This window comes from Enterobacter sp. UPMP2061, from assembly GCF_053709615.1.
Genome location: NZ_JBSKJP010000009.1, coordinates 1 through 56817 on the forward strand (window position 1 = coordinate 1; position 56817 = coordinate 56817).

The window sequence follows — 56817 nt, forward strand, 5'->3', positions numbered from 1 at the left end:
TTTGTAACCTTACGCCTCCTGCTCCACCAGCGCTGATTCCGCTTCCCGCGCCCCTTCATTCTGCGACAGCATCGCCGTCGCAATCCCGTTCCCCAGCACGTTAATGGCCGATCGTCCCATATCCAGGAAATGGTCAATCCCCATCAGCAGCAGGATCCCGGCCACCGGAATGTTAAAGCTCGGAATGGTTGCCGCCAGCACCACCAGCGACGAGCGCGGTACGCCCGCAATGCCCTTCGAGGCCAGCATCAGCGTTAACATCAGCACCGTCACCTCGGTGAAACTCAGGTGAATGTTGTACGCCTGAGCAATAAACATCGAGGCGAATGAGCAGTACACCATAGAGCCGACCAGGTTAAACGAGTAGCCGATCGGCAGGACGAAAGAGGCGATATTACGTGAACAGCCGAAGCGCGCTAACTGCTCCAGCGTTTTCGGGTATGCCGCTTCTGAGCTGCTGGTGGTAAAGGCGACCAGCACCGGATCTTTCAGCATCGCCACCAGACGGAAAATCTCTTTTTTCAGCACCATGTAACCTACCGCCAGCAATACCAGACAGGTCAGAAGGATCGCCACATAGTAACCGCCAATGAACGAGGCATAGTTCAGCAAAATGCCCAGACCCTGAGTGGCAATCACGGACGAAATCGCGGCAAAAATGGCCAGCGGCGCAACGTACATCACGTAGCCCGTCACTTTCAGCATAATGTGGGAGACCACATCCAGCGCCGCCACCAGCGGGGCGTTGAATTTTTGACCTAATGATGCGCCGCCAATGCCGAAGAACATCGAGAAGACCACAATTTGCAGGATCTCATTGTTCGCCATCGCGCCGGCAATGCTGGTTGGAATAGTGTGTGACAGGAAGGCTTTCAGCGACATCCCGCTAACGGCCAGGCCGGTATCAACCGTCTCTGTCGGAATGCTCAGGTTCAGACCGCTGCCGGGTTGTTCAAGGGTAACAATAAACAGCCCCACCAGAATGGAAAGCACGGATGAGCTGATAAACCACACCATCGCTTTACCCCCGACGCGCCCAATCGTCGACGTTTCACCCAGCTTCATAATGCCCACCGTCAGGGTGCTGAATACCAGCGGGGCAATCACCATCTTAATCAGCCGCAGGAAAATATCGGTCAGCAGGGTGATGTTCTCCGACCAGGCCTGTATCGCGTCGGACGAAGCATACTCATGGATTGCCGCACCTGAAAGAATACCCGCCAGCATGAAAATCACGATGAAGAGCGTGAGTTTGTTTGCACTTGCCACAAAAAGATCCTCTATGCGCTAAAAGAGTTTCCTGCGTCGATGCATACAAAATTTTTATTTAAGCGCAGGAAAATATTCGAGGCATAAATTGAAGTAAAGCTGCGTGAGTTACAACTTGTTTTTAATTTTTATGAAATTCGTTGTTTTTATCATGACGATATATTGTGATTCAGATCACAGTACAGGCGATATATCTTCAGCCTAAGCAAGAATAATGCCCGTTTTATTTTGCTAACTCTTTGTAATGTTTGTTAATAGTCTGTTAATTGGAGGGCGGGTGTCTCACCTTCGTTGAAAGTGGTTGAAGCGTGAACCATAAACTAAATTCTCAGTAACCGCGCCGGGGAATGTTTAAGCGGGGCTAACATACTGAACAGTATGAATAAAATAGGGTAAGCGGACCATTATTTCTTCTGGAGGGTGGTAAATGAAAAGAACACTTCTTTTTATCTGCTCGGGTACACTGCTGACGGCGGCGACTGTCGGTCAGGCGCTGGCAGTCACCAGTAGCGGTACTATCGGGGCGACGCTGACGCTGACGAACGGTTGTTTGATCAACGGCTCGCCAACGCAAAACGGCATTAACTTCGGGACACTCGATTTCGGGACCCATCCTGCGACATTCTCCACCCTGACAACCCAGTTAACCGGGGCCAGCGGCGGAAACACCTTTACCATTCAATGTACCACTGCCAGTTACACGGTGGCGATCACCGGCAACACCAACGCGACCGCACCCGGAACCGTTGTCGGCACCCCCGGCACACCCGCCCGCTATCTGGTGAACACCGCCAATGCGGCACAGGGCGTGGCATACAGCCTCTATAGCGACAGCGGGTACAACAACGTGATCGCTAACAACGCCGCGTTGCCCGTAGCTTCCACAGCGGGCGGGGTGAACAGCTATACCCTCTACGGGCGCATAACGGGCGGCGGCAATAGCGTAACGGTTGTACCGGGAACCTATACCGACACGATTAACGTCAGCGTCACCTACTGATTCAGCCATGAAGGCATTGTGTTTATGTCTGCGCGAAAGCGCAGAGGGCGTCGTGCACCCTTTTTTGGCTCTGATCGTCGCGCTGATGATGATCTGCGACGCCGGGGCGGTGACCTCCCAGTCCTTCAGGGTGAGCGCGACGGTAGTACCAGGGTGCTCAGTGAGTACCGGCACGGGCGGGCGCTTTGGGACGCTGGATTTTGGAACCCGCAATGGCGTGGACAACACGCCGGTCAGCACCAGCTTTGTCGCCGACGGCGCGTTGTCCATCGCCTGCACGCCGGGCGTGGCGCTGAGCATGAGCATTGACGGCGGCCAGAATTACAGCTCGGTGCGACGGATGACGCGTTCAGGCGGGACCGAAGTTGTCGGGTACCGGCTTTACAGCAGCAGCTCTCTGGCGGCGAACAGTGAAATTGGGGTTAACCGGGCCATACCAATTACCTATACCAACAGCAATAACATCGCGCTGCCTCTTTTTGGCGTCGCGCTCCTGACGGGGTTTAGCCTGCCGGGAACATATTCAGATCAACTCACCGTGACCTTGTCATGGTAGGAAAGGGAGAACATCGATGAAGCCATTTTTCAGGCGATCAGGCCTGGTGGGTCTGTTGGGGGCAACGGCTCTGGCAGCGGGCCAGGCGCAGGCAGCGGCAACCATTCTTTTGTGGCCCATCGATCCGTGGCTTTCGGCAGAGGCCAGAGCAACTGAATTGTGGATCCAGAATCAGGGCAACAGCGCCACGACAATGCAGGTGCGTATTGTGCGCTGGAAGCAGGAGGGCGGATATGAGCGTTACACCGCCCAGCAGGATGTGGTTGCCAGCCCGCCGATCGTGACCATCGCCAAAGGCAGTAAACAGCTTATTCGCCTGATCAAGCAGGGGACGATCCCGTCGGGGGTTGAGCAGGCCTACCGCATTATTGTGGATGAAATTCCCCAGCCGGATGCCAAAGCGGAACCGTCCATGGGTCTCAAACTGCAAATGCGCTATTCGATTCCCTTATTTGTTTATGGGCAGGGGATCCCCACCCTCAACGAAGGGGCGCACCACGCGCTGGCGAATACTCAACAGCTGAGCTGGCGGGTCGTTCAGGAGGGGGGGAAACCCGCGTTTCAGGTCCGTAATCAGGGGGATGTTCACGTCCGGCTCAGCCAGGTTGCGGTTGAGCAGGGCGGGCAAAAACGCACGGTTGCCGAGGGGCTGCTGGGTTATGTGCTGCCAGGCAGCACCCGAAGCTGGCCGCTTCCGGCAGGGATTTATCAGCCGAACCGGATGAGCGCGCAAATTAATGCCAGGGATACGCAATGGCAATCGACGCCCGTCAACTGAAACCGGCGATGATGATCCTGCTTTGCGTCAGTACCAGCGCCTTTGCCGAAACCGGCGACGACAGTTTACCGCCGCCGCCGGATGCACGGACGATGAACGGCGAAGCAGTATTCCAGCTCGCCCTGGTGCTGAACCACTATGACACGGGTCTGGTGGTGCCGGTGACGCAGCGTGAGGGCGCCTGGTTTATTTCGGGCGCGGATTTGCTCCGCGCCGGGCTGCCGCCCGCGCATGTGCCAGCCGGAGAGGTGAATCTCTCGACGCTTACGTCGGTACGCGCAGAGTACGACAGCACGGCCCAGCGCCTGTTGCTGACGGTCCCCCGGGACTGGGTTGCCGCGCGGATCACGCCTTTCAGTGAGCAGAGCACGCAAAGCAAACCGCACTATGGCCGCGGCGCGCTGCTCAATTACGACGTTTATACCAATCATTCCGAACACACGGGCGGCCAGGCGTCGGTCTGGCACGAGTTCCGTTATTTCAATGAGGATTATTCATTTTCATCGACGGGCTACGCCCGGCAGAATTTCACCGGTAACAGCGGACAGCAGGAAGGGTATGTGCGTTATGACTCTACGTTACTGATCACCAACGAAGAGGATGCCACCACCTGGTCCGCCGGGGACGTCATCAGCGATGCGCTGAGCTGGAGCACCAGCGTGCGCATGGGCGGGATCAGCTACGGGCGCGACTTCTCCCTGCGTCCGGATCTGGTGACCTGGCCACTGCCCGCGTTTTCCGGCGAGGCGGCCGTCCCGACCTCGGTCGATCTCTTTATTAATGGCTACCGTTCCGGCTCCACCCGCCTTCAGCCGGGGCCGTTTACCCTCACCAATCTGCCGTATATCAACGGTGCCGGGGATGCGGTACTGGTTACCACGGATGCGCTGGGACGTCAGGTGAGTACCACGCTGCCGTTTTATGTCAGCAGCGATCTGCTTAAGCAGGGGTTAAGCGACGGCGCCGTGACGCTGGGCAGCCTGCGGCGTAACTACGGTATTGAGAATTTTGACTATGGCCCGGCGGCGGGCAGCGGATCGTACCGCTACGGGGTGACCGACTGGCTGACGCTGGAGGGGCATGCGGAAGGGGCGGAGTCGCTGGCGCTCGGCGGTGCGGGCACGGTGCTGAAGCTCGGGCGTTTTGGCGTGGTCAATACCTCGTGGACCCAAAGCCGCATGCGCGGCGATAGCGGCGGCCAGATAAACTGGGGCTATCAGTACAACACCAGCGAGTTTAGCGTAGCGACCCAGCATACCCGACGCGACCGTGGCTTCGGCAATCTCGCCCTGTACGATCAGCCCACCGTTTATGATGAAAATGATAACCCCGTTGCCAGCCTGAGCCGCAATACCGACCAGTATTCCTTAACCTTTAACCTCGGCGGATACGGCAATATCGGCGCGGCGTGGATCGGCGTTGAGAGTTTTGACAGCCAGAAAACTGAACTGCTCAACCTCTCCTGGAGCCGTAATCTGTGGGGCTCAAGCAGTATTTATCTGGCTGCCAGCCGTGACCAGCAGCGAGGCGACTGGACGGTTGCGCTGTCGTTGCAGGTTCCCCTCGGCGAACGTGACAGCGCCGCCGTCACCTTTGAAAACACCCCTGACGCAGGCAGCACTCAACGCATTAACTACAACCACTCGATGCCTTCAGACGGCGGCTTTAGCTGGAACATGGCCTGGGCCAACCAGTCGCGGTCGAGTAACTATCAGCAGGCCACGCTCGGCTGGCGGAATAACAACGTGGAGCTACAGGGCGGCGGCTACGGTGAGAAGGGCATGATGACCTGGTGGGGCGAGGCGATGGGCTCTGTCGTGCTGATGGACGGTGAGCTGTTTGCGGCGAACAAAATCAACGATGCGTTTGTGGTGATCAGCACCGACGGTCATCCGGATGTTCCCGTCAGCTACGAAAACCAGCCGGTCGGAAAAACCAATAACAAAGGCTATCTGCTGGTGAGCGGCGTTTCCGCCTATTACCCGGCAAGTTACCGCATTGATACCCTGAACTTACCTGCGGATACCCGGCTGAAAGAGACCGAGCGTCGGGTGGCGATTCGTCGGCATAACGGTTATCTGGTGGATTTCCCGATGGAGCAGGAGCGGGTTGCCAGCGTGATCCTGCACGATGCGCAGGGCAATGCGATCCCGGTAGGAAGCCAGGTCAGACGCGCGTCCCGCAGCAGCGCGGTTGTCGGCTACGACGGCCTCGCCTGGCTGGAAAACCTCAACGACGTGAATCCGCTCGAGGTCATCACCCCGGAGGGTAAACGCTGTACGGCAACGCTGACCGTTGGCGCAAACCCTGAACATAAGCTGCAAACCTACGGTCCGCTGACCTGTCGGGAGGCGCCGTGAGACGCCTGTTAATCGCGCTCCTGCTGCTGTGCTCCGGCGGCAGCTGGGCGGCCTGTACCGTCAGTACGGTGAATGCCTCGTTTGGCAGCGTCACCTCGTTCGCACTCAGCGGTACCGGGGAAGTGGAAACGACGGGCACGCTGGTGGTGACCTGCGATACCGTTCTCAACCTGTTAACTAACGACTCGGTGACGCTGAATAACACCTCGGCATCCGTCTTCGCGAATAGCCGGGCGACCATGAAGCGTACGGACAACGCGGCTATTACCGATGTCATCCCTGTGCGCCTGTGCGGGGCGTCCGGCTGCGGCGGAAACAGTGAAGTACAAATCAGCAAAGCCTATACCTGGAGCGGAAACACGCTGCTCGGGCTGCTGGGTTCAAGGCGCTACAACATTCCCCTCTATTTCCGGACCGTAATGGGGCAGAACGTCACCGCCGGGCCGTATCAGGTGTTGTTAACGTTCAGCATTAACTACAACGTGTGCGCCGTTGGCGCGGTCGGAGCGTGCCTGACCCCGCAAACCGGCACGGCAACCACCTCGATCCTCCTCAACATGACCGTCACCAACGATTGCAGCACCATGACCACGCCGGACGTGAATTTTAACAGCGCGCCGCTGGTGCAAAATTTTCCCACCGTTTCACAGTCGGTTGCCGTCACCTGCACCAAAGGCAGCACCTACACCATAGGCATTAATAATGGGGCAAATGCCCTGAACAACGTGCGTCGTATGGTCAGCGGCAGCAACTTCATGAGTTACGACATCTACAAAGAGGCGACCAGCAACCGCTGGGGTAGCAGCGGCAGCGAGCGCTGGGCCAGCGCCAGCTCATCGCAGGTCAGTACGGACGGGCTTTTACGTACCTACAACTACACCGCCAAAGTTCTGACCAGCCAGGCCACGCCGCCTGCCGGAACCTATACCGACACGCTGATTGTCGACGTCGCATTCTGACTCCCGCGCTTTTCCCTTTCGCAAATGTAAAGTTCCTGTGGCCTGTGCCGATAACACCGTTAATAAATCTATGAGAAGGTGTTGTATGTTGAACCGTATCCGCGTTGTCACAATGCTTATGATGGTGCTGGTCATTTTCGCACTTCTTCAGCTTACTTCTGGCGGCCTCTTTTTCTCGTCGTTAAAACAGAACCAGGACAGCTTCGCGGCCTCGAACGATTTGCGAATGCAGCAAAGCGAACTGACCACGACCTGGGATCTGATGTTGCAGACGCGTATCAACCTGAGCCGCTCGTCTGCCCGCATGATGATGGACCCAAATAACCAGCAGAGCAGCGCAAAAACGGAACTGCTGAAGAATGCGCGCGCCACGCTGGCAGACGCGGCGAAACATTACGACGCCTTCAAAAAAATCGCCCCTCAGCCGGCAATGGCGCAGGCGAGCGCGAACATAGATGAAAAATATCAGGCCTACTTCGCCGGCCTCACGGAGCTGGTGCAGTTCCTGGAGAAGGGCAATATGGACGCCTATTTCGCGCAGCCGACCCAGGGAATGCAGAACGCCCTCGGCGCGGCGCTCGGTGAGTACGCTAAAGCCAGCGGCGAGCTTTATCACTCCGCGTTCACGCAAAGCCAGAACGACTACCGTTTCGCGAAATGGCAGATGGCGGTTCTCGCCCTCGCGCTGGTCATCGTGCTGGTGGCCGTGTGGTACGGCATTCGTCATATCCTGCTTAACCCGCTTGGCCGCGTCATTGCCCATATCCGTGATATTGGCCGGGGCGATCTCACGAAAACGCTGACCGTTTCTGGCCGCAATGAGATCACCGAGCTGGCAACCAGCGTCGACCATATGCAGCGTTCGCTGATTGATACCGTCGCCAACGTGCGCGAGGGGGCGGATGCCATCTATACCGGCACGAGTGAAATCGCGATGGGCAACAACGATCTCTCGTCCCGTACCGAACAGCAGGCATCCGCACTGGAAGAGACGGCGGCCAGCATGGAGCAGCTCACCGCGACCGTGAAGCAGAATGCCGACAATGCCCGCCAGGCGTCGCAGCTTGCAGAAAGCGCGTCCGACACCGCCCAGCGCGGCGGTCGGGTGGTCGACGGCGTGGTGAAAACCATGCATGACATTGCCGACAGCTCGAAGAAAATCGCCGACATCATCAGCGTAATCGACGGTATCGCCTTCCAGACCAACATCCTGGCGCTCAACGCGGCCGTTGAAGCGGCGCGTGCGGGCGAGCAGGGGCGCGGGTTTGCCGTGGTCGCCGGCGAAGTGCGTAACCTCGCCAGCCGCAGCGCCAATGCGGCGAAGGAGATCAAAGCCCTGATTGAAGACTCTGTTTCACGCGTGGATACCGGCTCGGTGTTGGTGGAAAGTGCGGGTGAAACCATGAATGACATCGTGAATGCCGTGACGCGCGTGACGGACATCATGGGTGAAATCGCCTCTGCATCGGATGAGCAGAGTCGTGGTATTGACCAGGTCGCCCTGGCGGTATCGGAAATGGATCGTGTGACACAGCAAAACGCCGCCCTGGTGCAGGAGTCCGCTGCCGCGGCCGCTGCGCTGGAGGACCAGGCGAGCCGCCTGAAAATGGCCGTCTCGGCGTTCCGTCTTACTTCAAAAACGACAAATACGGTCAGCTCGCGGTCGGCGTACAGCGAAGCAACCCCGGCGCCCGTGACAACACGTACGCGCGCAGCGGTGACCGGACAAGATGAAAACTGGGAAACATTTTGACTGACAATTAAACCGCGGCTGCTTGCCGCTTGATGGGAGCGTGGATGTTAAATCGTATTCGTATCTCGACCACACTGTTTTTGATTCTGATCCTGTGTGGGGTTTTGCAGGTTGGCAGTAACGGGTTGTCTTTCTGGGCGTTTCGCGATGGTTATCAGAATTTGCAGGAAGTTGAGACGAGTAATCAGCAGCGCTCCGCACTGGCACAAACGCGTGCCGTGCTGTTGCAGGCAAGCACTGCGCTGAACAAAGCAGGGACGTTAACCGCGCTGAGCTATCCGCCGGAGGATATTAAGACGCTGATGGTCGTGGCCCGCAGCAGCCTGAAGCAGGCCGACGCGCAGTTTAAGGCCTTTACGGCGCAGGAGGCGGTCAGTGAGAAAGAGAAAGCGCTGAAAGTCGCCATGAAAAAGACCTTTGATGTGTGGTACGGCGATCTCGACCATCAGGCGACGTGGCTGGAGAACAACCAGCTTTCTGACTTCCTGACCGCGCCGGTGCAGGCGTCTCAGGCGGCGTTCGACGGTAGCTTTAACGCCTGGCAGCAGGATATTAACCAGTTTGTGGCGCGTGCCGGTGCGGACAGCCGTACCAGCTACCGCATGTCAGGGGCGATTTTCCTGACCATGGTGATCCTGGCCGCCCTGCTGACCGGCGGCTCGCTGTGGTGGTCGCGCAAAATGATCGTCCAGCCGCTGGCCATCGTCAGCAGCCACTTCGACAGTATGGCGAAGGGCGATCTGGCGCGTCCGGTGGCCGTGTATGGCAGGAATGAAATATCAGCGATTTTCGCCAGCCTGAAGGCGATGCAGGGGTCGCTGCGGGAAACGGTAAGCAACGTTCGCCAGGGCAGTTACGCCATGCATACCGGGATCTCCGAGATTGCGGCAGGCAATAACGATCTCTCATCCCGCACCGAACAGCAGGCGGCATCGCTGGCGCAGACGGCGGCCAGCATGGAGCAGCTGACCGCGACGGTAAGCCAGAACGCCGATAACGCGCGTCAGGCGTCCGACTTGTCAAAACAGGCGGCGATGACGGCGAAACGTGGGGGCGATCAGGCCTCTCACGTCGCCAGCACGATGCAGGAGATTGCCGCCAGCTCGCAGAAAATTGGCGACATTATCAGCGTCATCGACGGTATCGCGTTCCAGACCAATATTCTGGCGCTGAACGCGGCCGTTGAAGCGGCGCGTGCCGGGGAGCAGGGGCGCGGGTTCGCGGTGGTTGCCGGTGAAGTCCGAAACCTTGCCAGCCGCAGCGCCAATGCGGCGAAAGAGATCAAAGGGCTGATAGAAGAGTCGGTCTCCCGCGTTCAGCAGGGCTCCGCGCTGGTGGATACCGCCGCGCAGACCATGCACGAGATTGTCACCTCCGTGACGCGGGTTAACGACATTATGGGCGAGATTGCCTCGGCGTCTGATGAACAACGCCGTGGTATTGAGCAGGTGGCGCAGGCCGTTACACAGATGGATCAGGTTACGCAGCAGAACGCCTCACTGGTGGAAGAGGCGGCGGCGGCTACCGATCAGCTGGCAAACCAGGCGGATCACCTTACCGGGTTGGTCGCCGTATTTAATGTGAAAGAGCACGTTGAAGCAGTAACAGAAGTCGGACGGTCACAGGCCGTGCCCGTTGTATCCTGAATGTGATTAAGAAGGCGCTATGACATCACCCATGCCCTCAGGGCAAACGTCATTATTGTTGCAGATGACACAGCGCCTCGCGCTGTCCGACGCGCATTTTCGTCGGATATGTCAGTTAATCTACCAGCGTGCGGGGATCGTGCTTGCGGACCATAAGCGAGACATGGTCTACAACCGGCTGGTGCGGCGCTTGCGTACGCTGGGGCTGGATGATTTTGGCCGCTATCTGAGCATGCTCGAAGCGAACCAGAACAGCGCCGAATGGCAGGCATTTATCAACTCATTAACCACCAACCTGACCGCGTTTTTCCGCGAGGCGCATCACTTCCCGGTGCTGGCGGAACACGCCCGTCGCCGTAGCGGAGAGTATCGCGTCTGGAGCGCGGCGGCCTCTACCGGGGAAGAGCCGTACTCGCTGGCCATCACCCTGGCGGACACCCTGGGCATGGCGCCGGGCCGCTGGAAAGTGTACGCCAGCGACATCGATACCGAAGTGCTGGAAAAAGCCCGTAACGGCGTTTATCGCCAGGATGAGCTTAAAACGCTGTCTCCTCAGCAGCTACAGCGTTACTTCATGCGCGGTACCGGCCCGCATGAAGGACTGGTGCGCGTACGCCAGGAGCTGGCGAACTGCGTGGAATTTGCTCCCGTTAATTTACTGGATAAGCAGTACAACGTGCCGGGGCCATTCGACGCCATTTTTTGCCGTAACGTGATGATCTATTTTGATAAAACGACGCAACAGGACATCCTGCGTCGCTTTGTTCCGTTGCTCAAGCCTGACGGTTTACTGTTTGCCGGGCACTCGGAAAACTTCAGCAACCTCGTGCGTGAGTTTAGCCTGCGTGGGCAAACGGTATATGCGCTGAGTAAGGAAAAAGCATGAGTAAAATCAGGGTATTGTCTGTCGATGATTCGGCGCTGATGCGTCAGATCATGACCGAAATCATCAATAGCCACAGCGATATGGAGATGGTGGCGACAGCGCCCGATCCGCTGGTCGCGCGGGATTTAATCAAAAAATATAACCCCGACGTGCTGACGCTGGATGTTGAAATGCCGCGCATGGATGGCATCGATTTCCTGGAAAAATTAATGCGCCTGCGCCCGATGCCGGTGGTGATGGTGTCATCTCTGACCGGTAAAGGTTCAGAAATCACCCTGCGCGCGCTGGAGCTGGGGGCGGTGGATTTTGTCACCAAGCCGCAGCTCGGCATTCGCGAGGGGATGCTGGCGTACAGCGAGATGATCGCCGAGAAAATCCGTACCGCGTCGCGCGCAAAACTCGCGGCCCACAAGCCGATGGCAGCTCCGGCAACCCTGAAGGCAGGGCCGTTACTCAGCTCGGAAAAGTTGCTGGTCATTGGGGCGTCAACCGGAGGAACAGAGGCAATTCGCCATGTACTCCAGCCATTGCCGCTCTCAAGCCCGGGTATTCTGATTACGCAACATATGCCGCCAGGGTTTACCCGTTCGTTCGCGGAGCGCCTGAATAAGCTGTGTCAGATCAGCGTGAAAGAGGCGGAAGACGGCGAGCGCGTGCTGCCGGGTCACGCCTATATCGCCCCGGGTGACAAGCACATGGAGCTGGCGCGCAGCGGGGCGAACTATCAAATCAAAATTCATGACGGGCCGCCGGTTAACCGGCACCGTCCGTCGGTGGATGTGCTGTTTCATTCGGTGGCGAAACATGCGGGGCGCAACGCCGTTGGGGTGATCCTGACGGGAATGGGCAACGACGGCGCCGCCGGAATGCTTGCGATGCACCAGGCTGGCGCCTGGACGATTGCGCAGAATGAAGCAAGTTGTGTGGTGTTCGGCATGCCGCGCGAGGCCATCAATATGGGTGGCGTAAGCGAAGTGGTCGATCTTAGCCAGGTAAGCCAGCAGATGCTGGCGAAAATCAGTGCCGGACAGGCAATACGTATTTGACTCAGGAGTATTATTTTATGGCGGATAAAGAGCTTAAGTTTTTGGTTGTGGATGACTTTTCCACCATGCGTCGCATTGTGCGCAACCTGCTGAAAGAGCTGGGCTTCAACAATGTTGAAGAAGCAGAAGACGGGGTGGATGCGCTGAACAAACTCCAGGCTGGCGGGTTTGGTTTTGTGATTTCCGACTGGAACATGCCGAACATGGACGGTCTCGAACTGCTGAAAACCATCCGCGCGGATGCAGGCATGGCCTCTCTGCCGGTGCTGATGGTGACCGCAGAAGCGAAGAAAGAGAACATTATTGCCGCTGCACAGGCGGGCGCAAGCGGCTACGTGGTGAAGCCATTCACCGCGGCGACTCTGGAAGAGAAGCTCGGGAAGATCTTCGAGAAACTCGGCATGTGAGGTGATGGATATGTTGCAACCTGCTATGAAACCCGTTGAAGAACATTCGCCGAGCGACATTATTGCCCGCATTGGTAGCCTGACCCGCATGCTGCGCGACAGCCTGCGTGAGCTGGGGCTGGACCAGGCTATCGCCGAAGCGGCGGAAGCCATCCCTGACGCGCGCGACCGTCTGGACTACGTCGTACAGATGACCGCGCAGGCGGCCGAGCGTGCGCTGAACAGCGTTGAAGCCTCGCAGCCGCACCAGGATGCGATGGAGAAGGGGGCGAAAGCGCTGAGCAAACGCTGGGATGAGTGGTTTGAGAACCCTATTGAGCTGGCGGATGCCCGCGAACTGGTAACGGATACCCGTCAGTACCTGGGTGACGTGCCGGGGCACACCAGCTTCACCAATGCCCAACTGCTGGACATCATGATGGCACAGGATTTCCAGGACCTCACCGGCCAGGTGATCAAGCGCATGATGGATGTGATTCAGGAGATTGAACGTCAGCTGCTGATGGTGCTGCTGGAGAACATACCGGAACCGGCTGCCCGTCCGAAACGCGAGAACGAAAGCCTGCTCAATGGTCCACAGCTTGACACCAGCAAAGCGGGCGTGGTGGCAAGCCAGGATCAGGTGGACGATCTGCTGGACAGTCTTGGTTTCTGATTGCGCGTTCTGCCTCAGGTCGTTAACGCGGCCTGAGGCAGCTCAGAATAAAAACAGCGAAAAGAGCCCGAATAAACGGGCTTTTCCCGCCATTGGATTTTCTCTGCGCTGGCATGATACCCGTGAATTAATGGGCTGCGAGCAGGCACAGTGGCAGAAGAGAACGACGACAAAACAGAAGCCCCCACACCCCACCGACTTGAAAAAGCCCGTGAGGATGGGCAGATCCCCCGATCCCGAGAGCTGACATCCCTGCTGATCCTGGTGGTGGGCGTCTGCATAATCTGGTGGGGCGGGGAGATGCTCGCCCGCAGACTGGCGGGAATGCTCTCGGCTGGCTTACGTTTTGATCACAGCATGGTCAATGACCCCAATCTGATCCTCATTCAGATCATCAACCTTGTGAAAAGCGCGATGATCGCCTTGCTGCCGCTGATCGCGGGCGTGGTCATCGTGGCCCTTGTTTCGCCGGTCATGCTCGGTGGCCTGGTGTTTAGCGGTAAATCGCTGCAACCGAAATTTTCCAAGCTCAATCCGTTCCCCGGCATTGCGAAAATGTTTTCCGCGCAAACCGGGGCAGAGCTTCTTAAAGCGATCCTGAAATCGCTTCTTATGGGCAGTACCGCCGGGTTTTTTCTGTGGCACCACTGGCCGGAGATGATGCGCCTGATCAGCGAATCCCCGATGACGGCGATGAAAAATGCCCTGAACCTGGTCGGGTTATGCTCGCTGCTGGTGGTACTCAGCATTATTCCGATGGTGGCGTTCGACGTTATCTTCCAGATCTATTCCCATATCAAAAAGCTGCGAATGTCGCGTCAGGACATCCGCGATGAATATAAGCAGATGGAAGGCGACCCGCACGTTAAGGGCCGTATCCGCCAGATGCAGCGCGCCGCCGCGCGTCGGCGCATGATGGAAGATGTGCCGAAAGCCGACGTCATCGTCACCAACCCGACTCACTACTCCGTGGCGCTTCAGTACGACGAAAACAAAATGAGCGCGCCGAAAGTGGTGGCGAAAGGGGCCGGGCTGATTGCGCTGCGCATTCGTGAAATCGCCACGGAAAACCGTGTGCCGATCCTGGAAGCACCGCCGCTGGCTCGCGCGCTGTATCGCCACGCGGAAATTGGACAACAAATCCCGGGCCAGCTCTACGCCGCTGTCGCAGAGGTGCTGGCCTGGGTGTGGCAACTGAAACGCTGGCGTTTAGCGGGCGGTCAACGACCTGTAAAACCTGAGAACCTGCCGGTGCCTGAAGCACTGGATTTTTTGAACGAGAAGGACACTGATGGCTAATCTGGTGGCAATGTTGCGCCTGCCCGGCAACCTGAAATCGACGCAATGGCAGATCCTTGCCGGACCGATTCTGATCCTGCTAATTCTGTCGATGATGGTGCTGCCGTTACCGGCATTTATCCTCGACCTGCTTTTCACCTTCAACATTGCGTTGTCCATCATGGTGTTGCTGGTGGCGATGTTCACCCAGCGCACGCTGGAGTTCGCCGCGTTTCCAACGATCCTGCTGTTCACCACGCTGCTGCGCCTGGCGCTGAACGTTGCCTCCACGCGTATCATCCTGATGGAAGGGCACACCGGCGCGGCGGCGGCGGGCAAGGTGGTCGAAGCCTTCGGTCACTTCCTGGTGGGCGGCAACTTCGCCATCGGTATCGTGGTGTTCGTCATTCTGGTGATTATCAACTTCATGGTTATCACTAAAGGGGCGGGGCGTATCGCTGAAGTGGGCGCGCGCTTCGTGCTCGACGGGATGCCGGGCAAGCAGATGGCCATCGACGCCGACCTGAATGCCGGGCTGATCGCGGAAGATGAAGCGAAAAAACGCCGTGCCGAAGTGACCCAGGAGGCAGATTTCTATGGCTCCATGGACGGTGCGAGTAAGTTTGTGCGCGGTGACGCCATCGCGGGCATTCTGATCATGGTGATTAACGTCGTCGGCGGCCTGCTCGTCGGCGTGCTGCAACACGGCATGGACATGGGCCACGCGGCGGAAAGCTATACGCTGCTGACCATTGGTGACGGTCTGGTGGCGCAGATCCCGGCGCTGGTGATCTCCACCGCGGCGGGCGTGATTGTGACTCGCGTCAGCACCGATCAGGACGTGGGCGAGCAGATGGTGGGGCAGTTGTTCAGCAACCCGCGCGTTATGCTGCTCTCCGCGGCGGTGCTGGGCCTGCTCGGTATGGTGCCAGGCATGCCAAACCTGGTATTCCTGCTGTTCACCGCTGCGCTGCTGGGGCTTGCCTGGTGGATGCGTGGCCGTGAAACGCAGCCTAAAGCAGAGCCAGCGCCGGTCAAAATGCCTGAGAACACCCAGGCGGTGGAGGCCACCTGGAACGACGTACAGCTCGAAGATTCGCTGGGGATGGAAGTGGGGTACCGCCTGATCCCGATGGTGGATTTCCAGCAGGATGGTGAGCTGCTTGGCCGTATCCGCAGCATTCGTAAAAAATTCGCCCAGGATATGGGCTTCCTGCCGCCGGTGGTCCACATCCGGGACAATATGGATCTCCCGCCCGCGCGCTACCGCATCCTGATGAAAGGGGTGGAAATCGGCAGCGGTGATGCGTACCCCGGCCGCTGGCTGGCGATTAACCCGGGCACCGCCGCAGGCACGTTGCCGGGTGAGCAGACGACCGACCCGGCCTTTGGTCTGGCGGCAATCTGGATTGAGAGCGCCCTGAAAGAGCAGGCCCAGATTCAGGGTTACACGGTCGTTGAGGCCAGTACCGTGGTGGCGACGCACCTCAACCACCTGATTGGCCAGTTCTCCGCGGAACTGTTTGGACGTCAGGAGGCGCAGCAGCTGCTCGACCGCGTAACGCAGGAGATGCCGAAGCTGACCGAAGATTTGGTGCCGGGCGTACTGACCTTAACCACCCTGCACAAAGTGCTGCAAAATCTGCTCGATGAGAAGGTGCCCATTCGCGATATGCGTACCATCCTTGAGACGCTGGCCGAACATGCGCCGCTGCAAAGCGATCCGCACGAACTGACGGCGGTGGTGCGCGTGGCGCTCGGACGCGCCATTACCCAGCAATGGTTCCCGGGAACCGGCGAAGTGCAGGTCATTGGCCTGGACACGCCGCTGGAACGTCTGCTGCTTCAGGCGTTGCAGGGCGGTGGCGGGCTGGAGCCGGGTCTGGCGGACAGATTACTGGCGCAAACCCAGGAGGCGCTGGCGCGTCAGGAGATGCTGGGCGCGCCGCCGGTGCTGCTGGTGAATCACGCGCTGCGTCCGTTGCTGTCGCGCTTCCTGCGCCGGAGCCTGAACCAGCTGGTAGTGCTGTCGAATATGGAGCTGTCCGATAACCGCAATATTCGCATGACGGCGACCATAGGAGGGAAATAATGCGTAAGTGGCTGTGGATCTTACTTTTCCCGCTGGCGGCGCAGGCCGCAGGCGAGGGGGCATGGCAGGCCAGCAGTATCGGCTTAACGCTCAACCATCGGGGTGAGTCGATCTCCTCCCGTCCGCTGTCCGCCTCTGAGCCCGTGTCCGGGCAGATGACGCTGGTGGCCTGGAATTACACCCTGACGGGACCCACACCGGCCGGGTTGCAGGTGCGGCTGTGCTCGCTGACCCGCTGCGCGGAAATCGAGGGTCAACGTGGCACTACCCAGGCCTTCAACGGGGTGTCTGCTCAGGAGCCTTTACGCTTTATCTGGGAAGTGCCAGGCGGTGGACGTCTCATCCCGGCGCTGAAGGTTCAGCGCAACGAGGTGCTCGTCAACTACCGCTAACTGCCCGCCTTTTCGCCAGTCTCCAGGCATTTCTGAAGGCTGGCTCGCAAAAATGACCTTCCCTTTTGATACAAAAGAAACGCTGTTTTATAAATCAGTGACACGCGTATTGACACTCTTTGCGTTTTTGCCATTCACCACTTTGTGATGGCAGAAACAGAAAGGTATCAACAGGTCGATACTTTTACTGTAGCCGTGTAAAAACTCCCGGACGAGGTTGCTTACAGGGAGTCTCCCAAAACTGATTAGGGTTGACGGCAATGAAAACACGTAAAATTGGACTCGCAAATTATTTTGCTTACGGGTCAGGGGACTTCCTCGGGGCGGGGACTACCGCCCTGACGGCCGCCTGGCTTTTGTATTTTTATACCACCTTCTGTGGACTCACACCGATTGAAGCAACCTTTATCTTCGCTGCCGCAAGGGTGCTGGATGCGGTTGTCAGCCCGTTAATGGGCTTTTTGACCGATAACTTTGGCACCACCTGGCTGGGCAAGCGTTTTGGCCGTCGTAAGTTCTTCATCCTGCTCGGTATTCCCTGCGTTTTCAGCTACTCGCTGATGTGGGTAGGGGACATGAGTTTCTGGTACTACCTGCTGACCTATCTGATCTTTGATATCGTCTACACCATGATCCTGGTGCCGTACGAAACGCTGGTGCCGGAGATGACGGACGATTTCAAACAGAAAACAAAATTCTCCGGGGCGCGTATCTCTATGGCGCAGATGTCCGCCATTCTGGCCTCCTTCCTGCCGGGGATCCTGCTCACGCATTTCGGCAAAGACAACGCGATCTCCTTCTTCTATGCAAGCCTGGTCTTCTCCGTACTCTGCGCGCTGATGCTTACTTTCGTCTGGTTCTTCACCTGGGAGCGTCCGCGGGAAGAGTGGTCTGAAGCGGCTCTGCGTGCCGAGGAAGAGAAGAAAAAGCTGACCCTGGGCCAGAGCCTGAACCGTCTTTTTGTCGAATTAAGTTCGACGCTGCGCATCAAGATTTTCCGCCAGCATCTGGGAATGTACCTTGGCGGCTACATCGCCCAGGACGTCTTTAATGCGGTGTTCACCTATTACGTGGTATTTGTGCTGATGCAGGAGGCGTCAATGGCGTCCAACCTGCTGGGCACGATGGCCATTTTCCAGTTCCTCGCCGTGATCGGCATGATCCCGCTGTGCATTCGCTTCGGACCTGCGCCGTCTTACCGCATGGTGGTCGTGCTGTTTGGTCTGGCCTCGCTCTCTTACGCGGTGCTTTATTACGCGGGCCTGAGCGACGTTTACGCTCTGCTGCTGCTGATCTCTGCGGTTGCTGGTCTTGGCCGCGGAGGTATCAACTACGTACCGTGGAATACCTACACCTACATTGCTGACGTGGACGAAGTGATCACCGGTCAACGTCGCGAAGGGATCTTCGCGGGCATCATGACGCTGACCCGTAAAGCGTCTCAGGCCGGTGCGGTGATGCTGGTGGGGATCGTAATGCAGATGTCGGGCTTTGTCAGCGGGCAAAAAGTGCAACCTGCGGAAGTGAGCCACACCATTCTGATGATCCTGAGCGTTGGCACTATTCTGGTGCTGTTCTGCGGCTTCCTTGTCTCCCTGCGCTTCAAACTCAATTTGCAGACTCACAGCACCCTGCGTGAAGAGACCGCGAAAATGCGCGAGTCCGGCCATGCGATGCCAGAGGCGGTGACCCCGCAGGCCCGCGCTACCGTGGAGATGCTGGCCGGTATGCCGTATGAATCCCTGTGGGGCAACAACAACATCGGTTATCTGAATCGCAATAAGCCGGCGGCCCCTTCGCTGAAGGATCGCGCGGTACTGAATTCGACATACAACAGAGGTTAAGATGATGAAAGTTTGGCCTGTCAAACATAGCCCGTTACTGCGTCAGCCTGAGCGCTTTATCGCCAGGGATGAGCTGAAATCGCTGATTCAAAAGGTGACGCATAACCTGGTCAATATCCACGACAAAACGGGTGAGTTTTTGCTGCGGCTGGACGACGGGCGCGTGATCGACACCAAAGGCTGGGCCGGATGGGAATGGACCCACGGCGTCGGTTTATACGGTATCTGGCAGTATTACTGCCAGACCGGTGACGAAGGCATGCGCGAGATTATCGACAGCTGGTTTGCTGACCGTTTCGCTGAAGGCGCAACCACCAAAAACGTGAATACCATGTCGCCGTTCCTGACGCTGGCGTATCGCTACGAAGAGACCAAAAACCCTGCCTGGCTGCCGTGGCTGGAAAGCTGGGCGGAATGGGCGATGAATGAGATGCCGCGCACCGAACATGGCGGCATGCAGCACATCACCCTGGCGGAAGAGAACCATCAGCAGATGTGGGATGACACGCTGATGATGACGGTGCTGCCGCTGGCGAAAATCGGCAAGCTGCTGAACAAGCCGGAGTACGTCGAGGAGGCGATCTATCAGTTCCTGCTCCACGTACAGAACCTGATGGATCGGGAGACCGGACTGTGGTTCCACGGCTGGAATTACGACGGCAATCACAACTTTGCCCGGGCTCGCTGGGCGCGCGGCAACAGCTGGCTGACCATCGTGATCCCGGATTTCCTCGAGCTGGTGGATCTGCCGGAAAACAACGCCGTTCGTCGCTATCTGGTGCAGGTACTGAACGCGCAGATCGCCGCACTGGCAAAATGTCAGGACGAGAGTGGATTGTGGCATACGCTGCTGGACGATCCTGATTCTTATCTGGAGGCGTCGGCCACGGCAGGGTTTGCTTACGGCATTCTGAAAGCCGTGCGCAAGCGTTATGTCGGCGCAGAGTACGCAGAGGTGGCGGAGAAAGCGATTCGCGGCATCGTGCAAAACATCTCGCCGGAAGGGGAGCTGCTGCAAACGTCCTTCGGGACGGGGATGGGGAGCGATCTGGCGTTTTACCGCCAGATACCGCTGACCTCGATGCCGTATGGCCAGGCAATGGCGATTCTGTGTCTGACGGAATATTTGCGGAAATATTTCTGATAATAAAAAACCCGGCGCTCGCCGGGTTTCTTTTTTACATACGTTCTACGGTTTCGATACCCAGGGTATCCAGACCGAGCTTCAGGGTCTTCGCCGTCAGCTGCGCCAGCTTCAGGCGGCTGTGACGCACCGCTTCGCTCTCAGCAGAGAGGATAGGGCAGTGTTCGTAGAAGCCAGAGAACAGACCGGCCAGATCGTACAGGTATGCACACATAACGTGCGGCGTACCGTCACGCGCGACCACGGAGAGCGTCTCTTCGAACTGAAGCAGGCGGGCAGCCAGCTGTGCTTCACGGTCTTCGGTAAGGGTCACCGTAGCATTCGCCAGCACGCTTTCGTCGATATTGGCTTTACGGAAGACGGAGAGTACGCGGGTATAAGCGTACTGCATATATGGCGCCGTGTTGCCTTCAAACGCCAGCATGTTGTCCCAGTCGAAGATATAGTCGGTGGTACGGTTCTTGGAGAGATCCGCGTATTTCACCGCGCCGATCCCAACCGCGTTAGCCAGTTTCTCCAGCTCGTCAGCAGGCATATCCGGGTTCTTCTCGGCCACCAGGCGACGCGCGCGTTCCAGCGCTTCATCCAGCAGATCGGAAAGCTTCACGGTGCCGCCCGCACGGGTTTTGAACGGCTTACCGTCTTTACCCAGCATCATGCCGAACATGTGATGTTCCAGCGGCACGGAATCCGGCACATAACCCGCTTTACGCACGATAGTCCACGCCTGCATCAGGTGCTGGTGCTGACGGGAGTCGATGTAATACAGCACGCGATCCGCATGCAGGGTTTCGTAACGGTATTTCGCACAGGCGATGTCGGTGGTGGTGTAGAGATAGCCGCCATCCTTTTTCTGGACGATCACACCCATCGGTTCGCCTTCCTTGTTTTTATACTCATCAAGGAACACCACCGTTGCGCCTTCGCTTTCCACCGCCAGATTTTTAGCTTTCAGGTCCGCCACAATGCCTGGCAGCATCGGGTTATACAGGCTTTCACCCATCACGTCGTCACGGGTCAGGGTCACGTTCAGACGGTTATAGGTGAGCTGATTCTGGGACATGGTAATGTCCACCAGCTTGCGCCACATCTCGAGGAAGTACGGGTCGCCGCCTTGAAGTTTCACCACGTAGCTGCGCGCGCGCTCGGCGAAGGCTTCATCTTCGTCATAGTGCTTTTTGGCTTCACGGTAGAAACCTTCCAGGTCTGCCAGCGCCATTTCGCCTGCGTTTTCCTGCTGCTGCTTTTCCAGATACGCGATCAGCATGCCGAACTGCGTGCCCCAGTCGCCTACGTGGTTAGCGCGGATCACCTTGTGACCAAGGAACTCGAGGGTACGCACCGCCGCGTCACCGATGATGGTGGAGCGCAGGTGACCGACGTGCATCTCTTTCGCCACGTTTGGCGCGGAGTAGTCAACCACCACGGTCTGCGCATCTGGCTGAGCCACGCCCAGGCGGTCAGACTTCAGCGCCGCGTCAACGTGGCTTGCGAGGAATGCAGGCTCAAGGAAAATGTTGATAAAGCCTGGACCGGCGATTTCGGTTTTGCTGGCGATGCCGGTGAGATCCAGATGCGTCAGTACCTGCTCAGCGAGCTGTCGCGGCGGCATGCCCAGTTTTTTAGCCACTGCCATCACGCCATTAGCCTGATAGTCGCCAAACTGTACTTTCGCTGACTGACGAACCTGGGGTTCGCAATCCGCAGGCGCACCTGCGGCAATCAGTGCCTGACTGACTTTTTCTGAGAGAAGAGCCTGAATATTCACCTGGATACCTTACGTTTTTGATGCGGGTAAAAAACACCCACGCCAGTTTAAGAATTTAGGGCGGGAGTATACTGCAAATGCCTTCGGGCGTCAGCCCTGCGGGGTGCGAAGATCGCTCAGAATCCAGGCGAAGACGGTATGCATAATCATGCAGTCGAAAAAACCGTGATTCTGCGGTTGGTCGACAGAGGGCAACAGAGTAAATTAGCGGCTTTGCGACACGAAACGAGACTGACCTATGGCGAACTGGCATACCATTGACGAACTGCATGATATTTCCGCAGATTTACCGCGCTTCACTCAGGCGTTCACAGAACTTGCCACCCGTCTCGGGCTGGATATCGCGCCGCTTGAGGCCGATCACATCTCTTTGCGCTGCCACCAGAATGCCACCGCCGAACGTTGGCGGCGTGGCTTTGAGCAGTGCGGAGAACTGCTGTCGGAGAATATCATTAACGGTCGCCCGATCTGCCTGTTCAAACTTCACGCGCCGGTAACGGTGGCGCACTGGCAATTCACCGTTGTGGAACTGCCCTGGCCAGGAGAGAAGCGTTATCCGCACGAAGGCTGGGAGCATATCGAAATTGTTCTGCCTGGGGAGCCCGAGACGCTGAACGCCCGTGCGCTGGCGCTGCTTTCCGACGAGGGGTTAAGCCAGCCGGGTATTTTCGTCAAAACCAGCTCGCCAAAAGGGGAGCGCGAACGCTTACCGAACCCTACGCTTGCCGTAACGGACGGCAACGTGACGGTGAAATTCCATCCCTGGACTATCGAGCAGATCGTCGCCAGCGAAGCGTAAGCATTGTGAGCGTCGATCCAGACACCAATCGGGCAACGTGCCACGATGGTACGTTGAGTGAAATTTAAGGAGGATGACATGGCGCTGCTGGAAATTTGTTGTTACAGCGTGGAGTGTGCCGTCACTGCGCAACGGCAGGGGGCCGATCGCATCGAGCTTTGCGCGGCACCGAAAGAAGGAGGATTAACCCCGTCCTTTGGCGTGCTGAAATCAGCCCGTCAGGCCATCACTATTCCGGTGCACCCGATTATTCGCCCGCGCGGCGGTGATTTTTGTTATACGGCGGGTGAGTTCAGTGCCATGCTTGAGGATATCGCCCTCGTCCGTGATTCCGGTTTTCCGGGGCTGGTGATCGGTGTGCTGGACGAAGACGGCAACATCGATCTTCCGCGTATGCGTCAGGTCATGCGCGCCGCCCGGGGGATGGCGGTCACTTTTCATCGTGCGTTCGATAAGTGTCAGGATCCGATACAAGCCTTTGATACGCTGGCAGAACTGGGCGTGGCGCGCGTTCTGACGTCGGGCCAGCAGTCCTCGGCTGAAAAAGGACTGAAATTAATTACGGAACTAAAAGCACATTCCGGTGTTCCAATAATCATGGCGGGCGCAGGAGTACGCGCCAGCAATCTGGAACTGTTTTTAAACGCAGGGGTGGAAGAGCTGCACAGCTCGGCGGGTAAATGGATACCTTCACCCATGCGTTATCGCAATACAGGGTTGTCAATGTCGACGGATGCTGAAGCGGATGAGTACTCGCGCTACGGTGTGGATGGAGAGTCGGTTGCGGTAATGAAATCGTTGATTGAACGTCATCACGTGTAGCAACGTACCGATTTTTACCGCGCATCATGTCGCCCAATATGATGCTTGCTTGTACCAGGCCCCTGCAAATTACACAGGGGCCTTTTTTTCTCCTTCATATTTCAAGCCGCAGCCGCGTTGGCCGCCTCGCTCACCCCGGTCACTTACTGATGTAAGCTCCCGGGGATTCGCTGCGTTGCCGCCTTGCTGCAACTTGAACTATTTTGGAGAAAACGTGCGACGCGTAGGCCGGGTAAGGCGCAGCCGCCACCCGGCACAAACTACGGCTTGGTCGCAATCAATACCGCACGCATCGGGGCCGGATAGCCTTCGACGGTTTTGCTGTGGTCGTCCGGATCGAGGAACTGCTCCAGCGATTCGGTGATCATCCAGTCGGTGCGGCGCTGTTCCTCAACCGACGTCACGCACACATCGGCGATGCGTACATCGACAAATCCACATTTCTCCAGCCAGTTCTTCAGCGCCAGCGCGGAAGGGATGAAGTAAACGTTGCGCATCTGCGCATAGCGATCGCCCGGCACCAGAACGGCATGTTCATCGCCTTCGATGACCAGCGTTTCCAGCACCAGTTCGCCGCCGCTGACCAGCTGATCTTTCAACTGCCACAGATGCTCCAGCGGGGAACGACGGTGGTACAGCACGCCCATCGAGAAAACGGTATCAAACGCTTTCAGGGCAGGGAGTTGCTCGATACCCAGCGGCAGCAGGTGCGCACGCTGGTCGTTACCCAGCAGCTTACGCACCGCTTCAAACTGGCACAGGAACAGCTGCATCGGATCGATACCGACGGCCAGATGCGCGCCTGCGCCGATCATGCGCCACATGTGATAGCCGCTACCGCAGCCCACGTCCAGAATGGTGCGCCCGGTCAGGTCGGATAAATGCGGCAGAACGCGATCCCACTTCCAGTCAGAGCGCCACTCGGTGTTGATATTTACGCCGTACAGCGAGAACGGCCCTTTGCGCCACGGCATCAGGTTACGCATCAGCGTTTCGATGCGGTTGATCTGCCCGGCCGAGAGCGGCTCTTCGCTCTCCGCCGTCACGCTGTGCAGTAAATCCAGACGATGAGGCGTCAGTTCAGGCAGAAACTCCACGGCGTTGGACCACTGCTTCAACAGACCATGCTGCTGATCGCGCTGCCAGGTGGCAATTTGCGCAGGCAGGGTTTCCAGCCAGTGGGAAAGGTGGTTTTTGGCAATCAGCTGATAGAAATTACCGAACTCGATCATGCTGCGTCTCCGGCTTTAAGCGCCACCAGAGAACCAAAATTAAAGCACTGGAACCACAGTTCGCTGTGTTCAAATCCGGCTTTGCGCAGGCGCGCTTTGTGGGTTTCTACGGAATCCGTCAGCATGACGTTTTCAAGCATGCTGCGCTTCTGGCTGATCTCCAGCTCGCTGTAGCCATTTGCACGCTTGAAATCATGGTGCATGTTGAACAGCAGTTCGCCCACGCTGGCGTCTTCAAAGCTGAATTTCTCAGACAGCACCAGCGCGCCGCCCGGGTTCAGGCCCTGATAAATTTTATCCAGCAACCGCTGACGATCGTCCGGCACCAGGAACTGAAGGGTAAAGTTCAGTACCACCATCGAGGCGTTCTGGATGTCGATATCGCGGATATCGCCTTCTACCACCTCCACAGGCGTAGGGGCTTTATACGCGTCAATGTGGCGACGGCAGCGTTCGACCATGGCCGGTGAGTTATCGACAGCCACAATCTTGCAGCCTTCGTGATGAACGTTACGACGAATGGACAGCGTTGCCGCTCCCAGCGAACAGCCCAGGTCATAGACCTGCGTGCCGGGTTGAACAAAACGCTCCGCCAGCATGCCGATCATGGAGATAATATTGGAATAACCGGGAACAGAGCGCTGGATCATATCCGGGAAGACTTCGGCTACCCGTTCATCAAAGGTCCAGTCGCCCAGGCTGGCGATAGGCGCGGAAAAAAGCGTGTCGCGATCTGACATAACGTAAAAATCCGGGAAAAATAAAGGGGCATATTGTGCGCTAATGGAAGGAGAAAACCAACTCCCACGGCATATACCAAAGGTTAGCCAGCACCATCAGCAAAAGCGAGCACCAGGTCGCGCTCATGCCGGAACGACGCCAGCGGATCAGGCGGTGGTGAAAACCATAATAATGCATCAAACGCCCTGCTATCAGCAGTAGCCCACAGACGTGCACCATCCAGGTTTCTGCGCCATCCATCTCCATTAACAGCAGCAAAATTAACGCGACGGGAATGTACTCGACCGCGTTGCCGTGAATGCGGATTGCGCTTTGTAGCTCAGAAAATCCCCCGTCACCGTACGAGACGCGGTACTGCATTCTCAGGCGCACAACATCAAATGAAAACTTAATCAGCAGTAATGCACCTAACACCGCATACAGCGCGCTGACCATACTAACTCCCTGTTTTTGGCAGATGGCACGTCTCTATGATAGGGGGTGATTTCAGAAAAGAGAAGATTGTTGTGGGATGGACGGCGCGGGGCCAACCGACGGAACTGCCTGCTGCAAGGCCTGCCAGAGAGCATCGACCAGTTCAGGCGCCTGTGCGATATCCGGCGTATGTAAAAAAAGGTACGGCGTGGTGGTGTGCTCCCATTTCGCCAGCGTTTGCAGCCAGACGGCGAACATCTCCTCATTTTGCTGCATGTTATCGCTGCCGATAAACCGGACCATCGGGTTCTGTGCCGTTACGATCGCGTGGACGGGCACTTTAGGTTTTTTGCGCTGGGCATCAACAACGGCTTCGCTGTGCGGGATTGCGCTATGTACGGGGCGGCTGTCGAGGATCACGCGGTTGACCGATCGTTCATGCAGGCCGCGATTGAGCGCTTTCTCCGCGTCGCCCTTGGCAAAGAATTCCGGATGCCTTACTTCTACGCCGTAGGTGAAGCCATGCGGCAGGGCGTCGAGAAACTGCCAGAGGGCAGGCAGGTCGCGCGGGCCAAACGTGGCGGGAAGCTGGAGCCAGTACTGGCCAATACGGTTGGCCAGAGGCGACATCCGGGTGAAAAACTCGTGGGTTAAATCATCGCAGTTGCGCAGCGCGGCGTTGTGGGAGATGGTCGCCGGGAATTTAAAGCAAAAGCGGAAGTCGTCGCTGGTTTGCTCGCGCCAGCGTTCGACGATCTCCGCGCGGGGCAGAGCGTACAGCGTGGTATTGCCCTCCACGCAGTTAAAGTGTCGGGCATACTCTTCAAGGCTGGTAATACCCAGGCGCACCCATTTCGGGTGCGACCACTGGGGCAGGCCCACGTACATCATAGCGCGCTGAGGATCTCATCCGTGCTGCGCACGCGACCGATACGCGGGAAGATATGGGTCATGCTGCCCTGGTGCTGATCCGCAGAGGCTGCGCTGCACGCATCTTCCGCGATCACCAGGTTAAAGCCCAGCTCCCAGGCGTTACGGGCGGTGGATTCCACACCGATGTTGGTGGAGATCCCGCACAGAATAATCGTGTCGATCCCGCGACGGCGCAGCTGGAGCTCCAGGTCGGTGCCGTAGAATGCGCCCCACTGGCGTTTGGTGACTTCTATATCGCTGTCGCGTTTACCGAGCGAGACAGGATATGTCCACCAGTTGTCCGGCAGCGCCTGCGCCGGGGCCTTGGCATCAACCGGCTGCTTTAACGCTTCGGCGAAATCAGCGGACCAGCCGACGCGCACCATAACAACAGGCGAGCCGCTGGCGCGGCATTTTTCTGCCAGGCGCGCAGCGCGGCTGACCACATCGTCAGCGGTGTGCGGACCACCGGCAAAAGGCAGAATGCCTTCCTGTAAATCAATGACCACAAGGGCGGTTTTGGTGGCATCAAGTGTAAACATCGTCACTCCCGTCAAATGATTGCTTTTCTACACCTTACGACGTGATGGCCTGTTATCGGTCGGATAATTTTGTTAATTTTTGTGAGAATAGGCAATAAGAGTTCAGCAAACGCGCGTCAGGCCGTGCTTCGCTCTTATCGTGCGGCAGAATTTCCAGTATAATAGCCGCCTTTTTTCATCCAGTTGTGACATACAGAAAGCTGCGACATCGTAGCCTGCGAGACAGGCGACAATCAGCCTGCGGCTAATTAAGGGATATCTCATGCGTACAGAATATTGCGGGCAGCTGCGTCAGTCCCACGTCGGGCAGCAGGTCACCCTGTGTGGTTGGGTCAATCGTCGTCGCGATCTTGGTAGCCTTATCTTTATTGATATGCGTGACCGCGAAGGTATCGTTCAGGTGTTCTTCGATCCGGATCGCGCTGATGCGTTGAAGCTGGCTTCTGAGCTGCGCAATGAGTTCTGCATTCAGGTGACGGGCACCGTGCGTGCGCGTGACGAGAAAAACGTCAACGCCGACATGGCGACCGGCGCTATCGAAGTGCTGGCGTCCGATCTGACGATCATCAACCGCGCGGAAGCGTTGCCGCTGGACTCCAACCACGTCAACACCGAAGAAGCGCGTCTGAAATACCGCTACCTGGATCTGCGTCGTCCGGAAATGGCTCAGCGCCTGAAAACCCGTGCGAAAATCACCAGCCTGGTGCGCCGTTTTATGGATGACCACGGTTTCCTTGATATCGAAACCCCGATGCTGACCAAAGCCACGCCGGAAGGCGCGCGCGACTACCTGGTGCCATCCCGCGTCCATAAAGGCAAATTCTACGCGCTGCCGCAGTCACCACAGCTTTTCAAACAGCTGCTTATGATGTCCGGCTTCGATCGCTACTATCAGATCGTGAAATGCTTCCGCGACGAAGACCTGCGCGCTGACCGTCAGCCAGAATTTACCCAGATCGATGTGGAAACCTCTTTCATGACCGCTGAGCAGGTGCGTGAGGTGATGGAAGCCCTGGTGCGTAGCCTGTGGGACGACGTGAAAGGCGTTGAACTGGGCGATTTCCCTGTCATGACCTTCGCGGAAGCCGAGCGTCGCTACGGTTCCGACAAACCAGACCTGCGTAACCCGATGGAGCTGGTGGACGTGGCAGACCTGGTGAAAGCCGTTGAGTTCGCGGTCTTTGCTGGCCCGGCTAACGATCCGAAAGGCCGCGTGGCTGCCCTGCGCGTTCCGGGCGGTGCTGCCCTGAGCCGTAAGCAGATTGACGACTACGGCAACTTCATCAAGATCTACGGCGCGAAAGGTCTGGCCTATATTAAAGTAACCGAGCGTGCAAAAGGTCTGGAAGGCATCACCAGCCCGGTGGCGAAGTTCCTGAATGCGGACATCGTGGAAGCGATCCTTGAGCGCACCGGCGCGCAGGACGGCGACATGATTTTCTTCGGCGCAGACAACAAGAAAGTGGTTGCGGATGCGATGGGCGCGCTGCGTCTGAAGCTTGGCAAAGACCTGAACCTGACCGACGAAAGCAAATGGGCGCCGCTGTGGGTAATCGACTTCCCGATGTTTGAAGACGACGGTGAAGGCGGCCTGACCGCGATGCACCACCCGTTCACCTCGCCAAAAGAGATGACGGCGGCAGAGCTGAAAGCGGCGCCGGAAGACGCGGTGGCAAACGCCTACGATATGGTCATCAACGGCTACGAAGTGGGCGGCGGCTCCGTGCGTATTCACAGCGGTGAAATGCAGCAGACCGTGTTCGCCATTCTGGGCATTAACGAGCAGGAGCAGCGCGAGAAGTTTGGCTTCCTGCTGGACGCCCTGAAGTACGGTACCCCTCCGCACGCGGGTCTGGCCTTCGGTCTTGACCGTCTGACCATGCTGCTGACCGGCACCGACAACATCCGTGATGTGATCGCCTTCCCGAAAACCACCGCAGCGGCGTGTCTGATGACTGAAGCGCCAAGCTTTGCCAACCCGGCCGCGCTGGCTGAGCTGGGCATTGAGGTGGTGAAGAAGGAAGAGAAAAACTGATATGGCATATAAGCGTCCCGTTTCGGTTCTGGTGGTCATTTATGCAGAAGACACGAAGCGGGTGCTGATGTTGCAGCGTCGCGACGATCCGGATTTCTGGCAGTCGGTTACCGGCAGCCTGGAAGAGGGAGAGACCGCGCCGCAGGCCGCCGCGCGTGAAGTAAAGGAAGAGGTCGCCATTGACGTTGCTCGCGAGCAACTGACCCTGAAGGACTGTCAGCGCACGGTGGAGTTTGAAATTTTTAGCCATTTACGTCATCGCTATGCACCGGGCATTGAGCGCAATACGGAATCGTGGTTCTGCCTTGCGCTTCCCCATGAGCGGGAGATCGTGTTCACGGAACACCTGACCTACCGCTGGGTGGATGCGGCGGATGCCGCCGCACTGACCAAGTCGTGGAGCAACCGGCAGGCGATTGAAGAATTTGTAATTAACGCTGCCTGAGAAGGCGCGATTTTTGGAGAACTTTTTATGGCAGGTCATAGTAAGTGGGCCAACACCAAACACCGCAAAGCGGCACAGGATGCCAAACGCGGTAAAATCTTTACCAAAATCATTCGTGAGCTGGTGACAGCGGCGCGTCTGGGCGGCGGCGATCCGGCCTCTAACCCACGTCTGCGCGCAGCGGTGGATAAAGCCCTGTCCAACAACATGACGCGTGACACCCTGAACCGTGCCATCGCACGTGGCGTGGGCGGTGATGAAGACGCGAACATGGAAACCATCATTTATGAAGGTTACGGTCCTGGCGGTACGGCGGTGATGGTTGAGTGTCTGTCCGACAACCGTAACCGTACCGTTGCGGAAGTGCGCCACGCGTTCACCAAAACCGGCGGCAACCTGGGCACTGACGGTTCCGTAGCGTACCTGTTCAGCAAAAAAGGCGTCATCTCCTTCGAGAAAGGCGACGAAGATGCGATCATGGAAGCGGCGCTGGAAGCCGGTGCGGAAGACGTGGTGACCTACGACGACGGTGCTATTGATGTTTACACCGCATGGGAAGAGATGGGTGCCGTGCGCGATGCGCTGGAAGCGGCTGGCCTGAAGGCGGATAACGCTGAAGTCTCCATGATCCCGTCTACCAAAGCGGACATGGATGCGGAAACCGCACCGAAACTGCTGCGTCTGATCGACATGCTCGAAGACTGCGACGACGTGCAGGAAGTGTATCACAACGGTGAAATCTCTGATGAGGTTGCAGCGACTCTCTGATGAGAGCCTGTAAACCGTTTACGGGAGACGCGTGATGTCGATTATTCTCGGGATTGACCCCGGCTCACGCGTCACCGGCTATGGCGTTATCCGTCAGGTGGGACGCCAGCTAACCTACCTCGGCAGCGGCTGTATTCGCACCAAAGTGGACGATCTGCCGTCGCGCCTGAAGCTCATCTATGCGGGCGTGTCGGAGATCATCACCCAGTTCCAGCCGGACTATTTCGCCATCGAGCAGGTCTTTATGGCGAAAAACGCTGACTCGGCGTTAAAGCTCGGTCAGGCGCGCGGCGTGGCGATTGTTGCCGCCGTGAACCAGGATCTGCCGGTGTTTGAGTACGCGGCCCGTCAGGTTAAGCAGACGGTGGTGGGCATTGGTAGCGCGGAGAAAAGCCAGGTGCAGCACATGGTGCGTACCCTGCTGAAGCTCCCTGCGAACCCGCAGGCCGACGCCGCGGATGCGCTGGCCATTGCGATTACCCACTGTCACGTCAGCCAGAATGCGATGCAAATGAGCGAGTCGCGGCTCAATCTGGCGCGAGGCAGGTTACGATAATGACAAATCAGGCTGGATGTTTATCCAGCCTTTTTTTATTATGTCGGCAGTTAATTTCTTCCAGAACGCAGGAGCGTCACGTGATAGGCAGACTCAGAGGCATCATCATTGAAAAACAACCCCCGTTAGTACTGCTGGAAGTGGGTGGCGTGGGCTATGAAGTCCATATGCCGATGACCTGCTTCTACGAACTGCCGGAGGCGGGCAAAGAGGCGGTTGTCTTTACCCAGTTTGTGGTGCGTGAAGACGCTCAGCTGCTGTACGGCTTCAATAACAAACAGGAACGCACCCTGTTCCGCGAATTGATTAAAACCAACGGCGTCGGGCCGAAGCTGGCCCTGGCGATTCTGTCCGGTATGTCAGCGCCACAGTTTGTGAACGCCGTTGAGCGTGAAGATCCGGCTGCGTTAATTAAACTTCCAGGCATCGGGAAGAAAACCGCCGAGCGTTTGATTGTCGAGATGAAGGACCGCTTCAAAGGTCTGCATGGCGATCTGTTCACGCCGGCAGCCGATCTGGTGCTGACTTCCCCGGGCGCGCCTGCATCTGATGATGATGCCGAGCAGGAAGCGGTTGCCGCGCTGGTGGCGCTGGGCTATAAACCTCAGGAGGCCAGCCGGATGGTGAGCAAAATTGCTAAACCGGATGCCAGCAGTGAAACTCTGATTCGTGAAGCGCTGCGCGCTGCATTGTGAGGTAAAGGATGATTGAAGCAGACCGCCTGGTATCGGCAGGCACTATTCAGCCAGATGACGTGGTGGATCGCGCGATCCGTCCCAAACTGCTGGATGAGTACATCGGCCAGCCGCAGGTTCGTTCTCAGATGGAGATTTTCATCCAGGCGGCAAAGCTGCGCGGCGATGCGCTCGATCACCTGCTGATTTTTGGTCCGCCGGGGTTAGGTAAAACCACCCTGGCGAATATCGTCGCCAATGAAATGGGCGTTAACCTGCGTACCACCTCCGGCCCGGTACTGGAGAAAGCAGGGGACCTGGCGGCGATGCTGACCAACCTCGAACCGCATGACGTGCTGTTTATCGATGAGATCCACCGTCTTTCACCGGTGGTGGAGGAAGTGCTCTATCCGGCAATGGAGGATTACCAGCTGGATATCATGATCGGTGAAGGTCCGGCCGCGCGCTCGATCAAAATCGATCTGCCACCGTTTACCCTGATTGGCGCCACGACCCGCGCCGGCTCGCTGACCTCTCCACTACGCGACCGGTTTGGTATCGTGCAGCGTCTGGAGTTTTATCAGGTGCCCGACCTTCAGCATATTGTAGGGCGCAGCGCGCGCTACATGGGGCTGGATATGAGCGAAGAGGGAGCGTTTGAAGTGGCGAAGCGCTCCCGCGGTACGCCGCGTATCGCCAACCGCCTGCTGCGCCGGGTGCGTGACTTTGCCGAGGTGAAGCACGACGGCACTATTTCGGCCGAGATCGCCGCCCAGGCGCTGGATATGCTGAATGTCGATGCCGAAGGTTTTGACTACATGGACCGTAAGCTGCTGCTGGCGGTGCTGGATAAGTTCTTTGGCGGGCCAGTAGGGCTGGATAACCTGGCGGCGGCAATTGGCGAAGAGCGTGAGACTATCGAAGATGTGCTGGAGCCGTATCTGATCCAGCAGGGCTTCTTACAGCGTACCCCACGTGGTCGTATGGCGACGGTGCGGGCGTGGAATCATTTCGGTATTACGCCGCCCGCGATGCCGTAAGCAGCGATAAATGGTAGCCCCGGTAAGCGAAGCGCCACCGGGGATATGCTGACTACTGCGCGGTCTTTTTCATCATACTGAAAATAAACAACACCGCCGCGCACAATACCACCGACGGCCCTGCTGGCGTGTCATAAAACGCCGAGAAGGTTAACCCGCCCGTCACCGCAATCATTCCGATAATCACCGCGATACCGGCCATTTGCTCCGGCGTACGCGCAAAACGGCGCGCAGTGGCGGCAGGAATTATCAGCAGCGACGTGATGATCAGCGCGCCAACAAACTTCATCGCCACGCCGATGGTTAACGCCGTCACCAGCATCAACAGCAGCTTCACGCGCTGAAGCTTCACGCCATCGACAAAGGCCAGATCCGGACTGACGGTCATAGCCAGTAAATTCCGCCACTGCCACAGCAGGATCCCGAGCACCACTGCCACGCCAATGGCAATGGAAATCAGATCTTCGGGCGTGACGGCCAGCAGATCGCCGAACAGATAGGCCATCAGGTCCACGCGGATGTTTGACATCAGGCTCACTACCACCAGGCCCAGCGACAGGGCGCTGTGCGCCATAATGCCGAGCAGGGTATCAATTGCCAGATGAGGGCGTTTTTCCAGCCAGACCAGACCGGCAGCCAGCAGCAGCGTGACGACAATCACCGCATAAAATGGGTTCACGTCCAGTAACAAACCAAACGCCACACCCAGCAATGAAGCATGGGCCAGCGTATCGCCGAAATAGGACATTCTGCGCCAGACGACAAACGAGCCGAGTGGACCCGCGGCGCAGGCAAGCATAATCCCGGCCAGCCAGCCGGGCAGTAACAGTTCAATCATGAGTGTCCATTTCCCCGACGCAGGACAATTCGTCCCTGTAAATCATGGCGGTGATTGTGATTATGACGATAGATGCCCAGCTGTTCGGCGCCGCGATGGCCAAACATAGAGATAAATTCCGGATGCATTGACACCACTTCCGGCGTGCCGGAACAACAAATGTGATGGTTCAGGCACAGCACTTCGTCGGTTTTGGCCATCACCAGGTGCAGATCATGGGACACCATCAGCACCGCGCAGTTTAGCTCTCGACGGAGCTGGTCAATCAGATCGTACAGCGCAACCTGACCGTTGACGTCAACACCCTGCGTCGGCTCGTCCAGGACCAGCAGCTGAGGGCTGCTGAGCAGGGCGCGGGCAAGTAATACGCGCTGGGTTTCACCGCCCGACAGCTTTTGCAAGGGCGCCTCAACAAGATGACCCGCCTGAACCCGTTTCAGCGCCGGGAGGATATCCGCTTTACGCGTACCGGGACGGAGGCGCAGGAAGCGGCTCACCGTCAGGGGCAGGGTGGCATCGAGGTGTAACTTTTGCGGCACATAGCCGATACGCAACTTGTCTTCGCGGACGATAACACCTGCGTCGGGAGCTACCAGGCCTAATACGACGCGTACCAGCGTCGATTTGCCTGCGCCGTTAGGGCCGAGCAGGGTGAGTATTTTGCCGGGCTTCAGATTCAGCGACACGTCAGAAAGGACGCGGCGCTGGCCGAATGAGACCGAAACATTTTCAAGAGAAACTAAAGTCGTCATGTCAATTTAAGCTTGCAGAAGTCATCGAATGTTATAATATCACATTCCACGCATTCATTACGATGATTAGTCGCATTATGTTACAGAAAAATACGCTTCTTTTCGCAGCTTTATCCGCTGCTCTTTGGGGTACAACAGCACAAGATGTTAACGCCGCCGTTGTCGCTTCGCTTAAACCGCTTGGATTTATCGCCTCCGCCATCGCGGATGGGGTCACTGAGACCCAGGTTCTGCTGCCTGATGGTGCTTCCGAGCATGATTATTCTCTGCGTCCATCTGATGTAAAACGCTTACAGAACGCGGACTTAGTCGTCTGGATTGGTCCTGAGATGGAAGCGTTCATGCAGAAGTCAGCCAGACAGCTTCCCGCTGAGAAACAGGTGACGATTGCCGGGCTGTCCGGCGTGAAACCGTTACTCATGAAAGGCGATGAGGACGAGGGTGACGAACACGACCACGACCATGCTCACGGCGAAAAAGGTGACGACCATCACCATCACGGCGAATACAACATGCATCTCTGGCTCTCCCCAGAGATAGCGCGGCTTACAGCGGTTGCAATCCACGACAAATTAGTGGAACTTATGCCGCAAAGTCGAATCAAACTCGACGCCAACCTGAAGGATTTTGAGGCTCAATTAGCCGCAACCGACAAACAGGTGGGTAACGAGCTCGCACCGCTTAAAGGAAAAGGGTACTTCGTTTTTCATGATGCCTACGGGTATTACGAGAAACATTACGGTCTGACCCCGCTGGGGCATTTTACCGTCAACCCTGAAATTCAGCCTGGTGCGCAGCGTTTACATGAAATCAGAACACAGTTGGTTGAGCAAAAAGCGACATGCGTTTTTGCTGAGCCACAGTTCAGGCCAGCGGTCGTAGAAGCCGTGGCCAGGGGAACATCCGTGCGCATGGGAACCCTTGACCCGCTAGGTACGAACATCCAGTTGAGCAAAGCGAGCTATTCGCAGTTCCTCAGCCAACTGGCGAATCAGTATGCGAGCTGCCTGAAAGGAGATTAACGAGGAAGTGAATACGTGCAACAGATAGCCCGCTCTGTCGCCCTGGCATTTAACAATCTGCCTCGACCCCACCGCGTTATGCTGGGGTCGCTTACAGTTCTCACGTTAGCGGTCGCCGTCTGGCGGCCCTATGTTTACCACCCGAGTTCCGCCCCAATCATTAAAACCATCGAACTGGAGAAGAGCGAGATCCGCTCTCTGCTGCCTGAGGCCAGCGAGCCTATCGATCAGGCCGCTCAGGAAGATGAAGCGATTCCCCAGGATGAGCTGGATGACAAGATCCAGAATGAAGCCGGCATTCATGAATACGTTGTTTCTACTGGCGATACGCTGAGCAGCGTCCTGAACCAGTACGGTATCGACATGGGCAACATCAGCCAGCTCGCCGCATCCGATAAAGAGCTGCGTAACCTGAAAATTGGTCAGCAGCTTTCCTGGACCTTAACGCCCGACGGCGATCTGCAACGTCTGACCTGGGAGATGTCCCGTCGCGAAACCCGTACCTACGATCGCACTGCAAACGGTTTCAAAATGACCAGCGAATTGCAGCAGGGCGACTGGGTTAACAGCGTCATGAAAGGAACCGTCGGCGGCAGCTTTGTTTCCAGCGCACGCGATGCCGGCCTGACCAGCGCTGAAATCAGCTCGGTGATCAAAGCCATGCAGTGGCAGATGGATTTCCGCAAACTGAAAAAAGGCGATCAGTTCTCTGTCCTGATGTCCCGCGAAATGCTGGATGGTAAGCGCGAGCAGAGCCAGCTGGTGGGTGTTCGTCTGCGTTCAGACGGCAAAGACTACTACGCTATTCGCGCGGAAGACGGTAAGTTCTATGACCGCAGCGGTACGGGTCTGGCAAAAGGCTTCCTGCGTTTCCCAACGGCGAAACAGTTCCGCGTCTCCTCCAACTTCAACCCGCGTCGTCTGAACCCGGTAACTGGCCGCGTAGCGCCGCACCGTGGCGTTGACTTCGCCATGCCGCAGGGCACGCCAGTGCTGGCGGTAGGGGATGGTGAAGTAGTCATGGCGAAACGCAGCGGTGCTGCTGGCTACTACGTTGCTATTCGTCACGGTCGTACGTACACCACCCGCTACATGCACCTGCGTAAACTGCTGGTCAAACCGGGCCAGAAAGTGAAACGTGGCGATCGCATCGCGTTGTCCGGTAACACCGGCCGGTCGACGGGGCCGCACCTGCACTACGAAGTGTGGATCAACCAGCAGGCAGTTAACCCGCTGACGGCAAAACTGCCGCGCACCGAAGGGCTGACCGGCAAAGATCGCAAAGATTACCTGGCGCAGGTGAAAGAGGTGATGCCGCAGCTGCGCTTCGACTAAGCTCTCCTGATTTAAAAAGCCGGCGTCAGTATGCGCCGGCTTTTTCTTTTGTGCGCGGGCGGCAGCCTCGCTACACTATCCGAATATATTTTTGCGTCACCAGACCCTGGAACCCGCATGGAAACCAAAAAAAACAATATTGAGTACATTCCCGAGTTTGAAAAATCTTTTCGCCACCCGCGTAACTGGGGCGCCTGGCTTGGCGTATACGCGTTTGCTGGCATGGCGTTGCTACCTGCTTCCCTCCGCGATCCGGTGCTCGGCAAAGTGGGGCGCCTGGCAGGGCGCTTAGGTAAAAGCGCACGCCGCCGCGCGCAAATAAATCTGTTGTACTGTTTTCCGGATAAAAGCGACGCCGAACGCGAAGCAATCATTGATGACATGTATACCACCGCGCCACAGGCCATGGCGATGATGGCGGAACTGGCGCTGAAAGGGCCGGAGAAGATCGTCGAACGCGTTGACTGGAAAGGGCTGGAGATCATCGACGAGATGCGTCGCAATGATGAAAAGGTGATTTTCCTGGTGCCGCACGGCTGGGGGGTAGACATTCCGGCGATGTTAATGGCGTCGCAGGGCCAGAAAATGGCGGCGATGTTCCATAATCAGGGAAACAAAATCTACGACTTCGTCTGGAATACCGTGCGCCGTCGCTTTGGCGGGCGTTTGCACGCCCGAAACGATGGCATTAAGCCTTTCATTCAGTCGGTACGTCAGGGTTACTGGGGCTACTATCTGCCCGATCAGGACCACGGCCCGGAACACAGCGAGTTTGTCGATTTCTTCGCAACCTATAAAGCCACGCTACCCGCGATTGGTCGCCTGATGAAAGTCTGCCGCGCCCGCGTGATCCCACTGTTCCCGGTTTATGACGGTAAAACGCATCGCCTGAGCATTGAGGTACGTCCGCCGATGGACGATCTGCTGACCGCAGACGATCACACCATCGCACGTCGCATGAATGAAGAGGTGGAGGTGCTGGTGGGGCCGCATAAGGAGCAATATACGTGGATCCTGAAGCTGCTCAAAACGCGTAAACCTGGCGAAACAGAGCCGTACAAGCGTAAAGAGCTTTTCCCGAAGAAATAGGAAACCTTCACCCCTCTCCCCTTAGGGGAGAGGGGATTGGAGCTTACTCTACGGTCAGTACGCGGGTGGTATTGGTTGAGCCGATGGTGCTCATCACGTCACCCTGCGTCACGATAACGATATCACCGGATACCAGATAACCTTTGTCGCGCAGCAGGTTCACGGCATCGTGCGCGGCGGCCACGCCGTCGTTGGTGCTGTCGAAGTATACTGGCGTCACGCCGCGATACAGCGCCGTCAGGTTCAGCGTACGCTCGTGACGGGACATGGCGAAGATCGGCAGACCGGAGCTGATACGGGACGTCATTAGCGCAGTACGGCCAGATTCGGTCATGGTGATGATCGCCGTGACCCCTTTCAGGTGGTTGGCTGCGTACATCGCGGACATCGCAATCGCTTCTTCCACATTGTCGAACTGGATATCCAGGCGGTGCTTGGAGACGTTAATGCTTGGGATCTTCTCCGCACCCAGGCAGACGCGCGCCATGGCGGCCACGGTTTCCGCCGGATACTGGCCCGCTGCGGTTTCTGCTGACAGCATCACCGCGTCAGTACCATCCAGCACGGCGTTCGCCACGTCCATGACTTCCGCACGGGTTGGCATTGGGTTGGTGATCATGGATTCCATCATCTGGGTGGCGGTGATCACCGCGCGGTTCAGCTGACGCGCGCGACGGATCAGCGCTTTCTGGATACCGACCAGTTCAGGGTCGCCAATTTCCACGCCCAGGTCACCACGGGCAACCATCACCACGTCAGACGCCAGGATCACGTCGTCCATCGTGTCCTGATCGCAGACCGCTTCAGCGCGTTCCACTTTCGCAACGATTTTCGCATCGCAGCCTGCATCGCGCGCCAGGCGGCGAGCATAGTTCAGATCTTCGCCGCAGCGCGGGAAGGAGACGGCCAGGTAATCCACGCCGATCTGCGCTGCGGTCACGATATCCGCTTTGTCTTTATCGGTCAGCGCTTCGGCAGACAGGCCACCGCCGAGTTTGTTGATGCCTTTGTTGTTGGAGAGCGGGCCGCCGACGGTCACTTCGGTGAATACCTTCATACCCTGAACTTCCAGCACTTTCAGCTGTACGCGTCCGTCGTCCAGCAGCAGGATGTCGCCAGGCACAACGTCAGCAGGCAGACCTTTGTAGTCAATACCCACTTTTTCCTTATCGCCTTCGCCTTTGCTCAGGTTGGCATCCAGCAGGAATTTATCGCCGATGTTGAGGAAGACTTTGCCTTCTTTAAAGGTCGATACGCGGATTTTTGGACCTTGCAGGTCACCGAGGATAGCAACATGGCGGCCCAGTTTAGCTGCGATTTCACGCACTTTGTCGGCACGTAATTTATGGTCTTCTGGCGTACCGTGAGAGAAGTTCATGCGCACCACGTTGGCACCCGCGGCGATAATCTTTTCGAGGTTATTATCGCGGTCGGTGGCCGGGCCTAAGGTGGTGACGATCTTGGTTCTGCGAAGCCTTCTGGACATGTAATACTCCGTTGACTGAAACAACTTTGGTGTTGCGTGAACATAGAATCGGCCTTCATCTATCGCAAGGCAGTAGCGAGGGGACCGAATGCCGTAAATCGTACATCGTAGTTATTAGGGAACATCGCTCTTTATAAGCAATTCTTTATCAAAACGCGATTCTTTCAGGGCTTCCTTGACCCGCTTCAAGTTATCCCGGAATTTTGCGCCCCGGCGTAAGGTAAAACCGGTCGCCAGCACGTCGATGACCGTCAACTGCGCCAGGCGGGAGACCATCGGCATGTACATGTCGGTGTCCTCCGGTACGTCCAGGGTAATGGCGAGCGTCGCTTCCCTGGCCAGCGGCGTACCTGCCGTCGTCAGGGCGATGACCATCGCGTCGTTGTCACGCGCGAGCTGCGCCAGCTCCACCTGGCTCTTGGTGCGGCCCGTATGGGAGATGAGTACCACGACATCATCTTCACTACAATTCATACAGCTCATGCGTTGCAGCACAATGTCATCGGAGTAAATCACCGGCACGTTAAAGCGAAAGAACTTATTCATGGCGTCATGCGCCACGGCGGCGGACGAGCCAAGGCCAAAGAAGGCAATCCGTTTGGCCTGCGTGAGAAGATCGACCGCGCGATTCACTGAACTCATGTCCAGAGACTGGCGAACGTGGTCGAGCGTGGCCATAGCCGATTCAAATATTTTTGCGGTGTAAGCATCAACGCTGTCGTCTTCATCTACATTGCGATTAACATACGGGGTGCCGTTTGCCAGACTTTGGGCCAGATGCAGTTTAAAATCAGGAAAGCCGCGCGTGTCCAGACTACGACAGAATCGATTGACCGTCGGTTCGCTGACGCCCGATTCCTGTGCCAGAGCGGCGATGCTTGAATGAATCGCCTGAGCGGGCGCGGCGAGAATAACTTCAGCCACTTTGCGCTCGGATTTGCTAAGGTGTTCCAGTTGAAACTGGATTTTTTCCAGCATGTTCATTGTTAACAAGACGCTCATGAGGGCATAAACGATTTCATAAAGAGATGAAATCTTGATTCGATTTAGCCGATATTACCCCCGGGACTCCCGAAAGGGTAATCGTCGACAAGAAATGTTGTTGTTTTTTTTCATTACTTGATCGACGTCGGGTTTTGCTCTGACCCTGTTGCGCAAAGAATCGACGTTTGTTGCGTCATCAGACGGGCGTAATGGCCCGGGCGACGAAAAATCACCGTATCGCACGCGACGTTAAGCGCTAATGGTTTCAGGAAACGCGTAAAAGCAGTACAGTGCATTGTAATAAAATTACAACGATACCTGGCAGAGTACCAGGCGATCTAACTGAGGAGAATGACATGGCGGTAACGCAAACAGCCCAGGCATGTGACCTGGTCATTTTCGGCGCGAAAGGCGATCTTGCACGCCGAAAATTGCTGCCTTCCCTGTATCAGCTCGAAAAAGCGGGCCAGATCCATCCCGACACCCGAATCCTTGGGGTAGGGCGCGCAGACTGGGATAAGGAGGCTTATACCAAAGTCGTGCGCGAGGCGCTCGAAACGTTCATGAAAGAGAAAATCGATGAAAGCCTTTGGGATAAGCTGAGCGGGCGTCTCGATTTCTGCAACCTGGACGTCAATGATGTAGGCGCCTTTACCCGTCTGGGTGAAATGCTTGACCAGGAAAATCGTGTCACTATTAACTATTTCGCGATGCCGCCAAGCACCTTCGGCGCCATCTGCAAAGGTCTGGGCGAGGCGAAGCTGAACGCCAAACCGGCGCGCGTGGTGATGGAGAAACCGCTGGGTACGTCGCTGGCGACCTCGCGTGAAATCAACGACCAGGTGGGCGAGTTCTTTGAGGAGTGTCAGGTTTACCGTATTGACCACTATCTGGGCAAAGAGACGGTACTGAACCTGCTGGCGCTGCGTTTTGCCAACTCCCTGTTCGTGAACAACTGGGACAACCGCACTATCGACCACGTGGAAATTACCGTGGCGGAAGAGGTGGGCATCGAAGGCCGTTGGGGCTACTTCGACCAGGCCGGCCAGATGCGGGACATGATCCAGAACCACCTGCTGCAAATTCTGTGCATGATTGCCATGTCTCCACCGTCAGATCTGACGGCCGACAGCATTCGTGATGCCAAAGTGAAAGTGCTGAAATCACTGCGCCGTATTGACCGCTCCAACGTGCGTGAGAAAACCGTGCGCGGCCAGTACACCGCAGGTTTTGCCCAGGGGAAAAAAGTTCCTGGCTATCTGGAAGAAGAGGGCGCGAACAAGTCCAGCAACACCGAGACGTTTGTGGCGATCCGCGTGGATATCGACGACTGGCGCTGGGCCGGTGTGCCGTTCTACCTGCGTACCGGTAAACGTCTGCCAGCAAAATGCTCCGAAGTGGTGGTCTACTTCAAAAATCCGGAACTGAACCTGTTCAAAGAATCCTGGCAGGAACTGCCGCAGAACAAACTGACCATCCGTCTGCAACCGGACGAGGGTGTGGATATTCAGATCCTCAACAAAGTGCCGGGCCTTGATCACAAACACAACCTGCAAACTACTAAGCTGGACCTGAGCTACTCTGAAACCTTCAACCAGACGCATCTCGCCGATGCTTACGAGCGTCTGCTGCTGGAAACCATGCGTGGTATCCAGGCGCTGTTCGTCCGCCGCGATGAAGTGGAAGAGGCGTGGAAGTGGGTCGACTCCATCACTGAAGCGTGGGCAGCCGATCAGGACGCGCCAAAACCGTATCAGGCGGGAACCTGGGGACCTGTCGCCTCCGTTGCGATGATCACCCGTGATGGCCGCTCCTGGAACGAGTTTGAATAACCACCTTCTCTAGCCCAAAGGTGTTATTTTACCGGTAACATGATCTAACACAGCAAGTGGCATAATTTTTATCTTTTAAGCTCCGCGTGGATTCACCCGCGGAGCTTTTTTTATTACACTCCCTTCAGACATTTTGCCCCTGTGCTCCGGATATCAGGCGTTTCAGCGTTGTTAACAACCGTCAGAAACTGTGTAAACTCCCGAGCCTGGACAGATAAATTAGAGGAGCTTTTATGAATCCGACATTGTTACGCGTAACACAACGCATCGTTGAACGCTCGAAAGAGACCCGTGCTGCCTACCTTGCCCGCATCGAACAGGCGAAGAGTGAAACTGTCCATCGCTCTCAGCTGGCCTGCGGGAATCTGGCCCACGGCTTTGCGGCCTGCCAGCCTGGTGATAAAGACGCGCTGAAAAGCATGTTGCGTAACAATATCGCCATCATTACCTCCTATAACGACATGCTTTCAGCCCACCAGCCGTATGAGGCCTACCCGGCTATCATCCGCAATGCGCTGCACAGCGTGAACGCGGTGGGCCAGGTTGCAGGCGGCGTGCCGGCCATGTGTGATGGCGTAACCCAAGGCCAGGACGGTATGGAGCTGTCCTTGCTGAGCCGCGAAGTGATCGCCATGTCGGCGGCAGTGGGCCTCTCTCACAACATGTTTGATGGCGCGCTCTATCTGGGCGTGTGCGACAAAATCGTCCCGGGGCTGGTGATGGCCGCGCTGTCGTTTGGCCATCTGCCAGCGATTTTTGTGCCGTCAGGCCCGATGGCTAGCGGTCTGCCAAACAAGGAAAAAGTCCGTATCCGCCAGCTGTATGCCGAAGGAAAAGCGGACCGTCAGGCACTGCTGGAAGCGGAAGCCGCGTCCTATCATGCGCCGGGCACCTGTACGTTCTACGGTACGGCCAACACCAACCAGATGGTGGTGGAGTTTATGGGTATGCAGCTGCCGGGCTCGTCGTTCATCCAGCCGGATGCGCCACTGCGTAAAGCGCTGACCGAAGCCGCAGCCCGTCAGGTGACGCGCCTGACCGGTAACGGCAACGAGTGGATGCCAATGGGCAAAATGGTGGATGAAAAAGTCATCGTAAACGGGATTGTCGCCCTGCTGGCGACCGGCGGTTCAACCAACCATACCATGCACCTTGTCGCGATGGCGCGCGCGGCGGGCATTCTGATCAACTGGGATGACTTCTCCGATATCTCCTCCGTGGTACCGCTGATGGCGCGTCTGTACCCGAACGGTCCGGCGGACATCAACCACTTCCAGGCCGCGGGCGGCGTGCCGGTGCTGATGCGCGAGCTGCTGAAAGGCGGCCTGCTGCATGAGGATGTCAACACGGTGGCGGGCTTTGGTCTGCATCGCTATACCCTTGAACCCTGGCTGAACAACGGTGAGCTGGACTGGCGCGAAGGGGCGAGCGACTCGCTCGATCCTCAGGTTATCGCAACCTTCGAACAGCCGTTCTCTCCTCACGGCGGCACCAAAGTGCTGAGCGGTAACCTTGGACGTGCCGTGATGAAAACCTCTGCCGTGCCGGAAGAGAATCAGGTTATCGAAGCCCCGGCGGTGGTGTTTGAAAGCCAGCACGACGTTTTACCTGCCTTTGACGCGGGTCTGCTTGATAAAGACTGTGTGGTCGTGGTGCGTCATCAGGGACCAAAAGCGAACGGGATGCCAGAATTACATAAACTTATGCCGCCGCTTGGTGTATTATTGGACCGCCGTTTCAAAATTGCACTGGTAACCGATGGACGCCTTTCAGGGGCATCCGGTAAAGTGCCTTCAGCGATTCATGTCACCCCGGAAGCCTACGACGGCGGCCTGCTGGCGAAAGTGCGTGATGGTGACATGATCCGCGTTAACGGTCAGACAGGCGAGTTAACCCTGCTGGTGGATGAAGCAGAGCTGGCGGCGCGTCAGCCACATATTCCTGACCTGAGCGCGTCACGCGTGGGTACCGGACGCGAAATGTTTGGTGCGTTGCGTGAGAAACTCTCCGGTGCGGAGCAGGGCGCAACCTGTATTACGTTTTAAGACGACTTGATTTTAACGATCTGGCGAGAGAAAACTCTGATGAAAAACTGGAAAACAAGTGCAGAAGCAATCCTGACCACTGGCCCTGTCGTGCCGGTTATTGTGGTAAACAAACTGGAGCACGCTGTCCCAATGGCGAAGGCGCTGGTTGCGGGTGGCGTTCGTGTTCTGGAAGTGACCCTGCGTACGGCCTGTGCGATGGATGCGATCCGCGCTATCGCCAAAGAAGTGCCGGAAGCGATCATCGGTGCAGGTACGGTTCTGAATGCGCAGCAGCTGGCGGAAGTGACCGAAGCGGGCGCACAGTTTGCCATCAGCCCGGGGCTGACTGAGCCGCTACTGAAAGCCGCAACCGAAGGTTCTATTCCGCTGATCCCGGGTATCAGCACCGTTTCTGAACTGATGCTGGGCATGGACTACGGCCTGAAAGAGTTCAAATTCTTCCCGGCTGAAGCGAACGGCGGCACCAAAGCGTTGCAGGCCATTGCGGGCCCATTCTCCCAGGTGCGTTTCTGCCCAACGGGCGGCATCTCTCCGGCCAACTACCGTGACTATCTGGCGCTGAAAAGCGTGCTGTGCATCGGCGGCTCCTGGCTGGTTCCGGCGGATGCGCTGGAAGCAGGCGACTGGGATCGCATCACTAAACTGGCTCGCGAAGCGGTAGAAGGCGCGAAACAGTAAGTTTGTTTGCCGGGTGTCGGCTGCGCCTAACCCGGCCAGCCAGACAGTTAAAACGGGCCTTTCGGCCCGTTTTTTTATCCTGCTACGCTGACGTTCGCAGCCGCTCTTTTTGCTCTCGCGACGGCTTCGTCCACATTTTCCCCGGTCGCTAATGCCACGCCCAGACGACGGCTTCCGTCGATCTCCGGTTTGCCGAACAGCCGGACCTGCAAGCCTGCGCCAACCGCACCTTCGACGTTATCAAAGGTGACATTCTGGCTGGTCAGCTGCGGCAGGATCACCGCCGAGGCTGCCGGGCCGTACTGACGGATGCCGCCAACCGGCAGACCGAGGAAAGCGCGTACATGCAGCGCGAACTCAGAGAGATCCTGTGAAATCAGCGTAACCATCCCGGTATCGTGCGGACGAGGGGAGACTTCGCTGAAGATCATCTCGTCGCCGCAAACAAACAATTCCACGCCGAACAGGCCGTAGCCGCCCAGCGCCAGCACCGTCTTGCGGGCGATCTCCTGTGCGCGTGCCAGCGCCAGCGCGCTCATCTGCTGCGGCTGCCAGGATTCGCGATAATCGCCGTCTTCCTGCCGATGACCAATCGGGTCGCAGAAATAAACGCCATCCACGGCGCTGACGGTGAGCAGGGTAATTTCAAAATCAAACTTCACCACGCCTTCCACGATGACGCGCCCGGCCCCGGCTCGGCCTCCCTGCTGGGCATAGTCCCAGGCGTTGTCCAGCGTGCTGCTGTCGCGGATAAAGCTCTGCCCTTTGCCGGAGGAGCTCATTACCGGCTTAATGATGCACGGGTAGCCAATCTCCTCTACGGCCTGGAGAAACGCAGCTTTATCCCCGGCAAAACGGTAGCTGGAGGTCGGGAGCTGTAATTCTTCTGCCGCCAGGCGACGAATGCCTTCCCGGTTCATGGTCAGTTTTGCCGCAGTGGCGCAGGGCACCACGCGCTGGCCTTCCTGTTCAAGGGCAATCAACATCTCAGTGGCAATGGCCTCAATTTCAGGTACCACGAAATCCGGTTTTTCGTCGGCAATTAACCCCCGCAGCGCATTACCGTCAAGCATATCGATGACGTGCGAGCGATGCGCGACGTGCATGGCGGGCGCATTCGCGTAACGGTCCACCGCAATCACTTCCACACCTAAACGCTGGCATTCAATGGCCACTTCTTTACCCAGTTCACCCGATCCCAACAGCATGACGCGCGTCGCGGCGGGACGCAGCGCGGTTCCTAAACGAGTCATAAAAATCCCCCTGAAAAAGATGCGGGCAGTATAAACGAAAACGTTTGCGTCTGTCTTGTATGGGGATAACCGGACAGCAGGGAAATTTGCGCTTCTTTAGTACTGACAGACATTTCCTGACACCCGCTCGCTTAGGCTGTGAAGGTTACGCACTGTTACGTGAGGAAAAATATGTCAGGCTGGATGAATCAACTGCAATCCCTGTTGGGACAAAAAGGCTCGTCGTCCGGCGAGCAGGGTCTGAGCAAGCTGCTGGTGCCGGGTGCGCTCGGCGGGCTGGCCGGTTTGCTGGTTGCCAATAAATCATCGCGGAAACTGCTTACCAAATATGGTACCGGCGCGCTGCTGGCGGGCGGAGGGGCTATTGCAGGCTCCGTCTTATGGAACAAATACAAAGACAAGGTGCGCAGCGCGCATCAGGATGAACCGCAGTACGGGAAGCAGGTATCGCCGTTAGATTTACGCACCGAGCGGTTGATCCTCGCCCTGGTCTTTGCGGCCAAGAGCGACGGGCATATTGATGCCAGTGAACGTGCCGCAATTGAACAGCAGATGCGGGAAGCGGGCGTTGAGGAACAGGGCAGGGCGCTGGTGGCGCAGGCCATCGAACAGCCGCTTGATCCGCAGCGTCTGGCGCAAAGCGTGAAAAACGAAGAAGAGGCGCTGGAACTCTATTTTCTGAGCTGTGCCGCCATCGATATCGATCACTTTATGGAGCGCAGCTACCTGAACGCCCTGGGCGATGCGCTGAAGATCCCACAGGACGTTCGTGAGGGAATTGAGCAGGATATTCAGCAGCAGAAGCAGACCCTCGTGGGCTAGAAGGCCATGTTTCGCTTGCATCATACGCGTGTTTTGCCAACCTTATAGGATGTAAAACGAAAAAGTAAGAATGCCATGCCTCCAAAAGCCCGACGTACTCCTTATGCGATCACCACGCATGGCGATACGCGTATCGATAACTACTACTGGCTGCGGGACGATTCTCGTTCCCGGCCAGAGGTGCTGGACTATCTGCACGAGGAAAACGACTATGGCCGCCAGGTCATGGCCAGCCAGCAGGCGCTTCAGGATCAACTTCTGAAGGAAATGGTGCAGCGTATCCCCCAGCGTGATGTCTCTGCCCCGTGGTGCAAAAACGGTTATCGCTATCGCCATATTTATGAGCCGGGAAACGAATATCCCATCTACCAGCGCCAGTCTGTGCTGAGCGCCGAGTGGGATGAATGGGAGATCCTGCTGGATGCCAACAAACGTGCGGCCCACAGTGAGTTTTATACGCTGGGCGGCATGTCCATTTCCCCCGATAACGCCATTATGGCGCTGGCTGAGGATTACCTCTCCCGCCGCCAGTACGGTTTGCGTTTCCGCAATCTTGAAACGGGAAACTGGTATCCCGAAATGCTGGATAATGTCTCCCCCGATTTTGTCTGGGGTAACGATTCAGAAACGGTCTACTACGTTAAAAAGCATGTCTCAACGCTGCTGCCTTATCAGGTCTGGCGTCATACGGTGGGGACCGATTCCGCCGACGATGAACTGGTGTATGAGGAAAAAGATGAGACGTTCTATGTCAGCCTGCACAAAACGTCGTCTCGCCACTACGTGATCATTTTCCTCTCCAGCGCCACCACCTCAGAAGTGCTGCTGCTGGATGCAGAGCTGCCGGATGCGCAGCCGCTGTGCTTCCTGCCGCGCCGTAAAGATCATGAGTACAGCCTGGATCACTTCCAGCACAGCTTTTACCTGCGTTCGAACCGCGAGGGCAAAAACTTTGGCCTTTATAAAACCAAAGTGCGCGATGAACGCAAATGGGAAGTGTTAATTCCCGCGCGCGATCAGGTGATGCTGGAGGGGTTCACCCTGTTTACCGACTGGCTGGTGGTGGAAGAGCGTCAGCGCGGACTGACCAGTATCCGCCAAATCAACCGCAAAACCCGCGAAGTGGTGGGCATTGCGTTCGATGACCCGGCTTACGTAACGTGGATCGGCTTTAACCCGGAACCGGAATCGTCCCGCCTGCGGTACGGCTATTCGTCGATGACCACCCCGGATACGTTGTTTGAACTGGATATGGACACCGGGCAGCGTCAGGTGATTAAACAGGCCGAGGTCCGGGGTTTTGAGTCGGAAAATTATCGCAGTGAGCACCTGTGGGTGACCGCACGCGACGGCGTTGAAGTCCCAGTGTCGCTCGTCTATCACAAGGCGCACTTCAACAAAGGTAAAAACCCCATCCTCGTCTATGGCTATGGCTCCTATGGCTCCAGCATGGACGCCGATTTCAGCAGCAGCAGGCTGAGCCTGCTCGACCGCGGTTTTGTTTATGCGATTGCCCATATTCGCGGCGGCGGCGAGCTGGGTCAGCACTGGTATGAAGACGGAAAATTTCTCAAAAAGAAAAATACCTTTAATGACTACCTTGATGTTTGCGATGCGCTGATCGCGCAGGGTTATGGCGATCCGCAGCTCTGCTTTGGCATGGGGGGCAGCGCCGGGGGCATGCTTATGGGCGCCGTGATCAACCAGCGGCCTGAACTGTTTAAAGGCGTTATCGCCCAGGTGCCGTTTGTGGACGTGGTGACGACCATGCTGGATGAGTCCATTCCACTGACCACCGGGGAGTTTGAGGAGTGGGGGAACCCGCAGGATGAAACCTATTATCGCTACATGAAAGAGTACAGCCCGTACGATAACGTCGAGGCGAAAGCCTATCCGCATATGCTGGTGACCACCGGCCTGCACGATTCCCAGGTACAGTACTGGGAGCCCGCGAAATGGGTGGCGAAGTTGCGTGAGCTGAAAACTGACGATAATTTGCTGCTGCTGTGTACCGATATGGACTCGGGGCACGGAGGGAAATCAGGGCGATTTAAATCCTATGAAGGGGTGGCGCTGGAGTACGCCTTTTTGATTGGCCTGGCGCAGGATACGCTGCCAGGCCGGGCGGGGACTCAGGCTTCGCCTAAATAATGCTTCAGCGTCAGGCGCAGTTCCGGGCTCATTCTGTCGAGGTTGTTGTACAGCCAGCGCAGATAGCCCGGATCTTTGTCCGCCACTTCCGATACTGGCTTCCCGCGATATTTTCCGAACGTAAAGGTGGTCAGTAGCGCGGGGCGCCCGGTAATGGTCGCCATATCGTCTGGTGTCCAGCCGGAAGTATTCATGATATCAATCAGGAGCGCTGCGGTGATGTAGCAGTCGTAAAGAGCGCGGTGATGATGCAGCCCTTCCGGCGTCCGCACGCTGAGTTTACGCGACTTATACAGCGCCATATTGCTGTATTTGATCCCCGGCCACAGACGGCGCGCCAGCTTCATAGTGCAAATCCATTCGCCGGGCATCTCCGGCAGCACGCGGCGGTCAAAGCTGGCGTTATGGGCCACATACCACTGGCTACCGTGGTAAAGAGGGATGATCTCTTCAATCCACGGCTTATCCGCCACCATCGATTCCGTAATACGATGTATCGCCATCGCCTGCGCACTGATGGGACGATCCGGGCGCACCAGATGGCTCATGGGGTTGACTATCTTTCCGTCAATCACGTCGACAGAAGCGACTTCCACAATTCCACCCTGCAAATCACAGGTTTCGGTATCGATAACGCGCAGCATTGATCGCTCCTGATCCAAAAATGCCTAGCCTAATGGAATGATATCGCCTTGCCAACCCTGTTGGCCTAAAGAACCGGTTAGCAGCAGTTCTCCCTTATCGGCACGTACGATCAGCTGACCTTTTTCATCCCATAACGCGCTACCGCCGCGCGCGTTCGCCATTAATACCGCGATGGCGTACTTGTGCGCGAAGCGTTGTAACGAACCGATGGATTGCCGCCAGCGATGCTCGCCCACGGCCAGGCTGCTGGTGAACAGCGTTGCCTCCGGGTCCAGTTCCGGGGCGTCAGCCTGGTTATCCACGATGGTTAACCGTTTATCGCCAGGAATAACACCCGCACCGTTGCCCTGCGGATAACGCCGAATGGTCGACAGGTTAGGGGTGAAAAGCGCGAGTCCTTTCTGGCGCTGGCCGTGTTGCTGGAGCGTAATACCAGCAATCACCGTGATGAAACGTGACTGGGCGGCGTGAAGGAGGGGGGCAAGCTGCAAATCGTCAGGGGGTGGGGGTAAGGATGTTCCGCCTGGGCCGGTAAGCGAAAGCTCCGGAAAGACGATTAAATCGCACCCATGCCAGGCAGCCTCGGCAATAAAGTGCAGGTGATGTTTTACGTGCTCATCAACACAGTTGTGCCGCGGGGCATACTGAGCCGCGGCAATATTCCATCGTGACATCGTGACTTCCTTATACACTAAGTCGCTGGGATTTTAAGATTACACCTAAATTTATCAGGGTTTTCTTATCCTGCCACATAACGCGTAAGGAAGTGTAACGAGACGTTAAGCTTATTTAACTTTAGGTTCGTACGGCAGGCGCGAGAGATTGACGGAGGCGAGGCGATGCGCAATGAGACGTTCGCGAAACCAGTCGCGCAGATGCGCGGGTTGTTCACGCTCTACCACTTCAGCCACGACGGGCATGTTGTAACGCTCTTTGAATGCGACCCCCGCGGCGGCGAGATCGACATTCACTTTGTCCATCTCGTCCTGAGGAAGGGCGGCCAGGTTAACGTTCATTTCCTTCTCCTTTTTCTGCGGCGGCAACGTTACCGCGATTGTTCAACGATGACAAGGGAGCAAAGGATGTTCCTCGACTCGTTAATTATACAGAGTTATTCTTTAGCATTCAGGCATAACGAAAAGGAATGATTGTGATGCATTTTACCCCTTCCCGTGTCGCGTGCGCGCTGGCATTTCTGCTCTCTTCAGCCATCACGCCCTCAGTTCTGGCCCATGCGCATCTTAAGCAGCAATCCCCGCAGGAAAATACCGTTGCGGTGGCACCAGAGGTCATTACCCTGAACTTCTCGGAAGGCATTGAGCCAGCCTTCAGCGGCGTGGTGGTGACGGACGCGCAGCAGCACAAGATCCAGACCGGCGCGGTGAAGCGTGACGAGAAGGATAACGCAAAGCTGATTGTTCCTCTTGAGAAACCGTTGACGTCCGGCACCTACACGGTGGACTGGCATGTGGTCTCCGTGGATGGCCACAAAACCAAAGGCAGCTATCACTTTAGCGTGAAATAGCATGCTGACCCTGAGCTACGTCGCGTTACGCTTTATCCATTTTGCTGCGCTGATGCTGCTTTTCGGCAACGCGCTCTACAGCGTCTGGTTTGCGCCGTCTTCGTTGCAGCGCCTCATGACCCGGCGTTTCCAGCGGCAGCAGAAACTCGCGGCCTTAATCAGCCTGATAGCGGCTCTGCTGATGTTTGGCCTGCAAAGTGGGTTGATGGGCAACGGATGGGGCGATGTCATTCGTCCGGCGGTCTGGCGCAGCGTGCTGGGAACGCAATTTGGCGGCGTCTGGTTGTGGCAAATGGTGCTGGCCGCTGTGACGGCGGGCGCTGCATGGCTTACCCCGCAAAAAGGCTCACGGCTGTTACTGCTCGCGATGGGGCAGCTGGTGCTGCTGGCGGGCGTGGGACATGCCGCGATGAACGGTGGCGCACCGGGAGCGTTGCATCGTCTCAACCATGCGCTTCACTTGCTCTGCGCCGCGACCTGGGTGGGTGGTTTATTGCCGCTGCTGTTTTGTATGCGTCTGGCGAAAGGCCGCTGGCAGCCAGCCGCTATCTTTACCATGATGCGCTTCTCCCGCGTGGGGCATTACGCCGTGGCAGGCGTGCTGCTGACCGGGATAATCAATACGCTCTTTATTGTTGGCATAAACGTGCCGTGGCAGGCGCCTTATGTCCAGCTGTTGTTGTTCAAATGTGCGCTGGTCATGATGATGGTGGCAATTGCGCTGGCGAATCGGTATTTTCTTGTGCCACGCTTTCGCCCGGAGGCCGGGCGGGAACAACAGATTTTTATCAGGATGACACAGGCAGAGGTGGTGCTGGGCGCGCTGGTACTGGCCGCCGTCAGCCTGTTCGCGACCTGGGAACCCTTCTGACAAGGTTAAATAACATATGAAAAAGACACTGCTTTCTCTTTTACTTCTCACCTGTGCCAGCAGTGCGTTAGCCGCGCCGCAGGTCATCACCGTCAGCCGGTTTGAGGTGGGTAAGGACAACTGGGCATTTAATCGTGAAGAAGTCATGCTTACCTGCCGTCCCGGTAACGCGCTGTATGTCATCAATCCCAGTACGCTCGTGCAGTATCCGTTAAATGACGTGGCGGAGCAGCAGGTTGCCAGCGGGAAAAGTAACGGACAGCCTGTCAGCGTGATCCAGGTAGATGACCCGGCAAACCCCGGGCAGAAGAAGAGTCTGGCACCGTTTATTGAGCGCGCTGAAAAGCTCTGCTAGCCGTCAGGTTTCCAGTAAAAAAAAACCGCAGGTGCTTGTAAAAGCTCTGCGGTTTTTCACATTTAGTGATGTTCTGACGCTTTTTTTCAGACCACTTTTGCTGTGGACTGGAAAACCTGACGTCGTCATCTATTCTTAAAGGGCAAGGCGATTGAGCCTGCATTAATGCCAACTTTTAGCGCACGGCTCTCTCCCAAGAGCCATTTCCCTGGACCGAATACAGGAATCGTATTCGGTCTCTTTTTATCTGCTTGAAAATAAACGATAAAATCCGGTTTTCGTCTCAGCAGAAGGTTCACTTCCTGTGCGCCTGCCTCAAACATACCACAACCCGGCAGGCGTAAGTCCAGTCCTTTTTGGCTGTTTTGTTAAATTTTTGTTTGTATTTTGCCTGAGACGACTGCGGGATCAATGCGCGCATGTACGGAAGCCGCAATATCATCAAGTAACGCAAAGCGGCGACGGTATTCGGCGCGTTTTTTGCTGGCAATCTCCTCCAGTGCTTTACGCTCCATCTGGAGCGGCAACTGCCAGCAGAAGGGGGAGAGTTTCTTTCCGTTCAGGCCTTCCCAGAACTCGTCGTAGCTGGCGTGAAAATGACGGCCTTTGCTCAGACGGTAGCGCAGCGCGCGGAAAACATGGCCTTCATCGCTGACGGCAAAAATCGCGCTAATGTTCGAGCGTGAGGCAAGCTGGAAGATCACCTCCATCAGCACGCGTTTCGGGAAAAGCCCATGGCAGGCACGGGTAGCCTGCTTAATCACCTCCCGTGAAACATGACGACGTGGACCCTGAAGGCCGCCGATCACCAGCACCGTACGGCCGTTACTGCGTGCGACACAGAACGTCAGGCTGGCAAGCAGCGTATTGTCATTGTCGTGCAGCCAAAGCGTGCTTTCGCCTTCGCGTTCGGCCTTACCTGCGGACGAGGCGTGGACGGTATAGATTTCGCCGTTTTTTGCCTCGAACCGGACAACCGGCACCTCTTGCGGGCTGGTCAGCGCGTGGGCGAGGGCGATGTTTTTCAGACTATCAATCCACTGATAGTGGCTGATGATAGCATCGGCCCGATCGTTTGAGTTCAGGCCGCGCATCAGATACTGGCGGTGAGTTTTGCTCGGCAAGGTAATTTGAGAGGTGAGCAGCCTGTCGAAATCATCGCGCCCGGACAGGGCCTCCAGCATGCGATGGGTGGAGGACCAGAATAAAAGCGAGCGTAGAAGGAACTTTAACCGGTAATCACGTTTGTGCCAGATTGGGCCGGGAACGCGTTTTCCTCTCACCAGTTCAGAAATAATATTTGTGCGATGCGGATAAAAAACATCGTTTTGCAGGTGTATGTTTGACACGTGAAAATCCCTCTTTTTATTCCGCTCTATTTTAAAGGCCAGGGAATAAGGGATTAATAGCGCAGCGATCTTTATTTCCTGCTGGTTTATGGTTTGTTTGGATTGGCAAAATCCAACGCCAGCTCATGACATTTTCTGTGGCAGCTATACTTCTTACAGGAGGCGTTATGTATCAGAAAATAGAGGGAGAACACTGGCGTCATGTCTGGGTTGTCAGCGATATTCATGGTTGCTATCAGTGGCTTATGGATGAGCTGAAACGACGGCATTTTAATCCTGATACGGATCTGCTGATCTCGGTGGGGGATATTATCGATCGCGGGCCTGACAGCGTAAAATGTTTACAGCTGATGCAGGAAAACTGGTTTTATGCGGTACGCGGCAATCACGAGCAAATGGCGTTAGATGCGCTTGAAAATAATGATTTTAGTCCCTGGTCGATAAATGGCGGTAACTGGTTTACCGGGCTTAAGGACGCTCAACAAAAACAGGCGAAGGGTTTACTCGATGCGTGTCGGGACTTACCGCACATTATTGAAATAACCTGCAAAAACGGTCTGAACGTGATTGCTCATGCGGATTATCCCTCCGCCGAATATGGCTGGCATAAGCCGGTGGATGCCCAGCGCGTGCTGTGGGATCGCGACCGGCTAATGGGCTTTATGGTGGGCAAAGGGCAGGGCATTAGCGGTGCGGATCACTTCTGGTTTGGACATACGCCTGTGGACAAACGCTACGATTTTAACAATCTGCACTACATTGATACGGGGGCAGTATTCGGGGGCTTTCTGACGCTGGCGCAGCTTCAGTAATAAATAACCCGCCTTCGGGCGGGTTCTCTTTGGGTCAGGCAAGACGCAAGACCCAGGCATCGGTTTTACTGTCGTAATGCTCACGGTACAGAACGGAATGTTCCCCATCAAGGATCGCCGGGACGCTGGTATCTGCATCCCAGGCGTCCAGCTGCATGCACAAATCCGGATCGGATTTGCAGGGAATACTTAACGTTCGTTCGCCTTGTGATTCGCCGCGCAATTCAGCGTCGTCGATTTCAAAAGCGCCAATGCGTACGCTGGTTTTCGTCATAATGCTCTCCGGTTTGTTGCCCAAAATCTGGTATGACCAGTGCAGTCACCCATTTTTGATCCTAGACAAGGAGAGCGAAATCGCCAGTAAAAAAATGCGCTTTTTTTCAGGCGCTGCGGTTGTTACCGGTAAACAGGCGGCCATCGCGTACCAGTTCGCGCGGATAGCTGTTTTTCAGCCGCGAGCCGACTTTTTTCGCCAGCCCCAGCGGATAGCCCTGATACGTCACGATGACTTCATCCTGTGACGGGCCGTCTTCCGGGTAAACGTCACGACCGCGATACCACTCTTCCGCTTCCTGATGCGTCAGGGCAAAGGTGTTCTCACTGCCGGCCAGCGCAATGACCGCTTCGTGCTGCCAGCGATAGCCTTTGTTGTGGATCTCCGCCAGGCGAATACCGAGGCGGGAGAAACGCACCTTACCAATCAGCGGTTCGATGTTGACCGGGAACAGCCACAGCTCTTTGTCACGCATCCAGAGGCGCAGGCTCTCATCCCAGTGCAGGCCGACTTTGCTCGCAGCCGCTTGCGCCTGTGCCGCCTCACGGCCTTTGACCGGCGTGAACGGGAAGTTGCCGACCTTAAACTTAGGGGCAGGCAAGGGATCGACGGCGCGGGTTTTACGCAGACGGGCAACAAAGAAGCCTTCGCAATCGTAAATCTGCGGGAAGACATGCAGGAAGCCTTCAGGCGTGGCCGCATGACTGGCCGAGTCGAAGAGGGTGTCCAGCGGCAGAAACTCGACGGCATCCGCATAGCGTTGCTTGAGCCACAGGCAGACGTCCTCGTTTTCATCGCGATTCAGCGTGCAGGTAGAGTAAACCAGCGTCCCGCCTGGGCGCAGGGCATGAAACGCGCTGTCGATCAGTTCGCGCTGCGTGGCGGCGATCTCCAGGTTGCTTTCAACGGACCAGTTTTTTAACGCATCAGGATCTTTACGCACCACGCCTTCGCCGGAGCAGGGCGCGTCGAGCAGGATGGCATCAAAGGCTTCCGGCAGGGCAGCGCCAAACACGCGACCATCGAAGTGCGTTAACGCGACGTTGTGGATCCCGCAGCGGCTGATATTGGCATGCAGGACTTTAACCCGGCTGGCGGAAAATTCGTTGGCGAGGATCGCGCCGCGGTTGTTCATCCGGGCGGCAATCTGCGTGGTTTTAGAGCCCGGCGCCGCCGCGACATCCATAACCCGCTCAGGCTGGTTCCCGTCGGCAAACAGCGCAGCAACCGGCAGCATGGAGCTGGCTTCCTGAATATAAAACAGCCCGCTCAGGTGCTCGGCGGTGCTGCCGAGCGGCAGGCTCTCCTCGTCATCCCGTTCGATCCAGAACCCCTCTTCACACCACGGCACTGGCGTTAATTGCCAGCCGTAGGGGGAGACGAGATCCAGAAACGCCCCGACGCTGATTTTCAGCGTATTGACGCGAATACTCCGGCGCAAAGGGCGCTGGCAGGCGGCAACGAAATCGTCGAAAGAGAGATGAGCAGGAAGCGCCTCGCGCATCTGTGCGAGGAATTGTTCGGGAAGAAATACGGAGTTTTGAGCCACGGGCACACCACAGGGAAACATTCAGGTGCGCAGTGTAACATAAAGGCTCCGGCGCGTTGACACCGGAGCCTGCGAGATTAACGCGGCAGCGCCGTTCCCCATTCGCGCCACTCTTTCGGTTCACTTTCCAGCAGCAGGAAGTGTTTACCTGCCTGCGCCTTAGGCGCCAGAGGCGTGCCAGGCGGCGTCGCGAAGGCAATGCCGCCGCGAATGAACTGATTAAAGGTCCCCGTTTTGACCACGCCACCGGTCAGGCCGAAGTCCAGCGAGTAGCCTGAAGCGAGCCAGAACACCGAGTTGTTGCGCACCAGATGCTGATAACGCTGGCTGATGC

General features: G+C 56.9%; 56 protein-coding genes (1 of these 56 only partly in view). 36 read left to right on the forward strand and 20 right to left on the reverse strand.

Annotation, left to right across the window (positions count from 1 at the left end; translation table 11 throughout):
- Nucleotides 1-9: 9 nt before the first annotated feature.
- A complete protein-coding gene (locus ACWKXX_RS16330) occupies nucleotides 10-1269 on the reverse strand; it encodes a dicarboxylate/amino acid:cation symporter (protein WP_196064094.1) in 1260 nt (419 codons plus the stop codon).
- Nucleotides 1270-1696: 427 nt separating this feature from the next.
- On the opposite strand from ACWKXX_RS16330, the gene ACWKXX_RS16335 reads away from it, so the two are divergent.
- From ACWKXX_RS16335 to bglB, 16 genes are all read left to right on the forward strand, one after another.
- Nucleotides 1697-2269, forward strand: coding sequence for a Csu type fimbrial protein (locus ACWKXX_RS16335; RefSeq protein ID WP_196064093.1), 573 nt, complete (start codon nucleotides 1697-1699; stop codon nucleotides 2267-2269).
- Between the two features lie 7 nt (nucleotides 2270-2276).
- A complete protein-coding gene (locus ACWKXX_RS16340) occupies nucleotides 2277-2825 on the forward strand; it encodes a Csu type fimbrial protein (protein WP_261666171.1) in 549 nt (182 codons plus the stop codon).
- A gap of 16 nt (nucleotides 2826-2841) precedes the next feature.
- Nucleotides 2842-3603 carry a fimbrial biogenesis chaperone gene (locus tag ACWKXX_RS16345; RefSeq protein ID WP_032654003.1) on the forward strand — a complete coding sequence of 254 codons (762 nt, stop codon included), beginning with the start codon at nucleotides 2842-2844 and terminating at the stop codon, nucleotides 3601-3603.
- Nucleotides 3579-5963, forward strand: a complete 2385-nt coding sequence (locus ACWKXX_RS16350; protein ID WP_023303905.1) for a fimbria/pilus outer membrane usher protein — start codon at nucleotides 3579-3581, stop codon at nucleotides 5961-5963. Before ACWKXX_RS16345 ends, ACWKXX_RS16350 begins: the two co-directional genes overlap by 25 nt.
- The gene (locus ACWKXX_RS16355; protein WP_261666172.1) at nucleotides 5960-6922 is read left to right on the forward strand and encodes a Csu type fimbrial protein; all 963 of its coding nucleotides are present in this window, start codon (nucleotides 5960-5962) and stop codon (nucleotides 6920-6922) included. The genes ACWKXX_RS16350 and ACWKXX_RS16355 overlap by 4 nt, the downstream gene beginning before the upstream one ends.
- Nucleotides 6923-7007: 85 nt before the next feature.
- Nucleotides 7008-8675: a methyl-accepting chemotaxis protein II gene (tar, locus tag ACWKXX_RS16360; RefSeq protein WP_017384411.1), complete on the forward strand. Its 1668-nt coding sequence runs from the start codon at nucleotides 7008-7010 to the stop codon at nucleotides 8673-8675.
- Nucleotides 8676-8719: 44 nt separating this feature from the next.
- Nucleotides 8720-10321 carry a methyl-accepting chemotaxis protein IV gene (gene tap / locus ACWKXX_RS16365; protein WP_047063155.1) on the forward strand — a complete coding sequence of 534 codons (1602 nt, stop codon included), beginning with the start codon at nucleotides 8720-8722 and terminating at the stop codon, nucleotides 10319-10321.
- Between the two features lie 19 nt (nucleotides 10322-10340).
- Nucleotides 10341-11207: a protein-glutamate O-methyltransferase CheR gene (gene cheR, locus ACWKXX_RS16370; RefSeq protein WP_017384409.1), complete on the forward strand. Its 867-nt coding sequence runs from the start codon at nucleotides 10341-10343 to the stop codon at nucleotides 11205-11207.
- On the forward strand, nucleotides 11204-12253 hold the full coding sequence (locus ACWKXX_RS16375) for a protein-glutamate methylesterase/protein-glutamine glutaminase (protein WP_014884341.1): 1050 nt from the start codon (nucleotides 11204-11206) through the stop codon (nucleotides 12251-12253). The genes cheR and ACWKXX_RS16375 overlap by 4 nt, the downstream gene beginning before the upstream one ends.
- 17 nt (nucleotides 12254-12270) lie before the next feature.
- Entirely contained in the window at nucleotides 12271-12660 is a 390-nt protein-coding gene (gene cheY, locus ACWKXX_RS16380; RefSeq protein WP_000763862.1) for a chemotaxis response regulator CheY, read from the forward strand.
- A gap of 10 nt (nucleotides 12661-12670) precedes the next feature.
- On the forward strand, nucleotides 12671-13315 hold the full coding sequence (gene cheZ, locus ACWKXX_RS16385; RefSeq protein ID WP_003859718.1) for a protein phosphatase CheZ: 645 nt from the start codon (nucleotides 12671-12673) through the stop codon (nucleotides 13313-13315).
- Between the two features lie 150 nt (nucleotides 13316-13465).
- A complete protein-coding gene (gene flhB / locus ACWKXX_RS16390) occupies nucleotides 13466-14614 on the forward strand; it encodes a flagellar biosynthesis protein FlhB (RefSeq protein ID WP_006811100.1) in 1149 nt (382 codons plus the stop codon).
- The gene (gene flhA, locus ACWKXX_RS16395; RefSeq protein WP_003859723.1) at nucleotides 14607-16685 is read left to right on the forward strand and encodes a flagellar biosynthesis protein FlhA; all 2079 of its coding nucleotides are present in this window, start codon (nucleotides 14607-14609) and stop codon (nucleotides 16683-16685) included. Before flhB ends, flhA begins: the two co-directional genes overlap by 8 nt.
- Complete coding sequence (gene flhE, locus ACWKXX_RS16400) at nucleotides 16685-17077, forward strand: flagellar protein FlhE (RefSeq protein ID WP_015570272.1); 393 nt, start codon at nucleotides 16685-16687, stop codon at nucleotides 17075-17077. The genes flhA and flhE overlap by 1 nt, the downstream gene beginning before the upstream one ends.
- Before the next feature lie 260 nt (nucleotides 17078-17337).
- Complete coding sequence (locus ACWKXX_RS16405; protein WP_017693238.1) at nucleotides 17338-18921, forward strand: MFS transporter; 1584 nt, start codon at nucleotides 17338-17340, stop codon at nucleotides 18919-18921.
- 4 nt (nucleotides 18922-18925) lie between these two features.
- On the forward strand, nucleotides 18926-20065 hold the full coding sequence (bglB, locus tag ACWKXX_RS16410) for a beta-galactosidase BglB (protein WP_026080697.1): 1140 nt from the start codon (nucleotides 18926-18928) through the stop codon (nucleotides 20063-20065).
- Nucleotides 20066-20099: 34 nt separating this feature from the next.
- On the opposite strand, the gene argS is transcribed toward bglB, so the two are convergent.
- Nucleotides 20100-21833 (reverse strand): arginine--tRNA ligase, encoded by a 1734-nt coding sequence (argS, locus tag ACWKXX_RS16415; protein ID WP_040117795.1) that lies wholly within the window; start codon nucleotides 21831-21833, stop codon nucleotides 20100-20102.
- 238 nt (nucleotides 21834-22071) lie between these two features.
- Here argS and ACWKXX_RS16420 point away from each other — a divergent pair, with 238 nt between their 5' ends.
- Complete coding sequence (locus tag ACWKXX_RS16420; RefSeq protein ID WP_015570274.1) at nucleotides 22072-22632, forward strand: VOC family protein; 561 nt, start codon at nucleotides 22072-22074, stop codon at nucleotides 22630-22632.
- Nucleotides 22633-22710: 78 nt separating this feature from the next.
- The gene (gene cutC, locus ACWKXX_RS16425; protein WP_261666173.1) at nucleotides 22711-23454 is read left to right on the forward strand and encodes a copper homeostasis protein CutC; all 744 of its coding nucleotides are present in this window, start codon (nucleotides 22711-22713) and stop codon (nucleotides 23452-23454) included.
- Between the two features lie 260 nt (nucleotides 23455-23714).
- On the opposite strand, the gene cmoB is transcribed toward cutC, so the two are convergent.
- From cmoB to ACWKXX_RS16450, 5 genes are read right to left on the reverse strand one after another with little or no spacing between them, the layout of a single operon-like run.
- On the reverse strand, nucleotides 23715-24686 hold the full coding sequence (gene cmoB, locus ACWKXX_RS16430) for a tRNA 5-methoxyuridine(34)/uridine 5-oxyacetic acid(34) synthase CmoB (protein WP_261666174.1): 972 nt from the start codon (nucleotides 24684-24686) through the stop codon (nucleotides 23715-23717).
- Nucleotides 24683-25426, reverse strand: a complete 744-nt coding sequence (gene cmoA, locus ACWKXX_RS16435; protein ID WP_003859735.1) for a carboxy-S-adenosyl-L-methionine synthase CmoA — start codon at nucleotides 25424-25426, stop codon at nucleotides 24683-24685. The genes cmoB and cmoA overlap by 4 nt, the downstream gene beginning before the upstream one ends.
- A gap of 40 nt (nucleotides 25427-25466) precedes the next feature.
- Nucleotides 25467-25862 carry an MAPEG family protein gene (locus ACWKXX_RS16440; protein WP_003859737.1) on the reverse strand — a complete coding sequence of 132 codons (396 nt, stop codon included), beginning with the start codon at nucleotides 25860-25862 and terminating at the stop codon, nucleotides 25467-25469.
- Nucleotides 25863-25913: 51 nt separating this feature from the next.
- Nucleotides 25914-26732 carry a DUF72 domain-containing protein gene (locus ACWKXX_RS16445; protein WP_023303897.1) on the reverse strand — a complete coding sequence of 273 codons (819 nt, stop codon included), beginning with the start codon at nucleotides 26730-26732 and terminating at the stop codon, nucleotides 25914-25916.
- Nucleotides 26729-27295, reverse strand: coding sequence for a hydrolase (locus tag ACWKXX_RS16450; RefSeq protein ID WP_015570278.1), 567 nt, complete (start codon nucleotides 27293-27295; stop codon nucleotides 26729-26731). Before ACWKXX_RS16450 ends, ACWKXX_RS16445 begins: the two co-directional genes overlap by 4 nt.
- Nucleotides 27296-27557: 262 nt before the next feature.
- On the opposite strand from ACWKXX_RS16450, the gene aspS reads away from it, so the two are divergent.
- The 6 genes from aspS to ruvB all read left to right on the forward strand — a co-directional run bounded on the left by aspS (nucleotide 27558) and on the right by ruvB (nucleotide 32813).
- The gene (gene aspS / locus ACWKXX_RS16455) at nucleotides 27558-29330 is read left to right on the forward strand and encodes an aspartate--tRNA ligase (RefSeq protein ID WP_261666175.1); all 1773 of its coding nucleotides are present in this window, start codon (nucleotides 27558-27560) and stop codon (nucleotides 29328-29330) included.
- A 1-nt stretch (nucleotide 29331) separates the two neighbouring features.
- Complete coding sequence (gene nudB, locus ACWKXX_RS16460; protein ID WP_032653994.1) at nucleotides 29332-29775, forward strand: dihydroneopterin triphosphate diphosphatase; 444 nt, start codon at nucleotides 29332-29334, stop codon at nucleotides 29773-29775.
- Between the two features lie 27 nt (nucleotides 29776-29802).
- Complete coding sequence (locus tag ACWKXX_RS16465; RefSeq protein ID WP_003859747.1) at nucleotides 29803-30543, forward strand: YebC/PmpR family DNA-binding transcriptional regulator; 741 nt, start codon at nucleotides 29803-29805, stop codon at nucleotides 30541-30543.
- A 34-nt stretch (nucleotides 30544-30577) separates the two neighbouring features.
- Entirely contained in the window at nucleotides 30578-31099 is a 522-nt protein-coding gene (gene ruvC / locus ACWKXX_RS16470) for a crossover junction endodeoxyribonuclease RuvC (protein WP_003859749.1), read from the forward strand.
- 80 nt (nucleotides 31100-31179) lie between these two features.
- Entirely contained in the window at nucleotides 31180-31794 is a 615-nt protein-coding gene (ruvA, locus tag ACWKXX_RS16475) for a Holliday junction branch migration protein RuvA (protein WP_003859751.1), read from the forward strand.
- 8 nt (nucleotides 31795-31802) lie between these two features.
- A complete protein-coding gene (gene ruvB / locus ACWKXX_RS16480) occupies nucleotides 31803-32813 on the forward strand; it encodes a Holliday junction branch migration DNA helicase RuvB (protein ID WP_003859753.1) in 1011 nt (336 codons plus the stop codon).
- A gap of 52 nt (nucleotides 32814-32865) precedes the next feature.
- Here ruvB and znuB read toward each other — a convergent pair whose 3' ends face one another.
- On the reverse strand, nucleotides 32866-33651 hold the full coding sequence (gene znuB / locus ACWKXX_RS16485; RefSeq protein ID WP_015570280.1) for a zinc ABC transporter permease subunit ZnuB: 786 nt from the start codon (nucleotides 33649-33651) through the stop codon (nucleotides 32866-32868).
- Nucleotides 33648-34403, reverse strand: coding sequence for a zinc ABC transporter ATP-binding protein ZnuC (znuC, locus tag ACWKXX_RS16490; RefSeq protein WP_003859757.1), 756 nt, complete (start codon nucleotides 34401-34403; stop codon nucleotides 33648-33650). The genes znuB and znuC overlap by 4 nt, the downstream gene beginning before the upstream one ends.
- A gap of 77 nt (nucleotides 34404-34480) precedes the next feature.
- Between znuC and znuA the strand changes: the two genes are divergently transcribed.
- The 3 genes from znuA to lpxM all read left to right on the forward strand — a co-directional run bounded on the left by znuA (nucleotide 34481) and on the right by lpxM (nucleotide 37849).
- Entirely contained in the window at nucleotides 34481-35425 is a 945-nt protein-coding gene (znuA, locus tag ACWKXX_RS16495; RefSeq protein ID WP_232944637.1) for a zinc ABC transporter substrate-binding protein ZnuA, read from the forward strand.
- Nucleotides 35426-35440: 15 nt separating this feature from the next.
- On the forward strand, nucleotides 35441-36760 hold the full coding sequence (gene mepM, locus ACWKXX_RS16500) for a murein DD-endopeptidase MepM (RefSeq protein WP_003859762.1): 1320 nt from the start codon (nucleotides 35441-35443) through the stop codon (nucleotides 36758-36760).
- A 117-nt stretch (nucleotides 36761-36877) separates the two neighbouring features.
- Nucleotides 36878-37849: a lauroyl-Kdo(2)-lipid IV(A) myristoyltransferase gene (lpxM, locus tag ACWKXX_RS16505; RefSeq protein WP_015570283.1), complete on the forward strand. Its 972-nt coding sequence runs from the start codon at nucleotides 36878-36880 to the stop codon at nucleotides 37847-37849.
- Nucleotides 37850-37892: 43 nt separating this feature from the next.
- Here the strand turns inward: lpxM and pyk are convergent, their stop codons facing one another.
- Together pyk and ACWKXX_RS16515 are read right to left on the reverse strand one after the other, a co-directional pair.
- Nucleotides 37893-39335: a pyruvate kinase gene (gene pyk / locus ACWKXX_RS16510; protein ID WP_261666177.1), complete on the reverse strand. Its 1443-nt coding sequence runs from the start codon at nucleotides 39333-39335 to the stop codon at nucleotides 37893-37895.
- A 114-nt stretch (nucleotides 39336-39449) separates the two neighbouring features.
- Complete coding sequence (locus ACWKXX_RS16515) at nucleotides 39450-40319, reverse strand: MurR/RpiR family transcriptional regulator (protein WP_003859769.1); 870 nt, start codon at nucleotides 40317-40319, stop codon at nucleotides 39450-39452.
- Nucleotides 40320-40675: 356 nt separating this feature from the next.
- On the opposite strand from ACWKXX_RS16515, the gene zwf reads away from it, so the two are divergent.
- From zwf to kdgA, 3 genes are all read left to right on the forward strand, one after another.
- Nucleotides 40676-42151, forward strand: coding sequence for a glucose-6-phosphate dehydrogenase (zwf, locus tag ACWKXX_RS16520; protein WP_003859771.1), 1476 nt, complete (start codon nucleotides 40676-40678; stop codon nucleotides 42149-42151).
- Nucleotides 42152-42384: 233 nt separating this feature from the next.
- Entirely contained in the window at nucleotides 42385-44196 is a 1812-nt protein-coding gene (gene edd / locus ACWKXX_RS16525; protein ID WP_017384346.1) for a phosphogluconate dehydratase, read from the forward strand.
- 39 nt (nucleotides 44197-44235) lie between these two features.
- On the forward strand, nucleotides 44236-44877 hold the full coding sequence (gene kdgA / locus ACWKXX_RS16530; RefSeq protein WP_003859774.1) for a bifunctional 4-hydroxy-2-oxoglutarate aldolase/2-dehydro-3-deoxy-phosphogluconate aldolase: 642 nt from the start codon (nucleotides 44236-44238) through the stop codon (nucleotides 44875-44877).
- A 74-nt stretch (nucleotides 44878-44951) separates the two neighbouring features.
- On the opposite strand, the gene purT is transcribed toward kdgA, so the two are convergent.
- Nucleotides 44952-46130 carry a formate-dependent phosphoribosylglycinamide formyltransferase gene (gene purT / locus ACWKXX_RS16535; protein WP_023303893.1) on the reverse strand — a complete coding sequence of 393 codons (1179 nt, stop codon included), beginning with the start codon at nucleotides 46128-46130 and terminating at the stop codon, nucleotides 44952-44954.
- A 171-nt stretch (nucleotides 46131-46301) separates the two neighbouring features.
- Here purT and ACWKXX_RS16540 point away from each other — a divergent pair, with 171 nt between their 5' ends.
- A complete protein-coding gene (locus ACWKXX_RS16540; protein WP_015570286.1) occupies nucleotides 46302-46952 on the forward strand; it encodes a tellurite resistance TerB family protein in 651 nt (216 codons plus the stop codon).
- 75 nt (nucleotides 46953-47027) lie between these two features.
- A complete protein-coding gene (gene ptrB / locus ACWKXX_RS16545) occupies nucleotides 47028-49103 on the forward strand; it encodes an oligopeptidase B (RefSeq protein WP_017693247.1) in 2076 nt (691 codons plus the stop codon).
- Here ptrB and exoX read toward each other — a convergent pair.
- From exoX to ACWKXX_RS16560, 3 genes are all read right to left on the reverse strand, one after another.
- Entirely contained in the window at nucleotides 49085-49747 is a 663-nt protein-coding gene (gene exoX / locus ACWKXX_RS16550; RefSeq protein ID WP_015570288.1) for an exodeoxyribonuclease X, read from the reverse strand. The two genes, ptrB and exoX, sit on opposite strands and share 19 nt — an antisense overlap.
- Nucleotides 49748-49771: 24 nt before the next feature.
- Nucleotides 49772-50422, reverse strand: coding sequence for a carbon-nitrogen hydrolase family protein (locus tag ACWKXX_RS16555; RefSeq protein ID WP_003859783.1), 651 nt, complete (start codon nucleotides 50420-50422; stop codon nucleotides 49772-49774).
- A 111-nt stretch (nucleotides 50423-50533) separates the two neighbouring features.
- Entirely contained in the window at nucleotides 50534-50764 is a 231-nt protein-coding gene (locus ACWKXX_RS16560; protein ID WP_003859784.1) for a DNA polymerase III subunit theta, read from the reverse strand.
- 137 nt (nucleotides 50765-50901) lie between these two features.
- Here ACWKXX_RS16560 and yobA point away from each other — a divergent pair, with 137 nt between their 5' ends.
- From yobA to ACWKXX_RS16575, 3 genes are read left to right on the forward strand one after another with little or no spacing between them, the layout of a single operon-like run.
- Entirely contained in the window at nucleotides 50902-51273 is a 372-nt protein-coding gene (yobA, locus tag ACWKXX_RS16565) for a CopC domain-containing protein YobA (RefSeq protein WP_017384342.1), read from the forward strand.
- Between the two features lies 1 nt (nucleotide 51274).
- Nucleotides 51275-52144, forward strand: coding sequence for a copper homeostasis membrane protein CopD (gene copD, locus ACWKXX_RS16570; RefSeq protein WP_017693249.1), 870 nt, complete (start codon nucleotides 51275-51277; stop codon nucleotides 52142-52144).
- 16 nt (nucleotides 52145-52160) lie between these two features.
- The gene (locus ACWKXX_RS16575) at nucleotides 52161-52499 is read left to right on the forward strand and encodes a YebY family protein (RefSeq protein WP_003859787.1); all 339 of its coding nucleotides are present in this window, start codon (nucleotides 52161-52163) and stop codon (nucleotides 52497-52499) included.
- A 125-nt stretch (nucleotides 52500-52624) separates the two neighbouring features.
- Here ACWKXX_RS16575 and ACWKXX_RS16580 read toward each other — a convergent pair whose 3' ends face one another.
- Nucleotides 52625-52822: a hypothetical protein gene (locus ACWKXX_RS16580; protein WP_017693250.1), complete on the reverse strand. Its 198-nt coding sequence runs from the start codon at nucleotides 52820-52822 to the stop codon at nucleotides 52625-52627.
- A gap of 45 nt (nucleotides 52823-52867) precedes the next feature.
- Nucleotides 52868-53848, reverse strand: a complete 981-nt coding sequence (locus tag ACWKXX_RS16585) for a VirK/YbjX family protein (protein ID WP_023303891.1) — start codon at nucleotides 53846-53848, stop codon at nucleotides 52868-52870.
- Between the two features lie 167 nt (nucleotides 53849-54015).
- Between ACWKXX_RS16585 and pphA the strand changes: the two genes are divergently transcribed.
- Nucleotides 54016-54660 carry a protein-serine/threonine phosphatase gene (pphA, locus tag ACWKXX_RS16590; RefSeq protein WP_017693252.1) on the forward strand — a complete coding sequence of 215 codons (645 nt, stop codon included), beginning with the start codon at nucleotides 54016-54018 and terminating at the stop codon, nucleotides 54658-54660.
- Nucleotides 54661-54694: 34 nt separating this feature from the next.
- Here pphA and ACWKXX_RS16595 read toward each other — a convergent pair whose 3' ends face one another.
- The 3 genes from ACWKXX_RS16595 to ACWKXX_RS16605 all read right to left on the reverse strand — a co-directional run.
- Nucleotides 54695-54934 (reverse strand): YebV family protein, encoded by a 240-nt coding sequence (locus ACWKXX_RS16595; RefSeq protein ID WP_003859885.1) that lies wholly within the window; start codon nucleotides 54932-54934, stop codon nucleotides 54695-54697.
- A 106-nt stretch (nucleotides 54935-55040) separates the two neighbouring features.
- The gene (gene rsmF / locus ACWKXX_RS16600; protein ID WP_017693253.1) at nucleotides 55041-56504 is read right to left on the reverse strand and encodes a 16S rRNA (cytosine(1407)-C(5))-methyltransferase RsmF; all 1464 of its coding nucleotides are present in this window, start codon (nucleotides 56502-56504) and stop codon (nucleotides 55041-55043) included.
- Nucleotides 56505-56560: 56 nt separating this feature from the next.
- Nucleotides 56561-56817, reverse strand: partial view of a PqiB family protein gene (locus ACWKXX_RS16605; protein ID WP_017693254.1) — the 3' portion only. It continues 2377 nt past the right edge of the window; the window shows 257 of its 2634 coding nt (coding positions 2378-2634); its start codon lies beyond the right edge, outside the window — the gene reads right to left on this strand; the stop codon is at nucleotides 56561-56563.

Excerpts from the sequence above, each read along its gene's own strand:
- ACWKXX_RS16445 (WP_023303897.1), bottom strand. The coding sequence starts at position 26,732 with ATGATGTACGTGGGCCTGCCCCAGTGGTCGCACCCGAAATGGGTGCGC.
- tap (WP_047063155.1), top strand. The coding sequence starts at position 8,720 with ATGTTAAATCGTATTCGTATCTCGACCACACTGTTTTTGATTCTGATC.
- znuB (WP_015570280.1), bottom strand. The coding sequence starts at position 33,651 with ATGATTGAACTGTTACTGCCCGGCTGGCTGGCCGGGATTATGCTTGCC.
- yobA (WP_017384342.1), top strand. The coding sequence starts at position 50,902 with ATGCATTTTACCCCTTCCCGTGTCGCGTGCGCGCTGGCATTTCTGCTC.
- lpxM (WP_015570283.1), top strand. The coding sequence starts at position 36,878 with ATGGAAACCAAAAAAAACAATATTGAGTACATTCCCGAGTTTGAAAAA.
- nudB (WP_032653994.1), top strand. The coding sequence starts at position 29,332 with ATGGCATATAAGCGTCCCGTTTCGGTTCTGGTGGTCATTTATGCAGAA.
- cmoB (WP_261666174.1), bottom strand. The coding sequence starts at position 24,686 with ATGATCGAGTTCGGTAATTTCTATCAGCTGATTGCCAAAAACCACCTT.
- ACWKXX_RS16405 (WP_017693238.1), top strand. The coding sequence starts at position 17,338 with ATGAAAACACGTAAAATTGGACTCGCAAATTATTTTGCTTACGGGTCA.
- flhA (WP_003859723.1), top strand. The coding sequence starts at position 14,607 with ATGGCTAATCTGGTGGCAATGTTGCGCCTGCCCGGCAACCTGAAATCG.
- cutC (WP_261666173.1), top strand. The coding sequence starts at position 22,711 with ATGGCGCTGCTGGAAATTTGTTGTTACAGCGTGGAGTGTGCCGTCACT.
- cmoA (WP_003859735.1), bottom strand. The coding sequence starts at position 25,426 with ATGTCAGATCGCGACACGCTTTTTTCCGCGCCTATCGCCAGCCTGGGC.
- cheY (WP_000763862.1), top strand. The coding sequence starts at position 12,271 with ATGGCGGATAAAGAGCTTAAGTTTTTGGTTGTGGATGACTTTTCCACC.
- ACWKXX_RS16450 (WP_015570278.1), bottom strand. The coding sequence starts at position 27,295 with ATGTTTACACTTGATGCCACCAAAACCGCCCTTGTGGTCATTGATTTA.
- ACWKXX_RS16560 (WP_003859784.1), bottom strand. The coding sequence starts at position 50,764 with ATGAACGTTAACCTGGCCGCCCTTCCTCAGGACGAGATGGACAAAGTG.
- cheZ (WP_003859718.1), top strand. The coding sequence starts at position 12,671 with ATGTTGCAACCTGCTATGAAACCCGTTGAAGAACATTCGCCGAGCGAC.
- ptrB (WP_017693247.1), top strand. The coding sequence starts at position 47,028 with ATGCCTCCAAAAGCCCGACGTACTCCTTATGCGATCACCACGCATGGC.
- rsmF (WP_017693253.1), bottom strand. The coding sequence starts at position 56,504 with ATGTTTCCCTGTGGTGTGCCCGTGGCTCAAAACTCCGTATTTCTTCCC.
- ACWKXX_RS16465 (WP_003859747.1), top strand. The coding sequence starts at position 29,803 with ATGGCAGGTCATAGTAAGTGGGCCAACACCAAACACCGCAAAGCGGCA.
- ACWKXX_RS16440 (WP_003859737.1), bottom strand. The coding sequence starts at position 25,862 with ATGGTCAGCGCGCTGTATGCGGTGTTAGGTGCATTACTGCTGATTAAG.
- ACWKXX_RS16515 (WP_003859769.1), bottom strand. The coding sequence starts at position 40,319 with ATGAACATGCTGGAAAAAATCCAGTTTCAACTGGAACACCTTAGCAAA.
- ACWKXX_RS16335 (WP_196064093.1), top strand. The coding sequence starts at position 1,697 with ATGAAAAGAACACTTCTTTTTATCTGCTCGGGTACACTGCTGACGGCG.
- ruvC (WP_003859749.1), top strand. The coding sequence starts at position 30,578 with ATGTCGATTATTCTCGGGATTGACCCCGGCTCACGCGTCACCGGCTAT.
- copD (WP_017693249.1), top strand. The coding sequence starts at position 51,275 with ATGCTGACCCTGAGCTACGTCGCGTTACGCTTTATCCATTTTGCTGCG.
- ACWKXX_RS16350 (WP_023303905.1), top strand. The coding sequence starts at position 3,579 with ATGGCAATCGACGCCCGTCAACTGAAACCGGCGATGATGATCCTGCTT.
- flhE (WP_015570272.1), top strand. The coding sequence starts at position 16,685 with ATGCGTAAGTGGCTGTGGATCTTACTTTTCCCGCTGGCGGCGCAGGCC.
- purT (WP_023303893.1), bottom strand. The coding sequence starts at position 46,130 with ATGACTCGTTTAGGAACCGCGCTGCGTCCCGCCGCGACGCGCGTCATG.
- zwf (WP_003859771.1), top strand. The coding sequence starts at position 40,676 with ATGGCGGTAACGCAAACAGCCCAGGCATGTGACCTGGTCATTTTCGGC.
- ACWKXX_RS16540 (WP_015570286.1), top strand. The coding sequence starts at position 46,302 with ATGTCAGGCTGGATGAATCAACTGCAATCCCTGTTGGGACAAAAAGGC.
- edd (WP_017384346.1), top strand. The coding sequence starts at position 42,385 with ATGAATCCGACATTGTTACGCGTAACACAACGCATCGTTGAACGCTCG.
- znuA (WP_232944637.1), top strand. The coding sequence starts at position 34,481 with ATGTTACAGAAAAATACGCTTCTTTTCGCAGCTTTATCCGCTGCTCTT.
- ruvB (WP_003859753.1), top strand. The coding sequence starts at position 31,803 with ATGATTGAAGCAGACCGCCTGGTATCGGCAGGCACTATTCAGCCAGAT.
- ACWKXX_RS16575 (WP_003859787.1), top strand. The coding sequence starts at position 52,161 with ATGAAAAAGACACTGCTTTCTCTTTTACTTCTCACCTGTGCCAGCAGT.
- tar (WP_017384411.1), top strand. The coding sequence starts at position 7,008 with ATGTTGAACCGTATCCGCGTTGTCACAATGCTTATGATGGTGCTGGTC.
- aspS (WP_261666175.1), top strand. The coding sequence starts at position 27,558 with ATGCGTACAGAATATTGCGGGCAGCTGCGTCAGTCCCACGTCGGGCAG.
- bglB (WP_026080697.1), top strand. The coding sequence starts at position 18,926 with ATGAAAGTTTGGCCTGTCAAACATAGCCCGTTACTGCGTCAGCCTGAG.
- ACWKXX_RS16345 (WP_032654003.1), top strand. The coding sequence starts at position 2,842 with ATGAAGCCATTTTTCAGGCGATCAGGCCTGGTGGGTCTGTTGGGGGCA.
- ACWKXX_RS16595 (WP_003859885.1), bottom strand. The coding sequence starts at position 54,934 with ATGACGAAAACCAGCGTACGCATTGGCGCTTTTGAAATCGACGACGCT.
- pphA (WP_017693252.1), top strand. The coding sequence starts at position 54,016 with ATGTATCAGAAAATAGAGGGAGAACACTGGCGTCATGTCTGGGTTGTC.
- pyk (WP_261666177.1), bottom strand. The coding sequence starts at position 39,335 with ATGTCCAGAAGGCTTCGCAGAACCAAGATCGTCACCACCTTAGGCCCG.
- ACWKXX_RS16555 (WP_003859783.1), bottom strand. The coding sequence starts at position 50,422 with ATGTCACGATGGAATATTGCCGCGGCTCAGTATGCCCCGCGGCACAAC.
- kdgA (WP_003859774.1), top strand. The coding sequence starts at position 44,236 with ATGAAAAACTGGAAAACAAGTGCAGAAGCAATCCTGACCACTGGCCCT.
- cheR (WP_017384409.1), top strand. The coding sequence starts at position 10,341 with ATGACATCACCCATGCCCTCAGGGCAAACGTCATTATTGTTGCAGATG.
- ACWKXX_RS16340 (WP_261666171.1), top strand. The coding sequence starts at position 2,277 with ATGAAGGCATTGTGTTTATGTCTGCGCGAAAGCGCAGAGGGCGTCGTG.
- exoX (WP_015570288.1), bottom strand. The coding sequence starts at position 49,747 with ATGCTGCGCGTTATCGATACCGAAACCTGTGATTTGCAGGGTGGAATT.
- znuC (WP_003859757.1), bottom strand. The coding sequence starts at position 34,403 with ATGACGACTTTAGTTTCTCTTGAAAATGTTTCGGTCTCATTCGGCCAG.
- ACWKXX_RS16375 (WP_014884341.1), top strand. The coding sequence starts at position 11,204 with ATGAGTAAAATCAGGGTATTGTCTGTCGATGATTCGGCGCTGATGCGT.
- ACWKXX_RS16420 (WP_015570274.1), top strand. The coding sequence starts at position 22,072 with ATGGCGAACTGGCATACCATTGACGAACTGCATGATATTTCCGCAGAT.
- ACWKXX_RS16580 (WP_017693250.1), bottom strand. The coding sequence starts at position 52,822 with ATGTTTGAGGCAGGCGCACAGGAAGTGAACCTTCTGCTGAGACGAAAA.